The sequence below is a fragment of the Sunxiuqinia elliptica genome (assembly GCF_900113005.1).
Lineage (GTDB): Bacteria > Bacteroidota > Bacteroidia > Bacteroidales > Prolixibacteraceae > Sunxiuqinia > Sunxiuqinia elliptica.
Genome location: NZ_FONW01000007.1, coordinates 57,672 through 115,342 on the forward strand (window position 1 = coordinate 57,672; position 57,671 = coordinate 115,342).

Annotated in this window: 41 protein-coding genes (2 of these 41 cut by a window edge); 25 read left to right on the forward strand and 16 right to left on the reverse strand. The window is 41.2% G+C overall.

Translation table 11 applies throughout. The annotated features are described in order from the left end of the window. Window positions 1-1,898, forward strand: the 3' portion of a protein-coding gene (locus BM156_RS13350) for a patatin-like phospholipase family protein (protein WP_093920389.1). Its footprint begins 391 nt before the window's first position; 1,898 of the gene's 2,289 nt are visible here — the last part of the coding sequence; its start codon lies beyond the left edge, outside the window; the stop codon is at window positions 1,896-1,898. A gap of 221 nt (window positions 1,899-2,119) precedes the next feature. Here the strand turns inward: BM156_RS13350 and BM156_RS13355 are convergent, their stop codons facing one another. Next, entirely contained in the window at window positions 2,120-3,532 is a 1,413-nt protein-coding gene (locus tag BM156_RS13355; RefSeq protein WP_093920390.1) for a glycoside hydrolase family 16 protein, read from the reverse strand. A 227-nt stretch (window positions 3,533-3,759) separates the two neighbouring features. Here BM156_RS13355 and BM156_RS13360 point away from each other — a divergent pair, with 227 nt between their 5' ends. The 11 genes from BM156_RS13360 (at window position 3,760) to BM156_RS13410 (ending at window position 20,339) form a co-directional block, all read left to right on the forward strand. After that, on the forward strand, window positions 3,760-4,863 hold the full coding sequence (locus BM156_RS13360) for a gamma-glutamyl-gamma-aminobutyrate hydrolase family protein (protein WP_093920391.1): 1,104 nt from the start codon (window positions 3,760-3,762) through the stop codon (window positions 4,861-4,863). A gap of 52 nt (window positions 4,864-4,915) precedes the next feature. Beyond that, window positions 4,916-6,490 carry a peptide chain release factor 3 gene (locus BM156_RS13365; protein ID WP_093920392.1) on the forward strand — a complete coding sequence of 525 codons (1,575 nt, stop codon included), beginning with the start codon at window positions 4,916-4,918 and terminating at the stop codon, window positions 6,488-6,490. 63 nt (window positions 6,491-6,553) lie between these two features. Further along, on the forward strand, window positions 6,554-7,135 hold the full coding sequence (locus tag BM156_RS13370; protein WP_093920393.1) for a DUF2179 domain-containing protein: 582 nt from the start codon (window positions 6,554-6,556) through the stop codon (window positions 7,133-7,135). A 171-nt stretch (window positions 7,136-7,306) separates the two neighbouring features. Then, window positions 7,307-7,867, forward strand: coding sequence for an RNA polymerase sigma-70 factor (locus tag BM156_RS13375; protein WP_093920394.1), 561 nt, complete (start codon window positions 7,307-7,309; stop codon window positions 7,865-7,867). Window positions 7,868-8,062: 195 nt separating this feature from the next. Next, the gene (locus tag BM156_RS13380; RefSeq protein WP_093920395.1) at window positions 8,063-9,055 is read left to right on the forward strand and encodes a FecR family protein; all 993 of its coding nucleotides are present in this window, start codon (window positions 8,063-8,065) and stop codon (window positions 9,053-9,055) included. 179 nt (window positions 9,056-9,234) lie between these two features. Continuing rightward, window positions 9,235-12,519, forward strand: a complete 3,285-nt coding sequence (locus tag BM156_RS13385) for a SusC/RagA family TonB-linked outer membrane protein (RefSeq protein WP_093920518.1) — start codon at window positions 9,235-9,237, stop codon at window positions 12,517-12,519. A 14-nt stretch (window positions 12,520-12,533) separates the two neighbouring features. Further along, window positions 12,534-14,120 (forward strand): SusD/RagB family nutrient-binding outer membrane lipoprotein, encoded by a 1,587-nt coding sequence (locus BM156_RS13390; RefSeq protein ID WP_093920396.1) that lies wholly within the window; start codon window positions 12,534-12,536, stop codon window positions 14,118-14,120. Between the two features lie 47 nt (window positions 14,121-14,167). Beyond that, complete coding sequence (locus tag BM156_RS13395; RefSeq protein WP_093920397.1) at window positions 14,168-15,322, forward strand: glycoside hydrolase family 18; 1,155 nt, start codon at window positions 14,168-14,170, stop codon at window positions 15,320-15,322. A 49-nt stretch (window positions 15,323-15,371) separates the two neighbouring features. After that, on the forward strand, window positions 15,372-16,517 hold the full coding sequence (locus BM156_RS13400; protein ID WP_093920398.1) for a DUF1735 and LamG domain-containing protein: 1,146 nt from the start codon (window positions 15,372-15,374) through the stop codon (window positions 16,515-16,517). 468 nt (window positions 16,518-16,985) lie between these two features. Then, entirely contained in the window at window positions 16,986-18,155 is a 1,170-nt protein-coding gene (locus tag BM156_RS13405; RefSeq protein WP_093920399.1) for a phosphoglycerate dehydrogenase, read from the forward strand. 156 nt (window positions 18,156-18,311) lie between these two features. Continuing rightward, window positions 18,312-20,339, forward strand: a complete 2,028-nt coding sequence (locus BM156_RS13410) for a transketolase family protein (RefSeq protein WP_212733517.1) — start codon at window positions 18,312-18,314, stop codon at window positions 20,337-20,339. 99 nt (window positions 20,340-20,438) lie between these two features. On the opposite strand, the gene BM156_RS13415 is transcribed toward BM156_RS13410, so the two are convergent. Together BM156_RS13415 and BM156_RS13420 are read right to left on the reverse strand one after the other, a co-directional pair. Further along, complete coding sequence (locus BM156_RS13415) at window positions 20,439-21,200, reverse strand: SGNH/GDSL hydrolase family protein (RefSeq protein WP_093920401.1); 762 nt, start codon at window positions 21,198-21,200, stop codon at window positions 20,439-20,441. Further along, the gene (locus tag BM156_RS13420; protein WP_093920402.1) at window positions 21,197-21,742 is read right to left on the reverse strand and encodes an AAA family ATPase; all 546 of its coding nucleotides are present in this window, start codon (window positions 21,740-21,742) and stop codon (window positions 21,197-21,199) included. Before BM156_RS13420 ends, BM156_RS13415 begins: the two co-directional genes overlap by 4 nt. A 248-nt stretch (window positions 21,743-21,990) precedes the next feature. Here BM156_RS13420 and BM156_RS13425 point away from each other — a divergent pair, with 248 nt between their 5' ends. Together BM156_RS13425 and BM156_RS13430 are read left to right on the forward strand one after the other, a co-directional pair. Next, window positions 21,991-23,469: a tagaturonate reductase gene (locus BM156_RS13425; RefSeq protein ID WP_093920403.1), complete on the forward strand. Its 1,479-nt coding sequence runs from the start codon at window positions 21,991-21,993 to the stop codon at window positions 23,467-23,469. A gap of 71 nt (window positions 23,470-23,540) precedes the next feature. Next, entirely contained in the window at window positions 23,541-25,031 is a 1,491-nt protein-coding gene (locus BM156_RS13430; protein ID WP_093920404.1) for a UxaA family hydrolase, read from the forward strand. A 112-nt stretch (window positions 25,032-25,143) separates the two neighbouring features. Here the strand turns inward: BM156_RS13430 and BM156_RS13435 are convergent, their stop codons facing one another. After that, window positions 25,144-26,334 (reverse strand): FprA family A-type flavoprotein, encoded by a 1,191-nt coding sequence (locus tag BM156_RS13435; RefSeq protein ID WP_093920405.1) that lies wholly within the window; start codon window positions 26,332-26,334, stop codon window positions 25,144-25,146. A 156-nt stretch (window positions 26,335-26,490) separates the two neighbouring features. On the opposite strand from BM156_RS13435, the gene mltG reads away from it, so the two are divergent. From mltG to BM156_RS13450, 3 genes are all read left to right on the forward strand, one after another. Further along, window positions 26,491-27,552, forward strand: a complete 1,062-nt coding sequence (gene mltG, locus BM156_RS13440; protein ID WP_093920406.1) for an endolytic transglycosylase MltG — start codon at window positions 26,491-26,493, stop codon at window positions 27,550-27,552. 110 nt (window positions 27,553-27,662) lie between these two features. Further along, entirely contained in the window at window positions 27,663-28,175 is a 513-nt protein-coding gene (locus BM156_RS13445) for a hypothetical protein (RefSeq protein ID WP_093920407.1), read from the forward strand. Between the two features lie 50 nt (window positions 28,176-28,225). Beyond that, window positions 28,226-28,885 (forward strand): HAD family hydrolase, encoded by a 660-nt coding sequence (locus BM156_RS13450; protein WP_093920408.1) that lies wholly within the window; start codon window positions 28,226-28,228, stop codon window positions 28,883-28,885. Here BM156_RS13450 and BM156_RS13455 read toward each other — a convergent pair. After that, window positions 28,872-29,525 (reverse strand): CPBP family intramembrane glutamic endopeptidase, encoded by a 654-nt coding sequence (locus BM156_RS13455; RefSeq protein WP_093920409.1) that lies wholly within the window; start codon window positions 29,523-29,525, stop codon window positions 28,872-28,874. The genes BM156_RS13450 and BM156_RS13455 overlap by 14 nt on opposite strands. A 187-nt stretch (window positions 29,526-29,712) precedes the next feature. Here BM156_RS13455 and BM156_RS13460 point away from each other — a divergent pair, with 187 nt between their 5' ends. Then, window positions 29,713-30,249, forward strand: a complete 537-nt coding sequence (locus BM156_RS13460) for a hypothetical protein (protein ID WP_093920410.1) — start codon at window positions 29,713-29,715, stop codon at window positions 30,247-30,249. A gap of 42 nt (window positions 30,250-30,291) precedes the next feature. Here the strand turns inward: BM156_RS13460 and BM156_RS13465 are convergent, their stop codons facing one another. The 9 genes from BM156_RS13465 to murB all read right to left on the reverse strand — a co-directional run bounded on the left by BM156_RS13465 (window position 30,292) and on the right by murB (window position 45,156). Then, window positions 30,292-31,152, reverse strand: coding sequence for an alpha/beta hydrolase (locus BM156_RS13465; protein ID WP_093920411.1), 861 nt, complete (start codon window positions 31,150-31,152; stop codon window positions 30,292-30,294). Between the two features lie 226 nt (window positions 31,153-31,378). After that, a complete protein-coding gene (locus BM156_RS13470; RefSeq protein WP_093920412.1) occupies window positions 31,379-32,821 on the reverse strand; it encodes a RagB/SusD family nutrient uptake outer membrane protein in 1,443 nt (480 codons plus the stop codon). A gap of 22 nt (window positions 32,822-32,843) precedes the next feature. Further along, a complete protein-coding gene (locus BM156_RS13475; protein ID WP_093920413.1) occupies window positions 32,844-35,939 on the reverse strand; it encodes a SusC/RagA family TonB-linked outer membrane protein in 3,096 nt (1,031 codons plus the stop codon). Between the two features lie 150 nt (window positions 35,940-36,089). Next, window positions 36,090-36,683 (reverse strand): LysO family transporter, encoded by a 594-nt coding sequence (locus tag BM156_RS13480; protein ID WP_093920414.1) that lies wholly within the window; start codon window positions 36,681-36,683, stop codon window positions 36,090-36,092. Continuing rightward, the gene (locus BM156_RS13485) at window positions 36,680-36,946 is read right to left on the reverse strand and encodes a LysO family transporter (RefSeq protein WP_093920415.1); all 267 of its coding nucleotides are present in this window, start codon (window positions 36,944-36,946) and stop codon (window positions 36,680-36,682) included. The genes BM156_RS13480 and BM156_RS13485 overlap by 4 nt, the downstream gene beginning before the upstream one ends. Then, entirely contained in the window at window positions 36,946-40,074 is a 3,129-nt protein-coding gene (locus BM156_RS13490; protein ID WP_093920416.1) for a beta-galactosidase, LacZ type, read from the reverse strand. The genes BM156_RS13485 and BM156_RS13490 overlap by 1 nt, the downstream gene beginning before the upstream one ends. 33 nt (window positions 40,075-40,107) lie before the next feature. Then, the gene (locus tag BM156_RS13495; protein WP_093920417.1) at window positions 40,108-42,114 is read right to left on the reverse strand and encodes an MGH1-like glycoside hydrolase domain-containing protein; all 2,007 of its coding nucleotides are present in this window, start codon (window positions 42,112-42,114) and stop codon (window positions 40,108-40,110) included. A gap of 215 nt (window positions 42,115-42,329) precedes the next feature. Continuing rightward, complete coding sequence (locus BM156_RS13500; RefSeq protein WP_093920418.1) at window positions 42,330-43,880, reverse strand: tetratricopeptide repeat protein; 1,551 nt, start codon at window positions 43,878-43,880, stop codon at window positions 42,330-42,332. 259 nt (window positions 43,881-44,139) lie between these two features. Further along, window positions 44,140-45,156 (reverse strand): UDP-N-acetylmuramate dehydrogenase, encoded by a 1,017-nt coding sequence (gene murB, locus BM156_RS13505; RefSeq protein ID WP_093920419.1) that lies wholly within the window; start codon window positions 45,154-45,156, stop codon window positions 44,140-44,142. 70 nt (window positions 45,157-45,226) lie between these two features. Between murB and BM156_RS13510 the strand changes: the two genes are divergently transcribed. After that, a complete protein-coding gene (locus tag BM156_RS13510) occupies window positions 45,227-46,336 on the forward strand; it encodes a glycosyltransferase family 4 protein (protein ID WP_093920420.1) in 1,110 nt (369 codons plus the stop codon). A gap of 164 nt (window positions 46,337-46,500) precedes the next feature. Here the strand turns inward: BM156_RS13510 and BM156_RS13515 are convergent, their stop codons facing one another. Both BM156_RS13515 and BM156_RS13520 read right to left on the reverse strand, forming a co-directional pair. Further along, on the reverse strand, window positions 46,501-47,727 hold the full coding sequence (locus BM156_RS13515) for a DUF6051 family protein (protein ID WP_093920421.1): 1,227 nt from the start codon (window positions 47,725-47,727) through the stop codon (window positions 46,501-46,503). 223 nt (window positions 47,728-47,950) lie between these two features. After that, entirely contained in the window at window positions 47,951-48,676 is a 726-nt protein-coding gene (locus BM156_RS13520; protein WP_093920422.1) for a cell division ATP-binding protein FtsE, read from the reverse strand. A gap of 157 nt (window positions 48,677-48,833) precedes the next feature. On the opposite strand from BM156_RS13520, the gene BM156_RS13525 reads away from it, so the two are divergent. From BM156_RS13525 to hemA, 6 genes are all read left to right on the forward strand, one after another. Further along, window positions 48,834-51,899, forward strand: a complete 3,066-nt coding sequence (locus tag BM156_RS13525) for a tetratricopeptide repeat protein (protein ID WP_093920423.1) — start codon at window positions 48,834-48,836, stop codon at window positions 51,897-51,899. 11 nt (window positions 51,900-51,910) lie between these two features. Next, window positions 51,911-53,698, forward strand: coding sequence for a TonB-dependent receptor (locus BM156_RS13530; protein ID WP_093920424.1), 1,788 nt, complete (start codon window positions 51,911-51,913; stop codon window positions 53,696-53,698). Window positions 53,699-54,180: 482 nt separating this feature from the next. Beyond that, window positions 54,181-56,145 carry a DNA topoisomerase (ATP-hydrolyzing) subunit B gene (gyrB, locus tag BM156_RS13535; protein WP_093920425.1) on the forward strand — a complete coding sequence of 655 codons (1,965 nt, stop codon included), beginning with the start codon at window positions 54,181-54,183 and terminating at the stop codon, window positions 56,143-56,145. Window positions 56,146-56,314: 169 nt separating this feature from the next. After that, window positions 56,315-56,896 (forward strand): LOG family protein, encoded by a 582-nt coding sequence (locus BM156_RS13540; RefSeq protein ID WP_093920426.1) that lies wholly within the window; start codon window positions 56,315-56,317, stop codon window positions 56,894-56,896. A 241-nt stretch (window positions 56,897-57,137) separates the two neighbouring features. Continuing rightward, window positions 57,138-57,506, forward strand: a complete 369-nt coding sequence (locus BM156_RS13545; RefSeq protein ID WP_093920427.1) for a hypothetical protein — start codon at window positions 57,138-57,140, stop codon at window positions 57,504-57,506. Window positions 57,507-57,561: 55 nt separating this feature from the next. Next, a protein-coding gene (gene hemA / locus BM156_RS13550) for a glutamyl-tRNA reductase (RefSeq protein WP_093920428.1) crosses the window boundary here: on the forward strand, window positions 57,562-57,671 show its start. Its footprint extends 1,144 nt past the window's final position; only the first 110 of its 1,254 coding nucleotides appear in the window; its start codon is at window positions 57,562-57,564; its stop codon lies off the right edge, out of view.

Here is a 57,671-nt window from a genome sequence, read left to right on the forward strand (position 1 = left end):
CTGAAGAACAAATGGACTTTGCATTTATGGAGATGTTCTCTTCGACCAATGCCGTTTGCGACTATAATTTCGACAAACTCATGGTTCCGTTTTTATGCATTGCAACGGACGTTTTCGAAAACCAGGAAGTTGAACTACGCAGTGGCGACTTGGGCGAAGCGATTCGCGCATCCATGACTTTTCCGCTTTATTTTAAGCCAATAGCCATTGATGGTGCATTGGTCTTTGACGGTGGAATCGTTAATAATTTCCCGGTTAAAAATACGGTTGAAGCTTTCAACCCCGACATTGTGATTGGCCATAAGGTAGCCAACAATGCCAAACGACCTGACGAAGATGACGTTATGGCACAGTTGGAAAACATGATCATGCAAAAAACGGACTACGAAGTCCCCTCGGACAAAGGCTTACTACTCGAAACCAAGTTCACCAACATCGGCCTACTCGATTTTGATAAGCTTATGATCATCGAAAAAGATGGTTACCAAACAACCATGAGCAAGATGGATTCCATCAAAACGCTTATTTCAAGACGGGTAGATCAGACATCCGTAGATGAGAAACGCCATAAATTCAACATCCGCAAGCCGGAACTCAAATTTCAAAACATTCAGGTTGAAGGTGTTACCGACCCAATGCAGCGCAAGTACATTATCCAAAGTATAAAACACCGAAATAATGTCATCGGTCTGGAAGACCTTCGTCACGAATATTTCAAGTTGGTTGCTGATCCGCAATTAAAATCGGTTCGTCCCGTATCGCTATACAATAAAGAAACAGGTTATTTTGACCTGCACTTGAAAGTAAAAAAGTCAAATCCCTTAGAGATTAACTTCGGAGGAAACGTTTCAACCAAGCCTATCAACCAAGGCTTCTTAAGTGTCGACTACCGTTTTTTCAACGGTCGGGCTTACACGCTAAGTACCAATATTTATTTCGGACGTTTCTATAGTTCCATCAAGGCTGGAGGACGAATTGACTTCCCCACCCGACTTCCTTTCTACCTCTCGGGATACTTAACCTTAAATCGTTGGGACTACTTCTCAAACAGTAACGAATTCTTCTTTGAGGATGTTAATTCACCTTATGTGATTCAGGACGAAAGTAATGTCCGTTTTGAACTGGGCTTTCCCATAAAAACACATGGGAAATTAACTTTCGGAACCAGCTATTCTTCGTCCTCTGATGCCTACTACTTCACCGAGTCGGTGCGGAAAAATGACGATGCAGAACATACGGATTTCGATGCCTTTTCAGGAAGAGTCAGCTTGCTGAAGAACTCTCAAAATTACAAGCAATACGCTACAGAAGGAACAGCAGCAGAGATAAATTTCACCTATACACTGGGCAACGAAAAACACAAGCCGGGCTCCAATTCGCCATTCCCGACATCCAGTTCGGTTGACCATGATTTCTATACCTTAGAAGGCAAATATGATCGGTATTTCCCCTTAAGCAAACACACGACACTTGGATTTACCGCTGAAGGAGTTTTAAGCAATAAGGATGTTTTCAACAATTACACCTCAACATTGCTGGCAGCCAACACCTTCACACCGACACCTTTTAGCCAAACACTGTTCTTAAAGAAATACAGAGCGAACAAGTATTTTGCTTCTGGAATAAAGACAATCTATGAGTTCAATGATCAACTACACTTTCGTCTGGAAGGCTATGCTTTTGCTCCAGTTCGAAGAATCAATAGAGGCGAAGACTTTCAAGCTTTATACGATCCAGACCAATATAGTACCTTGAAACTGATGGGTTCAGGAGGTTTTATATACCATACGGGACTTGGACCAGTGAGCCTGACCCTTAACTATTTTGAAAAGGAAAACACCAAGTTTTACGTCGCTTTTAGCTTTGGGTACGTGTTATTTAATAAGCGGGGGTATTAGCCGTTTTCAGCTGAGACGTCTGGATGGCTAACTTGAACACGCTGAAATCAAACAGAAGAGTTTACAAAACACTTGAAACTCCGAATTTCATATTTCGAAATTCTCCAAACATTTGAGAATCGAACTCCCCTGAATCGAGACTTATGTCGAAAATAGCGCAGCCTTAAGCCATAAACGCCCAAGTCATAGTATGTCACACTCTATTAACGCGCTATTTTCTGCTAGTTTTTCGGTTGATAAAACCGTACCCAGTCCACCTCGAAACTATGAGGCAATGTTCGGGTTTCATGAACGACAAGAGAGGCCAAATTGATAAACATTGGTGAATCAGGAACCTGAGAATTTATCGTAAAAAGCTCACGATCGTTAATCTTCCAGCTCAGTTTCCCCTTTTCCCATTCCAGCCTGAAGATATAGAATTTGCCTGTAGCCAATCCTGCTAAAGAAAAGGTTTCATGGTGAGCTGTTTCATTATTCATTCGCAGCAGTCCGATCCGGTTGATCGCGCCAGCTTCGAGTAAATTAATCCGTTGCTTGTTCTCGCTGTCAGACAAGAAAAAGACATCTTGCAAACTTTTATTCGGGTTGTACTTAATTTTAGCTTCAAGAATACCGTGGTCTGCTTCGAACAAGCCCCCTGTAGTTAGCGTATCCGACGAATAGTCAAATTCTTTCTCAACAAATCCGAAAGTTGAGTTCCAAAGGAATGAATTGACCTTATCTTTCTTTACCTGGAGCTTTAAACGAGCGTCTTTCAAGTGAACATTTTTTCCATCATTATAGGCTTGCAAGTCGCCTTCCTGCGAAAAGTTGTGTCCAACGGTTTCGGCCGCCCAATAAAGAACAGTTTTCCATTTAGACTCATCAAGCGTACCTTGATCAAAACGATCTTCAAAAACTAAATCCCATGACTTGAAAAAGTCAAAAAGATTTGAATCCTTATATTTCAAATACAGTTGGATTGTTTGCTTGTTTTTTAATGATTCGTATTGTTTCTCTGCTTTGTATTGCTCTGTCTTTTCCCATTTTTTAGGATCATCCAAATAGGCTTTTCGCTGCTTAAACTCATCCGCTTCAACATGTTTCTGCAAACTCTCAAACTCACGCAAATCTTCCGAGTCCTTTACATGCAAATAATTGCGGTAAGCCTTTGATCGAGGATATTTATGGAAAAAATTGACATCATCTGACTTTTTTAAGGATTGAAACTCGCGCCACTCTTCCATCGCCTTTTCATCATTCTTATCCGGCTTATGTGACATGCTTTCTTTCAACTCAAAATACCGATCAAGCTTATTCGAGCTCTTCAACTCCTCATACCGTTTCAAATCGGAAGATGTAAGCGTTTGGTAATAATTACGAAGCGTCTTTTTACGTTTCAAGCGATTGTATTGCTTTAACTGACGCTCTTCCGGGCTACCTTTAAAGATCAATCCTTTCAATTCCTTTTTCTGCTTCTGAAAAGAATCAGCCTGCACTTGCTCTTGAAGCTTCAAAAACTCTTTCAGCTCGTCGGACGACTCAACCGCTGTAAACGCCTGGTAATCTTTCCAAAGTATTTCCTTTTCCGACTCAATTTTTGATGTAGCTTTAATCCCCCCTAAGGCATTCAGTAGAAACAGTTTTAAAGACATGTCAATCCTTTTTCTTCGTGGTTTATGAAATCTAAAATTAATAATAAAAAACATAGTTGATAACATTTTTTAACATCTCCGGGAAAAATTATTAATTTCACCTTCCTATTGCTATTAATTTTTAAGTGATAACGATTGAAACTTTCGTGCCTATAGTTAATATACATTTTGTGCCTTAAGAACACGCACGGTAGTTTCAATACATCAAAAAAAGTAATCCAGCGCTTATGAGAATGAATAGATATACTTGGTTGCTAGTCCTGACATTCACGCTATTTGTTCATTTTGCGAGTCAGGCTCAAGACTATTTCAAAGATGGTGGTGAACCCGGGAAAACTTATATCCTAATGGCTCATCCAACAGTTAAAAATATTGAGACCATGAAGTTTCTGATTGATAATCAGATCCTATTTATTGGAGAGGCCGAGATTGTTGGAATTTATTACAGCTTTGAAAACTACGACTACAGCCAATCGGTTGATTTTATTCAGGAAAATGAGCTTAAGGACTTTCACCTGCAGCACCTAACAGGCATGTTAAACACAGACAATGTGTACACCGAAAACGATTTCTCCAATAACTTTGAAATCCTGTTTGACCAAACTTTGGGTATTTTCTTTTTTGGAGGTCCCGATATCCAGCCAGTTCTTTACGGTGAAGAAAATCAATACGCTGTGGTCACCGACCCTTATCGCCACCTGTTTGAAGTCTCACTTCTATTTCACCTGCTCGGAGGGACTCAAAACCCGGACTTTGTTCCCCTGCTGGAGAAAAACCCCAAATACTTTGTCACAGGATTTTGTCTAGGCATGCAAACCATGAACGTGGCAACAGGCGGAACGATAGTGCAAGACATTCCTTCAGAAGTTTATGGCATTGACGATCCCGCGGAGATTGTTCAGTTGGATAAGGATAAGATTCACCGAAACTACTGGCAAGAGATTTTTGAAAACGACCGATTAATGACCACCAATTTTCACCAATTGCGTTTGGCAGAGGATGGCTTTTTCAGGAATGAAGTGAAATGGAAATCGGAAGTATCCCCCCCAGTTTTAAGTTCACATCATCAGGCCGTTGAAAATCTGAGTGATTGCTGGGAAGTAACGGCATGGTCAATGGATCGGAAAGTTATTGAGGGAATTCGACATAGAAAATACCCCCATGTCTTTGGCGTTCAATTTCATCCTGAAGTCACAGCCCTCTTTCAGGCAGGAGATTCGCTGATGTTTAGTCCATCTGATCAACCCAAAACTTATCTAGACCGAATTGGAAGCGAAGGACTAAAGTTTCATAAAAAATACTGGCGTTTCATATCAAAATCAATTCAATAATCAGCTCCGGTTTCTGCATAAAAATTCTATTTTTGCAGCTCAAATTATTTGTATGGGCTTTATAGAAGAAATTAAACGCAGAAGAACATTTGGAATCGTCAGCCACCCGGATGCCGGAAAAACAACCTTAACAGAAAAGCTCCTTCTTTTTGGAGGTGCCATTCGTGTTGCCGGAGCTGTAAAAAGCAACAAAATCAAAAAAGGAGCCACCTCCGACTTTATGGAGATTGAGCGCCAGCGTGGTATTTCTGTGGCAACTTCCGTGATGGGATTTGAATACAGAAATTACAAAATCAACATCTTGGATACACCGGGTCACCAGGATTTCCAAGAAGATACATTCCGAACACTTACTGCCGTTGACAGTGTAATTATTGTTATTGATGCTGCCAAAGGGGTTGAGCCGCAAACTGAAAAGCTCATGAATGTTTGCCGGATGCGCAAGACTCCAGTGATTGTCTTTGTCAACAAACTCGACCGTCCATCGCAAGATTCATTCGACTTGTTGGATGAAATCGAAAACCAACTTCAGATTAAAACCCGTCCTTTAAGTTGGCCGATCAATAGTGGTCCCGACTTTAAAGGTGTTTACAATATCTACAACAGAAACCTGAGGCTATTCAATGCCAACGTGCAGGAAATAGAAGACAGCATTGAGTTCAAGGACATCAATAGTCCCGAACTTGAAAACTACATTGGCGACGATGCCTCTGTTTTACGCGAAGAACTGGAGCTGGTTGAAGGAGTCTATCCTGAATTTGATCACGAAGAATACCAGAAAGGAAATTTGGCGCCCGTATTTTTCGGAAGTGCTTTATATAATTTCGGAGTACAGGAATTGTTGGATGCTTTTGTTGAAATTGCACCGTATCCTCGCTCCAGCCAAACAGAAGAACGCGAAATTAAGCCTGATGAAAAAGATTTTACCGGTTTCATCTTTAAAATTCACGCGAACATTGACCCGAATCACCGTAGCCGGATTGCTTTCGTGAAAATATGCTCCGGAAAATTTGAACGGAACAAAGCCTATAAACATATCCGAAGTGGCAAGCAATTAAGAATATCAAGCCCGACGGCTTTCATGGCTTCGCAGAAAGAAATTATTGAAGAAGCTTACCCCGGTGATATTATTGGTGTACCTGACTCCGGCAACCTAGTCATTGGCGATTCAATAACTGCAGGAGAAGAGATCCATTTCAAAGGATTGCCCAGTTTCTCTCCTGAGCTTTTCCGATACATTGAAAATGCAGATCCGATGAAATCGAAACAACTCTCAAAAGGAATTGACCAATTAATGGACGAGGGAGTTGCACAGCTTTTCACGAGCCAGTTTAACGGGCGTAAAATTATCGGGACTGTTGGACAACTGCAGTTTGAAGTAATTGAATACCGTTTGTTACATGAGTATGGTGCCAAGTGTCGATTCGAAAACCTAGCCATGCATAAAGCTTGTTGGATTGAATGTGACGATCCGAAAACACTAAGTGAATTTAAAAAACGGAAGCACCAAAAAATGGCAACCGACAAACGGGGGCGTGATGTATTTATGGCGGACTCTGGCTTTATTTTGCAGATGGCACAAGATGAATTCAAAGACGTTAAGTTCCATTTTACAAGCGAATTTTAAGGAGCTTTCCGCTTTTGCAACATCAAATAATTTCCTACTTTTAGCAAAATCAAGTAGCTTATTATGGAAATTCTCAGCATCAACTTTTGGGAGGGCAATCTCTTTTCGTATGTCGTTTTACCGCTACTGATTTTCTTTGCCCGAATTAGTGACGTTACTGTAGGTACCCTTCGAATTGTCATGGTATCCAAAGGACAAAAGTTGATTGCTCCCCTACTTGGATTCTTTGAAGTGGTGATCTGGCTGGTCACCATGAGTAAGATTATCCAGAATATCGATAATTGGGTAGCTTATGTAGCCTACGGTGCCGGTTTTGCTACAGGCAATTACATTGGTCTGATCATTGAAGAAAAGTTAGCGGTAGGCATTGTTCAACTTCAAATTATTACACGAAAAAGTGCCGATAACCTCATTGCAAAATTAAAAGCGAGTGGTTACGGAATTACCCACCACGAAGCCCAAGGCGCTAATGAAAAAGTTGCTGTCATCTATACCATCATCAAACGCAATGAGCTTAAAAAAGTATTAGAGATCATGCGTACCTACAACCCCAAAGCATTCTACTCCATTGAAGATGTAAAAAGCATAAGCAAGGGAGTCCCGGGTTTTGTCAAGCCTGAATTGCGTTGGCGAAAAGGGAAATAGTGTACCAACACCTTTACAGCCACACAAAAGGTCTCTTTACCAAACTAAGATCTCCCGCATACTAACCAGCATACTATTGACGTTTAGCAATGTGCGCAAGATGCCTCAATACTTGATTCTAATCTGTGTGCTATTTTTCTTATGTTTGCAAAAAATACCAAATAAAAGAGAATGTTTGATATATCCGAAAAAGATATTATCAAAGGCCTGATCAAAGGAGACATGTCTTCTTTTCGTCAACTTTTCGATAAAAAATACACCTTATTTCATTCGTTTACAATGGGGATGGTGAAGGATTCGTGGCTTGCGGAAGATATCACGCAAAACATATTTTTAAAGGTATGGCTTAATCGGGAAAAGCTTGACCCCAATAAATCCATTCATAATTACCTCTATGTGCTGGCAAAAAATGAGATACGCGATCATTTCAGGTTAAAAGTCAATATGCATACCGAAGAAATTCAGGAAAACCAACGCATACAAACAGAAGATTTTGAGGGGACGCTGGATATGGAAACCATGAGAGCACAAATTTCAAAAATTGTTGCACACATGCCTGAACAGCGACGTAAAATATTCACCCTTAGCCGTGAGCAAATGCTTTCAAATAATGAAATTGCAGAACACCTACAACTATCTATACGAACAGTGGAAAAACACATTTCGCTGGCTCTAAAAGACATTAGAAAACACTTGTCCTCCTTTCACCATTTCTTATTCCTATTCTACTAACTGACAGCACTCCATTAATCTAGCACAAAACAAGCACCAACCAATAAGCATGGTTTTCGCTCCACCTTTTCGTTCCCCCATAAGCACCAATTAAATTTCTATTAAAAAAAGTTAAAAAAGCATTACGTAGTCTTTCCTCTTGTTTCGTTCTATTCTTGTCGACATTACAAATGCCGTTAAGAGAGAGAAACGATTATGACAAAAGACCTGATCCTAAGATATTTTCACAACAAGTGTTCAAAATCTGAAATAATAGAAGTAGAACACTGGCTTGCAAATCTAAAAGATGACGGGAGTGATGACCTGCTGCTTAAAGAGATTTTGAATAGCATACAACTTGGCAAAAATGAAATACAGGCACGCGAAGCATTCAAAAAGTTTGAGCATACCGTTACCGAGCACCAACGAGAACGATTCAGCAAAAAGCAGAAAATAACAAGAAAAATCGGACTTTGGTATCGCTATGCCGCAGCAATCCTTCTATTTCCCCTAATCGTTGCTTGTTTCTACTTCTATACCGAAACAAACAACCCCAAAGAGTGGGTCGAAGAATATGTTCCTTACGGACAAAATAAGATGATCTACTTACCTGATAGCACTAAACTATGGCTCAATGCAGGCACAAAACTAATTTACCCCAAACAGTTTAATCACTCCATCAGACAAGTATATGTTGCCGGCGAAGTTTATGCAGAAGTCCAAAAGGATAAAAACCGCCCTTTTGTCGTATCAGCGGGAGAAGTCTCAGTACAAGTTCTGGGGACTAAGTTCAATTTAAAATCTTACAGTGAAGACTCGCAGATTGTCGTATCCTTACTGGAAGGAGCGATACAAATGAATACCAACTACAATGGTTCAATAAAATCAAGAATATTAAAACCTGGGGAAGTTGTAAAATTCGAAAAAAGTACCGGCAGAATCAACTCCAGTGAATTTATTCCAGCAATAAGAAAACAGTGGTACCAAGGCCAGAGCTTTTACTTCATTGATGAAACACTGGAAGAAATAGCGATTTCTCTGGAGAGGTATTTTGATGTCCGCATCAACATCGAAAATGAAGCATTAAAAACGGAGGTTTATTATTCTGTTTTTATAAATAACGAAAGTCTTGAAGAAATACTCTCGGCCTTAAATATCAATGGAAAAATGACAATCAGCCGCAAGGCAAATACAATTTATATCAAATAATGAATACAACTAAAGATCACTGCCTATGGGTAAAAACCTAAGCTAATGTAAAAAGGGATAGGAGAATATGGCACATTCTCCCGTCCCCAGAAATTTTCCAGTTAATTAATAGTACAACTAAAAAATCATTTAAAATTATGAAATTTAATCAGAAAAACTTCAAACAACCCCCTTTGGGTATGAAGAAGTTTCTAATTATTCTACTATGGGGAATTATAGGAACTGCATCCCCCGCATTCGCTCAAAAAATCTCTGTAAACTTTGACAACTTAACTACCAGACAGGCCGTTGAAGTCCTGCAAGCTAAACACAACTATTCATTCTCAATGAATACTAGTGGCTTAGACATGGATAAACGGATCACTTATCAAGCCAAAAACGTAGAATTAACAGAGGTCTTAGATAAAATTTTTGAAGAGCAAGGCTTTAAATGTACTGTAAATGGGCAAATCATTACGGTATTAAAAAACGATAAGCTCTCGCCTGCCCAAGAAAAAAAGAAACTAAAAGGGAAGGTAACAGACAAGTCAGGAGAGCCAATTGTCGGAGTTACTGTTGTAATCAAAGGTACAACCACGGGAATCATCACGAACTTCGATGGTTTTTTTGAATTAGAAGTAACGTCAGGACAAACCTTAAGCGTTTCGTTTATTGGCTATAAAAAACAAGAAATTCTAGTTCAGGATCAAGAATACATCGACATCACTCTTGAACCATCTGTAGTTGATATTGATGAGGTTGTTGTTACAGCTCTTGGCATCAAACGAGAAGAGAAAGCCTTAAGTTACAATGTCCAAAAAGTCAACAACAAAGAGTTGACAACGGTAAAAAATGCGAACTTCATGAATTCGCTGACAGGAAAAGTAGCCGGAGTACAAATCAACTCAAGCGCTGCTGGCCCTGGTTCTGCTGTAAAAGTCGTTATGCGGGGAACCAAGTCAATCGCACTTAGTAACAACGCCCTGTATGTTATTGACGGTGTTCCCATGAACAACTCTGTTTATGGAAAGGCTGATAGCGGAGCCTACTCTTCTCAACCAGGTACTGAAAGTGCGGCCGATATTAATCCAGATGATATCGAAAGCATGTCGGTTTTAACAGGCCCCTCTGCTGCTGCACTATACGGATATGAAGGAGCTAACGGCGTTGTGCTCATAACCACGAAAAAAGGGAAAGCAGGAAAAACAACTGCTTCTTACAGCAATAGCACAACCTTCTCATCTCCCATGATGATGCCAAAATTTCAAAACACTTATGGCAATCTACCAGGTGAAAACGGAAGTTGGGGAGGAGAAACAGCTTTTAGGTATGATCCTGCAAACTTTTTCAATACTGGGGTAAACCTGGTTAATACCGTTTCCATCTCAACTGGAAATGATAAAAGTCAAAGCTACTTTTCAGCTTCAGCGAACAATGCCTCCGGCATCCTCTCCAACAACGATTATGATCGTTATAATTTTACTTACCGGAATACAACGACATTTTTAGACGACAAGTTCTTACTAGACGCAAGTGTTAACTACATCGTTCAGGAAAGTAAAAATATGGTTTCGCAAGGACAGTATTTCAACCCACTTCCTGCGCTTTACCTATTCCCTAGAGGCGAAGACTTCAGAGACGTACAGCTTTACGAACGTTATGATGACAACAGGGAGGTTAATGTCCAGTATTGGCCTTATGGAGACCAAGGCTTATCGCTACAAAATCCATTCTGGATTATGAATCGTATGAACCGAGAACTAGATCGGCAAAGATACATGCTTTCAACTAGTTTGAAGTACAATATCACGAATTGGCTCAATGTTATCGGGCGTGTTAATATTGATAACTCAACTTCTAAAAGTACGGATAAGCGTTATGCCGGAACACTTGCTATTTTCGCTGGCCCCAAAGGACGCTATCAGTTATCTCAGCGCGATGAAAAACAAACCTATGCAGATGTAATTGCCAATATCGATCGGACTTCAGGTCTGTTTACATTTAATGTAAACTTAGGGGCTTCAATAAAAGATCGTCGTATGGATAGCCATCTAATAGAAGGTGACCTGGATAAACTAACCAACTGGTTTACGACTGAAAACATGGTCAGAACTGTTGGTGTTTTTAAACTAGATGATGATGGCCTTAAACGCCAAACTCAGTCGGTTTTTGCCAATGCTGAAATTGGTTACAATCGGTTCTTATTCCTGACACTTACAGGTCGTAATGACTGGGATTCGGCACTTGCATGGTCTGAATCAAAAGAGCGCTCTTTTTTCTACCCATCGGTTGGATTATCAAGTCTTGTTAGCGAGGTAGCCAAACTCCCAGACTGGTTTACCTACCTAAAAGGCCGTGTAGCGTTCACCTCAGTTGGAAATTCATATGATCCTTACCTCACACGTGGTTTTTACATCTACGATGAGCAAACCAACTCGTATGAGCAATCAAAAAACAAGCCTAACTTCAACCTAAAACCTGAAATTACCAACTCGTTTGAGGCAGGGCTTAACATGAAGTTTTTCGATGCCGCACTTTCATTAGATGCAACTTATTACAGATCGAATACCAGTAATCAAACTCACCTTGCCACATTAGCAGACGGAGAATACGAAAAGGTATATATCCAAGCTGGTAATGTTATAAACTCGGGACTAGAACTGGCTCTGGGTTATAACAAGCAATGGGGCAATTTTGAATGGGCATCAAATTACACGTTTACCTACAATAAGAACAAAGTAGAGCGCTTGGTTAGCGACTTTCTTATTGATGGAAAGCAAATTGAGATGGCAACCATCGATAAAGCGACACTCGGAAGCGTAGGTTCTCCTCTATTAAGATTAACCGAAGGTGGTACAATGGGTGATATCTATATGACCTCTGACTTTAAAAGAGACAACAATGGATACATTTACCTTGATCCTTCCACACAGCTTCCATCAATGATTAGTCTCGAATCTGAAGACTATAAAAAGCTAGGCTCTCTGCTTCCTAAATATAACATGGGATGGCGCAACTCTTTTTCATTCAAAGGAGTGAGATTAAACGTCCTAGTTAGCGGACGATTTGGCGGGTTAGCTGTATCCAATACACAAGCGATACTCGACCGCTATGGAGTTTCTGAATACAGCGCAAAACTTCGTTCTGAAGGAGGAGTGAATATCAACGGAACGAAGGTACCAGCACAAGACTTCTTAAACATCGTGAGCGAAGGTACCGGAAAGGCCGACTACTATGTCTATGACGCCACAAATATTAGATTGCAAGAGATTAGTATTGAATATACAATTCCTAAGAAAAAGTTGAATAACGTTGCGGACGTCACCTTGTCGCTCGTCGGAAATAATCTGGCAATGCTATACTGTAAAGCTCCTTTCGATCCAGAACTTGTACCATCAGCCTCAAACACGTTCTATACGGGAGTCGATTATTTCATGCAACCAAGTCTAAAAAACATGGGCTTTAGTGTCAAACTGCAATTCTAAAAAAGAACAAAACAATGAAATTATATCATTTAAAAAACAGTCTATCTGTAATTACGCTACTAGTTACAGTCCTGCTGTTATCATCGTGCACAGATAACTTTGAAGAACTGAACCTGCACCCTACTGATCCCACAGCAGAAGATATTACTGAATCAGAAAGTCTGGGTTCTCTTTTTCCAACGATGATTGCTGCCATGCACCCGGCACAGGAAAACCAAAGTCAGATGATTCACCAGATGATTGGGAATCAATATGGTGGTTACATGGTGCCTACGAATAGCTGGCAGGGAACAAACTTTGGAACATTTAATCCTGCAAAAGACTGGGTTGACTGGCCTTTTAATAAAATTATGGTTGGCTTTAACTCCAATTTCATAAAGGTTAAAGAAGTCACTCAAAGCAACGGATACATCTACTCTTGGGCAAATATTCTACGCGTAGCCACCATGCTCCGAGTTACCGACATGTACGGACCAATCCCTTATTCAAAAATTGGCGAAGGAGGAATTACAACTCCGTATGATAATGTCCAAGATGTATATCATAATATGATAGCAGACTTAGACAATAGTATCCGGTCATTAACCAATTACCTGGCCGGAACTCCACAGGCAAGTCCTTTAGCGGAATACGATGTAATCTACAATGGCGATTTTCACAAGTGGCTCAAATTTGCCAATTCTCTAAAATTGCGGATGGCAGTGCGCATTGCTCTAGTTGATACAGAATATGCCAAACAGGTCATGCAAGAAGCAATCAATGCGGGGGCAATAGACGCAAACGCCGATAATGCCTACATCCCCACACAAGACAATCCTTACTACAAAGCCTCTCACTCGTGGGGCGACCTGGCAGTAAATGCCGTGTTGTCATCGTATATGAATGGGTTCGAAGATCCTCGCAGGTCAGCTTATATGACGGAAGTTACTTATGGAAACACTCCTTTCCGAGGAGTTAGAATGGGAACTGAAAATATGAATAAAGGTTACTATTCCAACGCAATGATTTTTTCGAAACCTGCTTTCACTTCAAATTCACCTTTACTGGTTTTTTGTGCTGCAGAAACAGCTTTCCTCAAGTCTGAAGCAGCGTTGAGAGGCTGGATCCCAGGCGGAGAAGAAAAAGCCAAACAACACTACGAGGAAGGTATCAGACTGTCGATGGAACAACACCATGTGGAGCTAGGAACTTACCTAAGCTCAACCTCTCTTCCGGAGAATTATCGTGATCCGATAAATAGCAAGGAAGTTGCAGTTGACAAAGCAATTAATGTGTCTTGGGATGATGCAGGAACCAGTGAAAATACGAAACTTGAAAAAATCATTACACAAAAGTGGTTAGCGAACTACCCTCTTGGCTTTGAAGCTTGGTGCGATCATCGCCGTACAGGATATCCTCAAATGTTTCCAGCACTAGACAACTTAAGTTCTAGCAGTTTTATGGGAAGCGTAGTTAATACTCCATCTCGTATGGTTCGACGTTTGCCATTTCCTCAATCGCAATACCAAGGAAATAGTGACGCCGTTCAGGAGGCCATAAAAATGCTGGGAGGTGATGATGTTGCTTCAACTGATCTCTGGTGGGCAACAAAAAACAAATAACATTGACTAAGCAAACAATACGCTTATCATATAATACAAAACACACGATGGTAATAAAATATATCAAAGCGTCAGTATTGGTCGCTATTACAGCTTTCCTATTAGCAGGATGTAGTGAGTGGACCGAAATAGAATCTGAAAACAATACGGATTTAACATCAACAATAAAGACAGAAGAGTATTATGAAGCCCTTAGGGAATGGAAACAAACTCCAGGACTTCCCCAAGTATTCGTTTGGTTTGACAACTGGACCGGCAATTCACCAACAGGATCTAATAGCCTAAGAGGACTACCCGATTCTGTTACCATTGCTTCGAATTGGGGTGGACACCCAAAATTCGACTTAAGTCCTGAGCGTAAAGCAGACATGGAATACGTGCAGCAAGTAAAAGGTACAAAAGTCGTTGTAACACTGTTTTCAGCAAGAGTTGGCGAATACATTGACGATCCTGAAAATCCTGATCCTATTTATGATATCGGTAATAGCTCAGAAGAAGCCGTTGTTAGGCCTGCCATACGTAAATATGCAGAAGCTATTTATGATGCCGTGGTAGAGAGTGGCTATGATGGCTTCGACTGGGATTACGAACCCTATTATGCAGGTCAGGCAACTGCTTACCTTTGGAGAAACGATGTACAAAGCCGCATCTTCGTAGAGGAACTGGGATACTATTTTGGTGCTGGCTCTCAACGAACTGACCGTGATGGACGAAAAGAAGCTATTCCCGGACTACTATTTCTTGTAGATGGAGAAATAGGTGTTGGAAAAGGTATGGGTGAAGACTGGGAGTCACAATACATCGACTATTACGTTCTACAAGCCTACGGTTCTACTACCGATGCAAATCGCACGTACCGGGTTAAAGGAGTTCTTAATGATATGAAAAAGCATATCGATGCCGGAACCATTACTGAAAAAGAAGTTGTTCGTAAAACGATTCTGACTGAAAACTTTGAGTCATATGCCAATTCGGGAGGCGGTTTTCTAGGAATGTCTGAGTTTATTTATGAACCAGAAGGACTAAACCAACAAATTGGAGGATGTGGACTGTATCGATCAGGATTTGACTATGCGCCAAAAGGGAAAGGAGATTACGACGGATCGCCAGAGTATTATTACTTACGCAATGGGATCACCAATCTTTTTAGAATATATAATGAAAGGCTAAACTCGTCTGATTCTGAAGGACAGGAAGAATAGTAACCTTCAGACTATCATATTTTGATGAAAAACTTTAAATAAAAGACAAATGAAAAAAATATATTCGTTCAGTTTAATCATCGCATTGATAGGCGCACTCTTTGCGGGATGTGATGATGCAGAGTACGGAATAATAGACAACAGCATATATTTGAATGATGCTACAGGTTCTGCCAAAGCTGTAACATTAACAATGGAAGATGAAGTTATCATTAATGTCAACGTACGGCTAGCTAAAAAGGTCAACCAAGATGTTGAAGTGGCCATAAAGCTTAACTCAGAGTTGCTAACAAGCTACAATGAAGCTAACAATACGGAGTATTTTCCTGTTCCCGATTTTAACCTGCCAGAAAATGCCAGTGTGATTATTCCGGCCGGCGAAATAAACGCAGTTTATACATTCAGCGTAAAGGATTTTGAAACTAACGGGAAACAATATGCTCTTGGAGTTGAACTTGGGAACGTACTAGCAGGAGAGATTAGCAAATCTTCATCACAATCCAAATTTATCTACCTGCTGTCTAAGCCATTGAATGTCTCAATCCCGGTTTTATCAGGAATTGGAGGGAAAAAGATCAATGCTTCTCCTGAAGCAGACTGGGGAATCACGACCAATCAGTGGAGCCTTGAATTCTGGTCTAAAATGTCAGCATACAGTAAAAATAACCAAGCTGTATTCAATACAGGAAGTAAAGACCACGAAATTTACATTCGATTTGGCGATGCTAACAGGCCCTATAACTACTTACAAATAAAGACCCTTGGTGGACAGATCGAAACAGCAAGTGATTTAGTGCCAAATGAGTGGTATCACTGGGCCTTTGTTTATGATGGAGTTAGCCTTACTATATACAGAAATGGTAAGCAAAACGTAAAATTTGATCCCCCAGCTCCACAAGGAGGAAGCGTTCGCTTTGACTACTTACAAATGATTTCAAGCGGAGGCTGGTTTGTAGATCAATGTGGCATGAGTCAAGTTCGTCTGTGGAAAACAGCCATATCACAATCTCAAATTGAGAACAATATGTACTATGCCATAAATCCTGAAAACAAGGATTTGATTGGCTACTGGCCAATGGATGAAGGAGAAGGAAATACATTCAGTGATATTTCAGGAAACGGACATGAAGCCGTTGCAGATGAAGGTATATTACTTCGTTGGGAACACGGTATCCGTTTTGATCAACAGCAATAAGGTTTAGGACACACGCCTAAAATAGACGCATACACGAAAGCCGCCTCAAAATAATTTGGGGCGGCTTTTTATCTATTATACCAGGAGAATACTTTCACTTATTATCTCGTGTTTTGTTCAATCTCCCAAATTCACCTATTAACCAGTGCTATAAATGCAACAACAGAAAATAAGATAAGCAGACACTCCCTGACATAAAAAACCGCACAGAAACACAAGCTCCTTAAAAAGAACATAAGACCAAATTAACAAAAAGAGAGGAATAACTAATCAACACTCATGCGATTACAGAAGCACATGATCAGGTCATTAAGCGACCTTTTGCAGGCTTAATGTCAAATCAACTTGAAATTTGTAAATAATTAAGCCTGAAAAATATCAATTTTTAAATAAAATTCTGATCTTTGTCAGGCTTTTGAACTTCTCATTATTCGACTTAAAATCAAAATTACAGAAAAATAAGTGCTTATGTTTAAGATTCAAACCTTAAATAAAATTGACCCTATTGGTCTAAAAGGCTTCCCATTAGATCAATACGAGATCGCCAGCGAGTTTTCAAATCCAGACGGAGTTATTGTCCGTAGTATGAAAATGCATGATATGGAATTTGGCTCGGGCTTGAAAGCCATTGCTCGCGCTGGCGCAGGTGTTAATAATATTCCTATTGAAAAATGCACAAACCAGGGAATTGTTGTATTCAATACACCAGGAGCCAATGCGCATGCCGTTAAAGAATTGACGATCGCAGGTTTGCTATTGGCTTCGCGCGATATTGCCGCCTCAATTGAATGGGGAAAAACATTGATTGGCAAAGGAGACGAAGTTCCTGCATTGATTGAAGCCGGTAAAAAGAATTTTGCAGGCCAGGAAATTCGTGGAAAAACACTTGCCGTTATCGGGCTTGGTGCAATTGGTGTTTTAGTTGCCAATGCAGCTCAAGCACTTGGGATGAATGTATTGGGTTATGACCCGTTTATCTCGGTGAAGCACGCATGGAAATTGAGCCGTAATGTAAAACATGCTGAAGGAATGGAGTCGTTATTGGCCAATGCGGATTATGTTACTCTTCAAGTTCCTTTAAATAACGACACCAAGGGCTTCATCAACAAAGATAAGTTCAAAATGATGAAAGATGGTGTTCGCCTACTCAACTTTGCCCGTGGCGGATTGGTAAACAATACTGATTTGGAAGATGCCATTGCATCCGGTAAAGTTGCTCGTTATGTAACTGACTTCCCCGACGAAGAAACCCTGAAAATGGATAAGGTTATTTCCATTCCACACTTGGGAGCATCAACAGCCGAATCAGAAACTAACTGCGCAATTATGGCTGTCGACCAAATTCGCGAGTTCATGGAAAATGGGAACATTGTTAATTCGGTTAACTTCCCAGCTGCAGAAATGGAGCGTAACGGAGGTGCACGTATTGTTATTGCCAACAAAAACGTCCCGAATATGGTTAGCCAAATTTCAACCTTATTGGCATCGGAAGGTTATAACATTGCCAATATGTTGAACCGAAACAAAGCAGAAATTGCCTACAATATTATCGATGTTGATCGGAAACATGCAGATCCTATACTTGCTGATAAAATCGCAGCAATCAATGGAGTTATCATGGTTCGCATCATTGAATAACCATCTTTTAGAGTCCAAAAGATACCGGCTGGATAAAGCAAAATGCTTTTCTTCTAGCCGGTATCTTTATTTTTATTCTTTCCTCTCCACAAATAATCTTATTTTTGCAATCATTTGAAAAACATGAAAAAATAAATTCTGGCAAAAAATAAAATCATGAGTAACAAACTGATTGAAAAAGCTGCAGATAATGTTCGTATTCTTTCAGCAGCAATGGTTGAAAAAGCAAAATCTGGTCATCCTGGTGGAGCCATGGGTGGAGCCGATTTTGTGAGCGTATTATATGCAGAGTTTCTTAACTACGATCCATCTGATATGAGCTGGCCCAACCGGGACCGCTTCTTCTTAGATCCAGGCCACATGTCTCCAATGTTGTATTCGATTTTGTCCTTGGCCGGAAAATACAGCATGGATGATCTAAAAAACTTCCGTCAGTGGGAAAGCATTACCCCCGGACACCCGGAAGTCGATGTCGAGCGAGGTGTTGAAAATACATCAGGCCCACTAGGACAAGGTCATGTGATGGCTGTTGGAGCTGCCATTGCTGAACGCTTCCTGGTAGAACGCTTTGGCAATTGGATGGAGCATAAAACATACACCTTCATTTCAGACGGTGGTATTCAGGAAGAAATTTCACAAGGTGCCGGACGTATTGCCGGATTCTTGGGCTTGAGCAACCTGATCATGTTTTACGATTCAAATGATATTCAGCTATCAACAGATACCGATGCTGTTACTCATGAAGATACGGCTAAAAAATATGAAGCCTGGGGATGGAATGTTATTACCATCAAAGGAAATGATGTTGAAGAAATTCGTTCAGCACTGAAAGCAGCCAACGCAGAAACAGAGCGACCAACCCTAATTATTGGTAAAACAGTGATGGGTAAAGGTGCTTTAACTGAAGAAGGCGCTAACTTTGAAGGACAATGTTCAACTCACGGACAACCCTTAGGAGCTGCCGGAGCATCTTTGGCAAAAACCATTGCTAACTTGGGTGGTGATCCTGAAAATGCCTTTGCTATTTTCGATGAAGTAAAAGCACTTTTCGAAGCAAGAGCAAAAGAATTGACTGAAGCTGCTGCAGCTAAAAAGGCGCAACAAGCTGAATGGGCAAAAGCCAATCCTGAACTAGCTGAAAAATTAGCCAAGTTCTTCTCGAAAGAAGTTCCCGAATTTGATTTCGACGCAATCGAACAAAAAGCTGGCGTAGCAACACGTGCTGCATCATCAACCGTTTTAGGAGCATTTGCTGAAAAGGTTGAAAACATGATTGTCGCTTCAGCTGACTTGTCAAACTCAGATAAAACAGATGGCTTCCTGAAAAAAACAACAGCCTTCAAAAAAGGTGATTTCTCAGGCGCATTCCTTCAAGCTGGAGTTTCAGAGCTTACTATGGCTTGTTTGATGAACGGTATGGCTTTGCACGGTGGTATTATTGCGGCTTGTGGAACCTTCTTCGTTTTTAGCGATTACATGAAACCAGCTATTCGCTTGTCAGCTTTGATGGAGCTACCTGTAAAATACATCTGGACACACGATGCATTCCGCGTTGGAGAAGACGGTCCTACTCACCAACCGGTTGAGCAGGAAGCACAAATTCGCCTGATGGAAAAACTGAAAAACCACAAAGGTGAAAATTCAACCTTGGTTCTTCGTCCTGCAGATGCTGAAGAAACAACTGTAGCTTGGAAACTTGCTTTGGAAAACATCAAAACTCCAACAGGTCTGATTTTGTCAAGACAAAATATTCCAAACTTACCATCAACAGGTGATCGTTATACCGATGCATTAAAATCGGAAAAAGGAGCATATGTTGTTGCTGATACAGAAGGAACACCTGATGTTATTTTGCTAGCCAGCGGATCAGAAGTAAACACACTTTTTGCTGGTGCCGAATTATTGGCAAAAGATGGTGTAAAATGTCGAATTGTTTCAGTTCCTTCTGAGGGACTTTTCCGCACACAATCCGCAGAATATCAAGCAAGCGTTTTACCTGCCGGAGTTAAGAAATTTGGCTTAACTGCAGGCTTGCCTGTTACTTTGGAAAGCTTGGTTGGTAATGACGGAACAGTATTTGGACTTGACTCATTTGGGTTCTCAGCTCCTTATACAGTGCTCGACGAAAAACTGGGCTTCACAGGTGAAAATGTATACAACCAAGTGAAAAAGCTTTTAGCTTAAGACCATTATTAAATCAAAATAAAAGCGAGCTTGGAGAAATTCAAGCTCGCTTTCCTTTTATTATTACGTAGACTTTTTCAGTTACGATCTATTCCTTAATTAACCGACTACTTCAAGCCAGGCACTAGCCATCAACTGGGCTCCAGCCATGGATGGATGTACCCCATCTCCACTCCAATAAGTGGCAGGCGCATGTTTAATCGCTTCATCAAAAATCGATTGGTAAGGCACAAAAAGGGTGTCAAACTCTTTTGCCAACTTTCGGGCAACCTGCCGGTAAGGTTCAAATTCTTCCTGCCAACCTTCACCAATCGCAGATCCACCGGTCAATGAAAAAGGCTCACAAATCACCAATTGGGTATTCGGCAAAGCTTGTTTTGTGCGTTTCAACAAGGCCCGGAAATCATTCTCGTAAACCTCAACCGTTCCGTCATAATTACCACTTCTTTTGTGCCAGTAATCGTTAACTCCAATTAAAATGCTCAAGATATCTGGCTTTAAATCCAGGCAATCTTTCTGCCAACGATCCCGCAGTTGATACACTTTATTGCCGCTAATTCCCCGGTTATAAACTGTCAGCTTTTTATCAGCCAATTCATTTAACAAAGCGGCACCTGCCATCAAAGCATACCCGTTTCCAAAAGAACTCGCATCGTTCGGAAGCTGGCGCTTCTTGTCGCGTCCGGCATCGGTAATTGAGTCTCCCTGAAAAAGGACAGTTCCTCCCTGTGGTAAGTTTTTAAATTGAGCTTTCTTTGATTTCTTCTCTGGTAAGCTAGCTGATAAAATCATTGGAATACTAGCAATTCCTGCGGCCTGAACAGCTGACCGCTTAAAAAATTTTCTTCGCGATAAACTCATGATCTCAGTTTAGTGATATAGTTAATTATAAAATTTACTCGTTGTTCAACATCTATTTTGGGTAGATGAACCAATTGATATCCCAAGTCCAAATAGGTTTTGCAAATCCATTCATGAATTTCACAAGCCTGCTCAAAGGTCTCGGAACGCACTTGGTTTTGAAGGTAAATCTCCTTCCAAGGTGAAGTTATAAATACATATGGGAAATAACTATAGCTTCTTGAATTTTTAATTAAGCAGGACAGTTTTGCCTTACCTTGATACCGGGCAAAAGCCAACTGATCAGGAATTCCCCGGTCAGCAAAAGCAAGCTCTTCATCAACAACTGAGCTCCAAAACGCAAGCCGCTTCTGAAAAATTAGCTCGCGAAAAGCCTTTCCGTTCTTCCAGGGTAAGCAATCACCTCCATGCTCAAGCTGGTCTTGAATGATTTCTTGAGCATACTCATCCCCTACCCGATAGTTTAATTCTTTCAACCGATGTATGAGACTCGTCTTTCCAAAGCCAGGTCCTCCGGTTATAACCACAATCGATTTTTGCATTTTAGTCAGATCAAGTTCTAAATATAAGTCATCCTCTCTTCCTTATGAAAACTCAGCTTGAATCTTTTTATCTGATCCCTTTAATAATGGATTATTAAACACTCAAAAAATGCTAATAATTAGTACAAATTCAAAAAAAGTGATACTTTCGCCAATCAAATCGTGTTCGCACACGATTTTTTTAAACATAATTTCCGTGTGCGATAACGGAACGAAATAGAAAGAATAGACAAAACACCTATAACAAAATGGAATTAAATAACTTAACTCACAACAATCGCAAACAATACCCTTCACGAATTTTACAATTTGGTGAAGGTAACTTTTTAAGGGCTTTTGCAGATTGGATGGTTCATAAAATGAATCAACAAACAGACTTTAATTCAGGGATTGATGTTGTGCAGCCTTTACCTTCAGGAATGGTCAATATGCTTAATGATCAGGATGGTTTGTATCATGTTTGTTTAAAAGGAATTAAGCAAGGAGAACCAGTTCAGGAATATGAGCTAATCGAATGCATTAATCAAGGAATTAATCCTTACACCAATTTTGAACAGTACCAAAAAGCAATTCTTAATCCAGAGCTCCGCTTTGTTATTTCAAACACCACCGAGGCCGGTATTGCTTTCGACGCCAATGACAGCCTTGATATGCAACCTCAAAATTCCTTCCCAGGAAAAATTGCGACCTTGCTTTATCAACGGTTTAAAGCTTTTAAAGGGGCTTCTGAAAAAGGGCTCATCTTTTTTACCTGCGAGCTAATTGACCGGAATGGTGACATGCTTAAAAAATATGTACTTCAGCATGCAACCAATTGGCAACTGGGAGAAACATTTATTTCATGGGTCAACCTACATTGTGCTTTCTGCAATACTCTGGTGGACCGAATTGTTCCTGGATTTCCCAAAGATATCATTCATGAAATTCATGCGGAGCTTGGCTACGAAGACCAATTGGTGGTGGTTGGTGAATACTTCCACACCTGGGTGATTGAAGCACCAAGCTGGGTACAGAAGGAATTTCCAGCAATTGATGCTGGCTTGCAAGTTAAGTTTGTTCAGGATATGACCCGCTACCGCGAAGAGAAAGTCCGGGTACTCAACGGTGCACATACCGGAAGCTTTGCCGTATCTTTATTATATGGTCTCGAAACAGTGCGTGAAAGCATTGAAAACCTCGAAGTAGGTCGTTTCATGAAAGAGATGATTTATGATGAAGTTTTAAAAGGACTTAACGGAAACGAAGCAGAGCTGCAAGCTTTCGCTGCTAAAATTCTGGAACGTTTCTACAATCCTTACATCAAGCACCAATGGACAAGCATTGCCCTGAATGCCCTTAGCAAATGGGAAACTCGTTGTTTGCCTTCACTAATCGACTACAAAGCCAATACCGGAGCCTTACCACAAAAGATTGTTTTCTCATTGGCTGCACTCATTTCTTACTACAAAGGTGAAGTTGAAGGACAATCATACAGCTTAACAGATGATCAAGTGCACCTTGATTTCTTCAATCAATTGTGGGGCGAAACCAATAATAGCCCCGAAGAAGTCTTTGAACTAACTCAAAAGGCACTTGCTTACAAACAACTCTGGAAGATGGACCTGAATGAAGTCGAAGGGCTGGCTCAAGCCGTATCTTCCTACATCTACTTAATCGAACAAGTTGGGATGAAAAAGGCGATCAAAGCCGTATTGGGCAAAAAGCAACCTTTCAAGAAAGCAGCTTAACCCCAGTTGTAGAACAAATTAAGATCGATGGTCTATAAGCTTTTGAGTCTTAATTATAAAACTTTAAACGGATGAAAGATTTTTTGAAGATCCATTCTGATGACAACGTATTAATTGCCTTGAAAGACTTACCGCAAGGCTACCTAGTCAAACAGGAAGATGGCACTAGCCTGGAGCTTTCGGAACCGATTCCCTATGCACACAAATTTGCAGCTACTGATATAGCAGAAGGGACCGATGTGGTGAAGTACGGAGCCCCAATTGGCTATGCAACAAGCACCATCATACCAGGACAACATGTTCACACACACAACACCAAGACCAAGTTATCCGGTACCATCAATTACCAGTTCAACCAACTTTTGTCTGATCCTCAACTCAAAAATGAGAACCGGACCTTCATGGGTTACCAACGAGCCAATGGAGAAGTTGGTATCCGTAATGAACTTTGGATTGTACCAACGGTTGGTTGTGTCAACGGACAAGCTGACCAGATTATCAATCAGTTCAAAGCCAAGCATCCCGCCAACGACATCGACCATGTTCAGGTCTTTCGTCACAGCTATGGCTGTTCTCAGCTAGGCGACGATCATCAAAATACGCAAAAGGCACTGGCCAACCTGATTAAACACCCCAATGCTGGAGGTGTTCTCGTGCTTGGCTTAGGTTGTGAGAACAACCAAATCAGCGAGTTAAAGAAATTCATTGGCGATTACGACGAAAGTCGTATCCGTTTTCTAACAGCTCAAGAAGTCGAAGATGAGGTTGAAGAAGGCTTAAAGCTTTTTGAATCCATCTATGAAACCATGCGACACGACAAACGCGAAAGCTGCCCGGTATCAGCCCTTAAAATTGGGCTCAAATGTGGTGGATCAGACGGATTATCTGGTATTACAGCCAATCCTTTAGTTGGAGCCCTTTCGGATTACCTGATTGCACAAGGTGGCAGTACCATATTAACTGAGGTTCCGGAGATGTTTGGAGCCGAACACCTTCTCATGGAACGTGCTGAGAACAAGTTCATATTCGATAAAACCGTCAAACTCATCAACGATTTCAAAGAATATTACCTCAAGCATAATTTACCGGTTTATGAAAATCCATCGCCCGGAAATAAAAAAGGAGGTATTACAACTCTTGAGGACAAGTCGCTTGGTTGCACTCAAAAAGGAGGCACGGCAACCGTTGTTGATGTGTTAAATTATGCCGAGCCAATTCAAAAAAATGGGCTCAATTTATTGGCTTCACCAGGTAATGATCTGGTCGCGGCATCAGCATTGGGATTCAGTGGATGTCAGTTGGTTCTCTTCACAACCGGACGCGGAACCCCCTTTGGCAGCTTTGTTCCAACCATGAAAATTGCCACCAATACGGCACTTTTCGAGAAAAAGAAAAACTGGATTGATTTTAATGCTGGAAAATTATTAGAAAATTACAGCATGCAACAACTTACTAGCGAGCTATTTAATGAAATTATTATAATAGCTGAAGGCAAAAAATTAAAACATGAACTAACTGGGTTCAAAGAAATTGCTATCTTTAAGACCGGAATAACCTTATAATATTAAGATATCCCCTTGAGGAGGGGTAGTTAGTAGTAATTGAGTAGTAGTAAAAAAAAACCCTTCGGCATGCCGAAGGGTTTTTGTATTATAGGTTAATTCGATTTCGAAATTAAGCTTGCAGTAATTTATCGGCCATTGCATTTGCCAAGTCGATACACTGCTCGAACTTATCTTTTTTGAGAGCTCCTTTTTCTTCAATAGGATCGTGCACCAAGTCCCATTTGATGTTTTCAGCAAACTTCATCAAGTTTTTCACACCACCACCGTTCCAAGCATAGTTTCCAAACACACCCAAATAGTGATCTTTGATTCCCATATGTTCAATGGTTGTAATCAGCGTCTGTACATTTGGGAACATCGCATTGTTGTAGGCACAGCTTCCAACGATAAATCCTTTGTATTTAAAGATGTCGTTAATGATGTACGAAGAGTGAGTCTTAGAAGCATCATAAACGCGAATATCCTTAATGCCACGCTCACTCAGTTGGCGAGCAATCACTTCGGCCATCTTTTGTGTATTTCCATACATTGATCCGTAAACGACAATTACACCAGGATCGGTATCATAGGTACTCCATTTGTTGTAACGGCTCAATACCCAATCCAAGTCGGTCCGCCAGATAGGGCCGTGCGTTGCCGCAATCATTTTAATGTCCAAAGGAGCTAATTTCTTAATTGCCCGCTGGGTGTGAGGACAATACTTTCCGACGATATTGGTGAAGTAGCGCATAATCTCCACTTCGTAGAAATCCAAATTGATTTCATCGTCAAAAACACCTCCATCCAAGGTTCCGTAGCTACCAAAGGCATCTCCTGAGAACAAAATTTTGTTTGTTTCATCATAAGTCACCATGGTTTCCGGCCAGTGTACCATCGGAATCATTTGAAATTGTAATTTCACTTCACCCAATTCCAAGGTAGCTCCATCATGTACTTCCAGTGTATTTTCAGGCTTAAAATAAAAGCTTTCAACAAAGCCAAAAGTCTTTTTGTTACCGACCAAAGTAACTTCCGGATATTTCGTTTTGATCGCCTTAATTGCGCCTGAGTGGTCTGGCTCCATATGGTTAATTATCAAATAATCAACCGGTCTGTCACCGATGATTGCTTCAATCTGATCCAGATAATCATCAATAAACTGACGTTCAACGGTATCAACCAAAGCGATTTTTTCGTCAACAATTAAGTAAGAGTTGTAAGAAACACCGTGAGGAATCGGCCAGATATTTTCGAACAAGTGAGTTCGCCGATCATTATACCCCAAATAGTAGGTATTTTCAGCAAGTTTAACCTGATGCATAATTTTCGATTTTTTATTACTTTTTCCGGTCACGAAAATAACTAATTTAGATTAGATCTAAGCTTTAGCTTGGTTAAATGATAAAAAATTAAGGAAAAGCTCATACATTCATCGTTCCGAAGAAAAGTTTATTTTTGTAGGCCAAAACCATAACACATGACTTTAAAATCGAATAGTCGAATTCATTTATTTCCCAAACTCAATAAAGGGTTAATTATCTTTTTTGCGGTTGCGTTCGTTGTTGCCGGACTGAGAGGATACCAGCTTTTTCAGTACATTTTTGAGGAGAACGTAAAGCATCCGGGAAGCATTACCATTCCTCGTGAAGCAACTTTTCAGGATGTACTTGACTCATTAAACAAACAGGACATCCTGATCAACGAAAAAGCCTTTAAGTGGGTTGCCAAAAAGAAGGAGTACCCAGAATTGATTAAGCCCGGCAAGTACGTTTTTGACAGTGGCATGAACACCAATCAAATTGTCAATATGTTGCGGGCGGGCGACCAAAAACCCGTGTCGGTTATCTTTAACAACCTTCGTTTTATTGATGAACTGGCTGGTTCTGTAGCACGCTATATCGAACCAGACTCACTCACGCTGCTGACTTATCTCAACGACAGCACGGTCATCGATCAACATGGCTTTGATCCCTACTCATTTCATGCGATGTTTATTCCGAACACCTACGAGTTTTACTGGACAACAACGCCAGAGCAATTTGTCGATCGGATGTTTGCAGAATACAATCGCTTTTGGAATGAAAACAGAAAGAACAAGGCCAAAGCACTTGGGCTGACTCCAGTGCAGGTTTCAACCATTGCCTCCATCGTTCAGGAAGAAACCATCAAGGCCAATGAGAAACCGCGGGTGGCAGGACTATACCTTAACCGAATTAAGCGGGGCATGCTACTGCAAGCCGACCCCACAATCAAATTTGCCGTGGGCGATTTCAGTATCAAACGAGTGCTCAACAAACACCTCGAAATTGACTCCCCTTACAACACCTACATTCATTCAGGACTTCCCCCAGGCCCAATCAACTTTCCTGAAATTTCAAGTATTGAGGCTGTTTTGAATGCAGAACAACACAGCTATATTTACATGTGCGCCAGCGACGAATTCAATGGCTACCACAATTTTGCCCGCACCCTTCATGAGCACAACAAAAACGCCCGTCGTTACCAACAAGCCCTCAATGCCAACAAAATCTGGCGCTAACACATAGCATCTTCCCCATCCTTTTTACACTTCTTAAGACTCTTTCTGTTTTCTTAGCAGTATTTAAAGAAAGTTAACCAAGTTCAAAGCTAGTTTTGATGTAAAAATGCATGAAGCTAACTTTACCGCTTTTATTCTTTCTTTCGATTGCTGAGTTTTCGCTAGCTCAGGATGAACCTAAACGAATTGTTTTCAAAGGCTATATTTTCTCTGAAGATTCGATTCCTGCGGAAAACGCTCACCTCATTGAATACCGGAATCTAAAAATTGTTAGTACCGACAGTACCGGACGCTTTACTGTTTTTACCTACGAAGGCGACTCCATGATGGTTAACCACCTGTCACTTGATCCTTTGGTTATTCATGCCAATGAACTCCCAGCTGATTCCAACCGCTTTTATATACCCAATCGCACCTACCAACTTCCAACTATTTTTTCTTCTGAATTGGAACTTGAATATGTAAAAAAGAATGTGCAGAAAATGAATTGGGAAATAAAATATACCAACAACCATACTCCCCCTCGAATGCCCTTAAATTATTACGACAATCCATACGACCCGGACCATTCGCCGGGAGTTAGCTTTTCAGGACTATTTAAGCTGCTTTTCAAGAAAAAATAATCAAGAAAAATATTATCTTTACACCTTATTTCAAGCCAAAACCAACCATCATGACATTTAAAGCCGTTATTTTCGATTTTAATGGAACCTTATTCTGGGATACTCCCTTTCACAACGAAGCATGGGATTTGTTTTTAGAACGTTATCAACTTCCACTAACTGACCAGGAAAAAGATGAAAAGATTCATGGTAAACCGAATAAAGCTATTTTCAACGCGCTATTTAACCGCGAAGTTAGTGCCGAAGAACTAACCGGATTCATTTACGAAAAGGAAAAACTTTATCAGGAGATTTGCCTCCGAGAGAAGCAAGGCCTTGCCGATGGCGTCCCCGAGTTGTTGAATTTCCTTAAACAACAACAATTCGATTACACCATCGCTACCTCAGCTGAAATCAATAACCTTCGTTTCTTTTTCAAGCAGTTTAAGCTGGATAAATGGTTTGATCCGGAGCGTGTTGTTTTTGATGACGGCGTACTTCCTGGTAAGCCTCAACCCGACAGCTTTCAGAAAGCCATGAACCTGTTGAATTGTGCCCCTGAAGAATGCATCATTTTTGAGGATTCAATCGCTGGAATTCAGGCAGCAGAAGCAGCTGGAGCTGGCAAAATCATCATCGTCAACTCAACAGGAGCTGATTATAGCCAGTACAAACACGAAGTTATTGAGAGTTTCCTTGACTTAGACAAAAACTTTTTCAGATCCAATTAAACATATCGATCCAAAAATAATGGCCCATCCCAATGGTAAAAATCATGTTGCCATAAAGGCTGTGTAGAAAGGCCGTAAACAATACGCTTCTGAAACGGGCATACAGCCAACTCAGGTAAAGGCCCAACACAAAGGTTAGCAAAAGCGACACGAAGTGAAAGTAAAAGATATGAGCAAAACTAAAGGCAATTGCACTAATCAAGATAATGGTTTGCTGATTGCCTAACACTCCTTCATAACGCCGAAAGATAAAGGTTCGGAAAATAATCTCCTGCACCGAAGCTGAAAACACGGGGTACAAAGTGCTTAACAAAAGCCAAACTCTCCAATTTCCGGCTGGAAGATTAAACAGGTTCCCACGATCAAAAAGATATACCCATGCCATCATAAAAAGCGAGACAATAAAGGCAACCACCAAATGTTTAATAACCGTTCCCCATTTTACCGGAAAATGCCAAAGCTCGCTCCATCGAAAGTTGGTGAAATAATGCAACAACAGGAAAACAAAGGCCAACAAAGGTAAAAGGACTGAACTCGGATGTAATAAATCACCTTCAAGCAAAAGGAACATAGGAATCCCGAAAAAGAACAAGATAAACTCAACCGCCAAGTATATTCGTCTTTGCTTTGATCGTTCCATAAAACCATTCGTCTGCCTATTGAAACAAGCAAAAAAGAAAGAATGTTGTCCTTAGAAAAATCAAAATCAGCCCATTGCTATTGTTTTTAATCAATATAAATAAGCTACCAGAAAACGAATAACATATTGATTATATTGACTTTGCCTATCAGACCATGTACCTTTAATCTGACCAAACTTATTCATTATGAATAATCAAATCAGCCTCAACAATGTCAGTTTCGACTTCCTAAAAGGTTCAACAGAATTTCTAAACTTGGTGATGAACAACATTAGTAGCTGCGTTTTAATGTTGGATAAACACATGCAGCTACAAGCGTTTAATGAGTCGTTGACCACCATTTTCTCCAGTCGTCAAAACGAAAACCTCATATATGTTCGCTGTGGTGAAGCCATTGGTTGCGCATACAATATCGAGGAGATGAAAGAATGTGGCAAAACAAGCCACTGCGAATCGTGTGGGTTGCGAGAATCAGCCATGATTTCGTATTATCAAAAAATTCCTGTTTTTAAAGAAAAAGTCGCTCGTGAGTTTTACATGAAGGATGGGAAAAAGGCCTTGAAGTACCTCCAGTTTTCAACCCGAAGCTTTTACTTCAACAAAGATCGTTACATCATTATGATTGTAGATGATATTAGCCCGTTGACACAGGCTCAAGACGCACTTAAATACAAAAACAGGCAAATCAACAAGCTAAAAAAACAGATACGAAAAGTCAGTTAAAAAGAACGGAGCTCCTTATGAAGCTCCGTTTTCTTTTTTCTTCTAATATTGATGAAAAGCATCTGATATAAACGACAGAACTACCGGAAGTGACTCCCGCCAGTAAGTCCAGGTGTGACCTCCCTGGCGAATTCTGAATTCATGCGGGATATTGTTCTTCCGCATTGCAATATGAGCCAGCGAATTTCCTTCATACAAAAAGTCATCATCGCCACAATCGATAAACCAGCGAACGGCCTTTTTATCTTTTTCAGGCATTTGGTCAATTAAGTGCAAGACACTGTATTTTTTGTAGTGAGCCTCAACCTGCTCATCCGAAGCTCCGGTTTCTCCCCAACGCTCATAGTAGGTTCGAGCATCCTCTTGCTTGATTGGGCCAGTTGCCGCACTCAACGGACAAGCTGAAGAAAATAATTCGGGATGATGCAAAGCATAGACAAAGGTGCCACCGCCCCCCATCGACAAGCCGGCAATCGCCCGGAATCGTTTCTCGCCTTTAATACGGTATTTTTTCTCAACATAAGGCATCAGTTCCCCAAAAAAGAAATCCTCGTAACGCCACTCTTCTTTCATATCGTTGAAATAGCCTCTTTTACCGGTGTTGGCATCTGGCATTACAATGATCATGGGAGTTGCGGTTCCGCTTTTTATCGCCTCATCGGTAATTCGCAAGACCTCGCCAAACTGAACCCAACCGGTTTGATCATCGCCAGCACCGTGCAACAAGTAAAGCACCGGATAGCTCCGTTGTGATGTTTCATAATCAGGAGGCAGGTAAATCGCATATTTACGCTCCATATTCAGGATTTTGCTCTCCATGGAAAGGTTATCGAATACCTTCCCTGTTTGTGCAGAAAGCGTAATCGAAAAACACACGAGCAACAGTGTGAAAAGATTCTTCATGACTATTCGTTTTAGTTGATTGTTTAAGTTCATAAAGATACAATTTAACAAACGAAATAAGCCTGTCTAAGCACAGCGAATCTTCTCAAGTCCAAAGAAAGGAAACTCTAAAATAACAACCGCGAGCAAGAGTTTATCAAAAAGAAAGCTGATGCGTAATAAGTTATCGCATCAGCTTCTTTTCTGGTTCCTCTTATCAAGGATTAACGACTATCTTAAACTACGATTAAAAGCCCGGAGTGGCCTCAACCATAGGGTTTCGCTGTACTTCTTCCAAAGGAATTGGGAAATACATGTGCTTATCTTCAAAGTTTTTCGCATAAGGCTGTTGCGCTGTTGTTAATTGCTCTTTGGTAACTCCCCAACGCACCAAATCGTAAAACCTCACTCCTTCTCCAACCAGTTCGATCATGCGCTGCTTCCTGATTTCATCACGTAAAGCTTCGCCAGTTAAACTGACATCATCCAAACCAGCCCTGTTTCGAACTTCATTGACATTTTGAAGTGCTTTTTCACCTTCTCCTAATTCATAATAAGCCTCTGCTTCCATCAACAGAACGTCAGCATAACGCATCAGAATAAGGTCGGCCACACTTCGAGTGGTACTAATAGCACTTAAAGACTCCACATACTTAATGCTCATTTTAAAACCAGGATCTTCAAAATTAACCAGTTCGCCGTCGAAAGTTTCGCCACTTTCCAATACCGACGCCTCTTTGCGAATATCTCCTGGTTCCAACTGACTCATATAATAATCTGAAATACTAGCCATATTCCAGCCTCCGTAAAAATCGCCCGGAGCCATGGCGACTCCCAATTGATGATACAAATACAAAATATCCAGTTGCTCTTCGGAGTAACCTCTCGAAAAGATGATCTCACTGTTTTGCTCATTTGTTCCATCAAACAAGCTGCGGTATTCCGATCCACTAACCAAATTATGTCCACTTATTTTTGTGAAAACATCAATTGCTTCCTGGTTCTTCTTATTGTACAAATAAGCTTTCCCAAGAAAAGCATTTGCCGCACTACTGGTTGCACGTCCCCAATTGGCTTCGTCCCACGATTCAGGCAAATGGCTGGCAGCAAAAGCCAGGTCGTCTTCAATTTGCTCATAAACGGTTTCCCGGGGAGAGATTGGCAACTGCAATTCAGCTGTCGAACTCGCAACATTTATTGGAAGAATAATGCCGTGAAAATTCATTTGAAGATTCAAGAAATAAACTCCTCGTAGGAATCGGGCTTCAGCAACCAGCTGATCTCTTTCTTCTTGCGATAAAACTTCCAATGAAGGAACATTGGCGATCACATCGTTCGCCAGCTTAACGCCTCGGTACCAATTATTCCACATGTAAGCTGGCACACCATCGGCGGCGGTATTGTTAAATCCGACAATACGCCCCAAGTACGACCAAGCTGTCGTTCCTCCTTCCGGAAACATATCATCTCCTCTAAAATTCTGAGGCAAGTAGTAATATTCGTGGTAACGCCAACCTGTTGTTGTTAAGTATGTATAAGCTGATAATACATATTTCTCTGCTGCATCATAACTCACCCAAATTTGGTCTGTTGTTGGCTTATCCGGTGATTCCAGGGTCAGGTATTCATCGCATGAAGTCAGCATCAAGGATGAAACCAAAATGACAATATATATTGAAAGATTTTTCATCTGTTTAAATTTTAAAGTTAGATTAGAAAATTAGCTGAAGACCTGCAGTGAACGTTCTATACATCGGATAATTGCCATGATCAACCCCCTGAGTCAGTGCATTAACCGGGATCACTTCAGGATCGTAACCGTTATAGTCCGTAATTGTAAATACATTGTCGGCATTCACATAAACCCTCAACTTATTCAATTTCATTTTACTTAACAGGGAAGAATTCAAGGTATACCCCAACTGGATATTTTTAAGACGGAAATAAGAGCCATTTTCGAGGTAACGATCAGACATCATGTAGTTATTGTTATTGTCAATAATGACGTTGCGCGGAATATCTGTATTCATGTTATCCGTACGCCAGGCATTGGTCAATCGGCTAGAAACATTATACCCGGAGTTGGCAGCTTCCATCTCGTAGCGGTTTACGTTTAGAATTTTGTTACCCGAAACTCCCTGGAAGAACATAGACAGGTCAAAAGCCTTATAATTCAACCCGACGTTAAATCCGTATTCAAAGGTTGGAAGTGGAGAACCAACTTCAGTTATGTCGTTCGAGTCAATGATTCCATCGCCATTCGCATCAACATAAATAACATCACCCGCCTGAGCATTGGGTTGAATTTTCTCTCCATTTTCACCAACATAACCATCAACCTGATCTTGAGATTGAAATAAGCCATCTGTTTGGAACATATAAAACTGTGAGGCTGCACTTCCAACGGCAGAATAAGTGTACGAACCGGCCCAAGCAATATCATCACCCGGCAGCATACCTTCCTTTCCACCCAATGCAACCACTTCGTTTTTGATGGTCGTAAAATTTCCTTTCAAATCGTATTTTAAGTCACCAAGTTTTCCCCGGTATCCTAACTCAAGCTCCACTCCTTTGTTCGAGATTGTTCCAAGATTTACAACCGGAGCAGACACTCCACTTGATGGTGGTGTATTGGGTTCTTCCAGCAGAAGCGATTCCGAATCATTCTGGTAGTAGTTTACCGTACCGTACACCTTATGTTTAAATAAACCGAAATCAAGTCCAATATTCATGGTTTTAGACTCTTCCCACGCGAGTTGATTATTGGCTAACTCAAATGAACCGATACCTCCTACTGGCGTATTGTTCAACACATACCACCATCCGCCTTGCACCAAGGCTTGTCGGGAATAAGCCCCCAAAGATGTTTCGCGCCCCAACACACCATAGGAAGCACGTAATTTCAGCTCTGAAAAAAGATCGGTGTAATCTTCAAAGAATGTTTCATTATGAATTTTCCAAGCAGCAGAAACAGAAGGGAACACTCCCCAGCGATTGTCTTTTCCAAATTTTGAAGAGCCATCGGTACGTACAGTGGCTTGAATAAGGTACCGATCGTCGTAGCTATAGTTTAAGCGACTCATGTAGCTAAAACGTGTCACAGTAGCTAATCCACCATTGCCAATAAAATCGCCGGATTCCATTCCATCAAACGACGGATCGAGTCCTCCAAAATCAGGGAACATAGCCCCGCCGGTGACTTCCATTTCTACATTCTGGTAATCATACTTGTATCCAACAATACCTGCCATTAAGGTAAAGTTGTGCTTTCCAAACGTTTTCATGTAGTTCAGGGTAAAGTCGTAATTCAGATCAGACCACTCCGCACGATATTCTCTTAAATAAGGATCTTGCCGCTGCGTATCTGAGGCCAAAATGTAAGCCGGAAACCAATACCTGTTCTTGTAAAAGTTCTTTGTGTACCCTACATTACCAGCAGCAAACAAGCTTCCGGTTATCTGATAGTTTAAGCCTAAGTTAGCCTGTAACTGATCTTTTGTCGTTTTGGAATTAAGCAAAGTAGATTGCCCTAAGGGGTTGGCTCCACTACGTATATCAAATTCATTTAAATAACCATAGCCTGATGCTTTGCTTTCATCATAAACCGGAACCAAGGAGAATGCTTTTTGCATGTTTGGCATGCTCATCGTATTGTTATCAGTAATGGTGTGCGTATACATCACGTTAGGCATTACCTTCAGATTCCCTTTTTCAAAAGTTGACTTGTAGCGAAAGTTGTAACGTTCTGTTCCGGTATTGATCACGACACCTTCCTGGTTGAAGTAGTTCGTTGAAAAATTATAGCTCGAAGATTCACCTCCACCGCTTATCCCCAGAGAATAGTTTTGCACAATGGCTGACCGGAGCGTCTCATCCTGCCAATCGGTATTGGCATAGTTACTTAGCTGAAAGTTTGATCCAGACTGCAAATAAGCTGGTTTCTGCCCTTCAGTTAGTGAGCCATCATTGACCGAATTACCATATGCCTGCCCCATAATATCGTACCATTCAGCAGAATTAGCCATCGGTAAGGTGTTGGTCGCATTCTGTACGCCCATGTACATGTTAAAATCGATTTTTGCATCCTGATTTTTCGCGCCCGATTTAGTGGTCACCAAAATTACCCCATTGGCTGCTTGTGATCCATAGATCGCTGCCGCAGCACCGTCTTTCAATATTTCAAAAGAAGCAATATCATCCGGATTAATCATGGCCAAATCGCCTCCCGGAATTCCATCAATCACATACAATGGCTGTACATCGCCAAAGGAAGACATCCCACGAATTTTGATGTAGGGTGAAGATCCTGGCGATCCTCCATTAACAACAGTAACTCCAGCAGAACGCCCTTGGATCATTTGCCCGGGAGAAGCAGCGGCAATTTTATTGGCCTCATCCGCTTTTACCGTAGAAACGGCACTTGACAGATCGCTCTTTTTCTGAACTCCATATCCAACAATAACAACCTCATCAATTTGTTTATCACCAGGTTGAAGCTGAACATTATAAACGGTTGACGAGCCACTAACGGTTACTTCCTGAGACACATAACCGATATAACTGAACACCAAGACCTTTCCATTTTCCACATCCAATGAGAACTGGCCATCCGGAGCAGTAATTGTTCCTGTGGTCGTTCCTTGAATGACAACATTCACTCCGGGAATTCCGAAGCCCGTCTCGTCAGTTACAACACCTGATACAGTGCGCGCATCCTGCGCATAAGAGAAAAACGTGTACGATAGCAGTACAGTCAACAAGAGGCTTTTTAAGCCACTACTCTGAATCCTAGTTAACAATTTTTTCATTCGTTTAAATTTAAATAGTAACTAATGAAACTTACATAATCATCGGTCTGTCCGATAAATGATTTTCATTATGCTAGATTCATTTGAATAATAAATTAGATTAGTATAGCTGATTTGTTCTTAGTTTTTTATTCTTGTTTAGTTTAAAACCTATAGTATTAAAGGGATTAGCAAGGGAACCAAAATGGTCAAAACAATGCCACTGAACAAAGCTACAATAGCATACTCTTTTCCTGAAAAGCGTGTAATAACTGGCAAGGTCGTATCCATTGAAGTTGCTCCGGCGCTTGCAATTGGAGACATTTTCCCAAATACCTTAACCAATACCGGCGCCAACAAGAGAGACAGTAATTCTCGTGAAATATTGGACAAGAGGGCTATCACTCCAAGTATTGAATCGTAAGTATTTGAGATGATAATACTGGACAGGCTGTAATATCCAAAGCCTGCCCCAACGGCCATTCCTTCAGTAAATGACTCAGAAATAAGCCAATAAGCAATACCTGATCCAACAATGCTCCCAAAGCCGATGGACACTGGAACCAACAGCAGTCCCAGATTGGCCTTTTTCAGGATGTTAATTGAAGCCTCATCCATCCCTAAGCTTACCCCCACCAAAGTCATTAGTCCATAAAGAGCATAGGTACTCAAATCATGCTCCAAAAGAACTTCCGGTGTAAGCTCATTCAACGACAAAACACATCCGAAAACAAAAAATAGTAAGGTAATCAGTGCTCCTTTCATCGCTTGAAGTATTTAAGATAAACGACATAAGAACACGCGATACTCCCTAAAACTCCACCCAGCGTTAACACGATAGCCTTGCCTCCAATAATATGGATATTATCTACAACCTGCTGGTTAGCACCAATGGCAATACCCAGAAACAGTAACAAAACCCAAATCATTACGGTAATACTCTTTTCAACGCCTTCACGCAATCTGTTTTTCTTCCTTAAAAGAAAACCTAGAAAAATGCCGCCCACCAAAAAAATTAAGGTCTCCATTAGTTCACTTCTTTGTTATATGTGTAATCGATTTTATTCATCACCTCCTCTTTAGACCGAATAGGAGTTAATCTGAAATTGAAGGAATATTTTCCCGCTGGCACACGATATTGAGAATGTGCCTGTGCACGCCAGCCCCAAGTGGTATCACCGCCAACACCCATGTGTTTATGATCAAGGCAAACCGAGATTTTGTCTCCCGGTTCCAAATCGGTTCCATGAGCCATTTCGCGTTGTCCGTCATGTTCTAGCAGCGAAAAATCAAACTGCTGCACATTGAAAGCCAATGGCTGATCCGATGCTACCAGCAAACCATTCCCCACATCATTGCTTAGCGTAAACCAAGTACAATCCTCCTTCAAACCGGTTTCCTGCGGACGGATGTATGGATAATACTGCTCCCAAACTGTCCCCTCGTAAACTCCCAGCTTCATTCCGGATTTACGATCGGCATAACTTTCAAGAGGCCCGCGTCCATACCACTGAAGCTGATCATACGCTGCCGGCACTTTGAAAGAGAGTCCAACCCGAGGCAGTTCTGGTAAACTTGAATCAAGCTCATAGTGTACACTTAGCTGGACATCACCATTTTCAAAAATCTGATAGGTGGTCAATATGCTTGATTTGGACAGGTTCAATGCTTGCTTAATAAGCACCTCAACCCGGTCCGTCAGTTTATTCACCTGAATGTCTGTGGCTTTCCATGTTACAGTTTTCCAAGCCCCAAGCTTCTCCTTCATCCCCCAGGCCAAGTCGTTTTCTGTTGGAGCTCGCCAAAAATTAGGCTGAATTGGTGCTTCCAATATCGAATGTCCATCAACCTTCCAGTTGGTTAACTCTCCAGAAACTCGATTGAAAATAAACGTTGATTGTTTATTCGATATGACAATGCCCCCAGCCTTTTCTTTTACTTCATAAGTTGATTGAGAGGTCCGAGCCATTTCTTTCTCAAATGTCTTGACCACAAACTGATCCCAGGCAACTTCGTGTCCTTTTTTTAGTAGATCGCTTGCCTGCTTCTGAGAGATATGAAATGTAATCAGGTATTCCCCTCCTACTTGCTCTTTCAGCTTTCGGTAATCGACAGAAAAAGCAATGGTGTCCTGCGGAGCCACTTGTGGTATTGTCAACTGTTCAGTATAAATTTGCTGATCGTAATAAGATATGCTGTAGCTCAACTCATAATTATCGGTATTGATGTAATTGAACCGATTCCAAAGCTTGAATTGCCCTTGCGCTGCATCGACTTCAAGAATTTTGAATGGTTGATACACCTTTTTAACTTCCCACACATGAGGATTTGGCAACCGATCGCTTGTAACCAAACCATTCGCACAAAACGAAGAATCATTGCTGATCCCCACATACCCCATGTCACCACCATAAGCATAATAAGGCTTTCCTTCGTCGTCTACCTGAGTGAAAGTTTGATCAACCCAATCCCAGATAAATCCCCCCTGGAGGCTTGGTTCGCTGTAAATCAGGTCCCAATAGCCCTGCAAATTACCCACTGAGTTTCCCATGGCATGAGCATATTCACACAAGATGTAAGGCTTTTGATAATCCCCATGGATGTATTCACGCATCCAGTCGATGGTTGCATACATTGGTGTTGTTATATCCGTGTGATTTCGGGAACGAGCCTGTTCATACTGTACCGGCCGTGATCGGTCGCGTGACTTGATCCAGGCGTATGTTCTTTCAAAATTAATGCCGTCTCCAGCTTCATTGCCCAAGGACCAAACAATAATACTTGGATGATTTTTGGTACGCTCTACCATCCGCTCCGTCCGGTTCAGATGCATAGCCAACCAAGTGGTATCTTTTGCCAACGATTCTTCGCCATAGCCCATTCCGTGCGATTCAATGTTGGCCTCGTCAACCACATACATGCCATACCGGTCGCACAACTCATACCATTTGGCCATATTGGGATAATGCGAAGCTCGTACCGCATTAATATTGTATTCTTGCATCAAGCGGATGTCCTGAATCATCTCCTCCTCAGTCAGGATATTGCCATTTACAGGTGAATGTTCGTGCCGGTTCACTCCTCTTAAAGTCACGGGAACTCCGTTAACCAACAATAGTCGATCTTTAATTTCCGATGTTCGGAAACCAATGCTCCTCACAGTTGATTCCAAAACATTTTTATTTGAATCGAAAAGAGTGATTCGTAAGTCATATAAATGAGGTGTTTCTGCCGTCCACTTTTTCACCTGGCGAATAGGCTTTGGCAAAGCAATATTGGTACGATCCTCCTTCAGCGTTTGTTCTGTCTTCGCAATGCGAGTGCCCTGATCAAACAATTCGATTGTGATTCTTAACTTTTCCTGAGTAACCCGAGCTAGTTCAACATCCAAATCTAGCGTACCATCTGTATAATTATTCTCAAGTTCGGCATGCACAAAAAAGTCACGAATGTGGTTCGGCGTTCGGGCAAGTAAATACACATCGCGTTCCAAACCACTCATTTTCCACATATCCTGATCTTCAAGGTAAGAGCCAGTCGAAAACCGATAAAGTTCTACGGCCAAGTCATTTTCGCCCTCTTTTAGATAGGACGTAATATCAAATTCCATCGGCGTTTTTGATCCTTCACCATACCCAACCTGCCGTCCGTTGACCCACAAATACATGGCTGAATTGACTGCGCCAAAGTGTATAAAAACTCGCTTGTTTTGCCAGTTTTCAGGCACGCTAAACTTACGTTTGTAAGAACCAACCGGATTGTGATCGTGTGGAACGAATGGAGGGTTTGGCTCAAACGGATAAGGAACATCGGTGTATATTGGTGCAGAATAGCCTTGCAGTTCGATATTTGATGGAACCTTAATTTCATCCCAATGAGAGACATTATACGCTGGTTGATAGAAGTTTTTCGGGCGTTTAGCAGGTGCTACCGACCATCTAAACTTCCAAATTCCATTTAAAGACTGGTAACGATCAGACTGTTGCCAATCCTTTTTCATCGCGTCCTCCCTGTTGCCAAACACGTAAAAATTGGCATGGGGAGACATCATATTGATGGAGAAAACACGGGGATTTTCCCAAGCCTCCAACTGCTGCGCCCGAAGAAAGGACGACACAAAAATGAAAATTATTAATGATAAGTATTTAAGCATCATTCTAGGTTTTTTAGGATTTATTTAGCTTGATTTTTAAAACAGCATTAACAGATGTGAAGCACTCCAACTAAAATGTTCCGCGTTTAATCCCTCTTTGGTTATTGGGTGATAGTTTTCCCGAATCGGCATTTGCGAGTTGACCAGACCTTCAGCGCTTTCAACCAGCTTTACAGCCATCATTTTCGCTTCAGCTACATAGCCATAATTTTTCATTCCTTCTATAGCAAAATAAGCTTGATCCAACCAAACAGGACCTCGCCAATAGCCACGCTGAGGATTGAACTGCTCATGAGCTGCACTTAAAGTAGGAAAAGGCATGGGAGTATTAAACCGGGTCGTATCCATAATAACTTTTACTAGTTCTTTCGCTTGTTCTGCCGAAGCCACCTCATTATACAATGGCGACCAGCCTTCAGGCCCCTGTATCGCAATCTTCTCATGGCTATCAAGCTTGATGTCATAAAAGAATCCGTCTTCCGAACGATACATCAAGGCCTGAATTTTTTCTTTAAGTTGTTGAGCCTCCTGCTCAAAACGATCGGCCACAGCCTTTTTCCCCAGTACCGTCGCAAGCTTTTGGATATATCGTTTCTCCTGATAGAGGTAAGCATTCAAATCAACGGATTCCTGATCAATAGAGTAAGCTCCCCGGTTATTTTCAATGATTTTGGCATCATCGAACCGAACCGCATTATCCATTCCACTTTCCCAGGCTGCAGCGATTCTTGTCCCATCCGTTGATCCGTATTCGCACAGGCCATTTTGATCATGATCACGATTAGCATACCACCATTCATGATATTTTAACAGCTTGGGGAACATTTCCTTGATGAAGTTCAAATCCTGAGTTTCAGTATACACTTGGAAGATTGACCACCCCGAAAGAGGGGCCTTTGTATTTCGCCAGTTCACGCCTTCAATACTCAAGTCACGGAAAAAGCAATCAGCAAGCATTCCTTCCTCATTCTGATAATCATAGATGGCACGAATTTGATCTTTAGCCAACTCTGGTTCAAAGGGAGCAATAGCAACAGCATGTTTCCACGAATCCCAAGCCCATAAACCCTGAAAGTAGGTTGCCGCGTAAGAAGGAACGATTCCCTGATGCAGAATATCACCGGCCTCACTACGCCAATTGTGCATTAAGGTTAAAAATGCTTTTACAGCTAGCTGCTGGTACTTATCGACATTGAGTACCGCATCTTCAGAACCTTGATTTAACTGCTGCAGATACTTATTCCAACGCTTTTCGTTCCGCTCAAGAACCACTCCAGGCTCTTTCACAAGAGGTGCTGCCGCAGCCAGATATTCATTTACTTCATTCTTATCTAACAGATACATAAAAGCCCCTGAAATTCGACACTTAGCTGATTCGTCTAATTTCTCAGGTGTTTCCAGTAGCGAGTAGCAACTATCATAAACAGTAATCTCTTCACAATTAAATAGCAATTGGGCTTCTTCGCGATTATTAATCTTTACACAAACCCGGTTGTTCTCAGTCGTAACCGATTGCTGAATCTTTGAAAAAACGGTTCCTTTCCAACCCAGTTGAATCGTTCGTGCATTTCCTTGATTGCTAACATCAGCAGTGATCACAGAAGTTCGCTTATTGGCATTAAAAAGGTAGAGGTTTACCAATAGGTCATTGATTTCAAAAGTCTGTTTTAACAGCCCGGGATAGAAGGTATTCGATACGTTCTGCGCTTTCGACAAATCCAGTAGCTCACCAGCATCGACATCCTTTATTTGCAACTTAATAATTGACGGGCTCAACCAAAAACTCTGCTGTTGCCTCATTAAAAAGGGGCCCACAAAACCTCCAACTCCTTGCAAATTGCGATCCTCATGCAAACTAAAAGAATGCCACGTTCCTAAATCGGAAAATGAGGAAACGCCTGCCTGGCTTGACCTTTCAATCGTGCCTTTTAAATTCAGAACATTCGGAAAATCAAGTCTTGAGATTTTCGATTCCTCTTGATTGGTATTGCAAGCACTAAGCAATAGCCCCAAAAAAACACCTACTATAAGTTTCTTAATCATTTCGCTACAACTACCTCGTTAATTCACTTTTCGAAACATGAAGTAGCGGAGTATTTGGAGCAAAGCAAAATTATTCACCCATACGCAAGCTATACATTTTAAAGAGGGGGTAATAAAGACTATCGATCTACTGAAAATCAATAAAATAAAAGGAAAAACAAGAAAGAAAGAATCACGTTAAAAATGATTTTGTAGGGGCTAAACCCTACACGCAGTTACAACTCCATTATAAAGCTTTTGAGCTGAACACCTGTGTCTAAATTCAACTTTTTTCGAAGACGATAGCGACTCATCTCAATCGACTTCACTTCGATATGGTATTTATCAGCCATCTCTTTCGAAGTTAAATTATTTCTTATATCAATGATGAGCTGGAGATCTTTTTCGGTTAGATTTTTATACCGGCTTTGTAAACGATACCTAAAATCCTTCACAAACTCTTCGGACAAAATATTCGTTTTTCGATCTTGATTAAAAATGTACTCAAACTTTTTCCAAGCCTCTCTAATTTCTTTTGAGTCGGACTTACTGACACTGACGGCAAGGGTTTTAATCAATTCATTTCGCTTAGACATGGTAAGTGCCATCGTTTCAATCGCTTCATCTTTATAAGCAAGCTTATCACTTAACTCTGCCTGTTGCTGCTTTTCCTTTTCGAGTTCTCGAGCCAGTATTTCCTGTCTTAAATAAGCTTTTTCTGCTTTCGATTTAAATAAGTAATAAAAACCAATGACCACAATGATGGTAAAAACAACCACAACACCGATCAAGAGGTTACGGTTATATTTTAGTTTTTCAGCCTGTTGAATAACCAATTCATCTTGTTCTATTTTCTCCTGCTGCGCATCAAGCAGGAAGTTCATAACCGTTTGAGCCTCCTGATTATGAACCTTCTGATACAGATCAATGTACTTATCTTGATAATCGAAGGCAGCCTGAATATTCCCAACCAACTGTTCGTACTTGTACCGCACTTGATAATATTCCATCAAACTAAAGCTATAGCTTGTTTGATGACGCAATTCATCAGCCTTAATAAGCACATTTCGGCACTTATCAAGCTGATGGGTCTTCAAATAAACTCGTGCTAAATGGGCATAAGTCTCCAACAGGGCAGTTGCTGTTCCAGAGCTATTGCCAACGGAGCTTAACAAGTATTCCTCTGCTTTTTGCCAATTCTCTTGTTTGATATAGACGATGCCAATATTATTCTCAATGGTCGCGCGCAAGTCCTGATCTGGCTGCTCCAACTGATTCATAATAAACAACCCTTTTCGAAAATAGGCCAGCGATTTTGTCTCCTGCCCCGTATTCAAAACATCCAATCCAAGGGCGTTGGTATATAGAACTTCGCTCCGAATGTCATTTCTGCGCTGAGCTGTTATTAAGGCTTTTTGGTGAAATGGCTCTGCTTGATGATAGTTACCAATATCAAAGTAAATCCATCCAATTGTTGCCAGAATATCTTGATAAATCCGCTTCGTTTCATCTTCTTCGAATAATTCTTTTCCTCTTAATGCGTAAAACAGAGCGGTGTGATAGCGATGTTTATACAGGTAGCCTTGAGATAAATTCCAGTAAGCACTCGCCCGCATCACAACCTGATCATCTTTAATTAGAGTCAGTCCTTTTTGTGACAGATAAATACAACTATCAGGATTAGATTCCTGGTATTCAGTAGCTCTTTCCAACAACTTCGTGACAGAATCTGCCGAAGCATGAAAAGAAAGAAACAGTATAAAAAACGGGACAATTAAGTACTTCATTTCTACAAAATACCTTAACTATTATTCAAAAAAGCCTTAGAACAGCTTAGAACTCTAGCCAACTCAATCAGGAAAAGACCTGCCCGAATCAGTCGGCTAACTGCCGTTAAACTTAACGATTAAAAAACAGATAATTGAACGGAAATAAAGTAGATGTACTATTTTTTACACAAATGAATGGACTGTCCCTCTTACTAATCCTCTAATTAGTCTTTGCAAGCACTAATTCGTGATGGTTCCCTATCTCAATAAAAACAGCCTACAGAATATTAGCTTCCGGCTGCAATTCGACACTGAATTTTTCGAGTACCGAAGCTGCAATTCTTTGCGACAACTGGTGAATTTCAGCTCCTGAGGCTTGCCCATAGTTGACCAAGACTAAAGCCTGATGCTGATGCACGCCAGCATCTCCTTCACGGTGCCCTTTCCATCCACATTGCTCAATTAGCCAGCCAGCAGCCAGCTTCACATGTCCTTCGCCTGCCGGATAGCTCGGCATCTCCTGATAAATTGTTTTTAGCTGCTCGGCCTCCTGACTCGTAACCACCGGATTTTTGAAAAAACTACCAACATTTCCGAGCTCCTGAGGATCTGGCAATTTCGATTCGCGAATAGCCACCACCGCATCGCGAACGTGCTGAGGATGTAGCTCTCCCCTCTTCTCGACTTCAGCCTTCAGGGCACCGTAATCCAACTTATACTCCGGAAACTTCTCTAACCGAAAGATTACAGAAGTGACAATAAACCGGTTTTTCAATTCTTGTTTAAAAATGGAATCCCGATAAGCAAAGCGACATTGCTCAGCGGCAATACTATAATGCTCCTGGCTTTTCAGATCATAGCCGTTTACCGTGTCCACAAATTCGCAAACCTCAACGCCATAGGCTCCAATATTTTGCACCGGTGCTGCCCCTACTGTTCCCGGAATTAAGGATAGGTTTTCCAAACCATAATAGCCCGACTTAACACAATAATCCACCAAACGATCCCAGTCTTCACCAGCCCCCACTTCAAGCCAAACCTGATTCCGATCCTCCCGGACAACCTGAACACCGGGGATATTTGGGTGAATGACCAGCCCTTCGAAATCTTTCGTTAACAGCAAATTGCTACCACCCCCCAACAAGAAAATCGTTTCCTCCTCCCAGGTTTTATTAGCTTCCAGAAAATCGGTCAAATCTTCAGCTTCAGTAAACTCGAAAAAAAAGCGGGCTTTAGCATCAACGCCAAACGTATTGTAGTCTTTCAATGAATAGTCTTCGAAAAAGCGGATCATCGTTTTTTTTTGGCAAAGATAATAGAAGCTGTTTCAATTTCGTTTAATTTGTATAAAAGTACCAACTGCATTGAAAAAAGTTATTTTATCTGTCACCAACGATCTGGTTACCGATAATCGTGTTCACAAAGTCGCTTTGAGTCTTCAGCAACATGGTTACCAAGTGATGCTTGTCGGGCGTAAACTGCCCAAAAGTATGCCCATGGATTTTCGCCCTTACAATACCTGGCGGTTAAAACTTTTCTTCAAAAAGGGGCCACTTTTTTATGCCGAATACAACATGCGACTGCTTTCTTTCCTTTTGGCCAGAAAAGCAGACATCTTCGTCGCCAATGATTTGGACAGCTTGCCAGCCAATTTTATGGCAGCCAAAATCAAAAAGAAACCATTGGTTTATGACAGTCATGAGCTGTTTACCGAAGTGCCCGAGTTAATTGGGCGCCACCGCACCAAAGCCATATGGGAACGAATTGAACGCTTGCTGCTTCCTCGGATAAACTACGCCTACACGGTTTCTCAGTCGATTGCTGATTTTTACCAAGAACGATATAAAACAACTTTTCTCGTAGTTCGAAACCTTCCTCACCACGAGGAGCTTATGCTCGTTCCCCATGAAAAAGAATTAGCCAACGACGGACGAAAAATCGTTTTATACCAAGGAGCTCTAAATTTGGGACGGGGATTGGAATACGCCATTAAAGCCATGCAGTACATCGACAACACCCGGCTGCTAATCGCTGGTGATGGCGACATTACAATGGCATTGAAACAACTCACAGCCGACCTTCAGCTTGCAGACCGGGTTACTTTTTTAGGCAAAATTCCACTGGCTGAAATGAAGTACATTACCGCACAGGCCGACCTGGGACTTTCAATTGAGGAAGACATGGGGCTAAATTACCGCTTTGCCTTGCCCAATAAGCTGTTTGATTATATCCAGCAGCAAGTGCCGGTACTTGTCAGCAATTTACCCGAAATGAAACGCGTGGTAACCAATTATGGGGTTGGTGCTATTTTAAAAGACCACGAACCACATCAACTAGCCCAACAGCTTCAAGAAGCGCTGTTTGACCGGGATTTACGAGAAAAATGGATTGAAAACCTGCCTCAAGCAGCCCGGGAGCTCTGCTGGGAAGAAGAAGAGAAAGTTTTACTCTCCGTTTTCCAAAAAGCGCACTAGTGTCAAGTCAAGTGTGAGGTGTCGTGTAAGCCACCGTAATTTTTCGTGTTTTGTGAAATTAGAAAAGTAAGCATAGCCATAGCTACGTGAGTCTTTTTATAATGAAACAAAACCGGAAAAGGACAAGACTTGGTGCGATAGATCATGCTTAACTTGACACTGATCTATTCTGACATTAAAAATTCTGCCGCTTGGTCAAACACCATCCGAAACGATTCATCAATCAATTCTTTATTCTTTTCCGTTGCCGGGAAAGGCGTCACGTGGTTGTACTTAAATGAAAAATCATGTACATGAACAGGCACCGAAATATCTCGGGCAGCTCCTTGCAAGGTATTTACAATTTCATAGGCCGGAATAATGCTATCCTGTTTTAGGGAAATAGCCATCAAATCCGAACTCACCTCTTGGAAAAGCTGCTCCCGGTATTCTCGTTGCACTTTATAATCGAGCATCGAATAGAATATTTGTCCTTCCTTATGGTCGCCCGCCAGGTAATGTTTCAAATGAGCATCTTTTTCAAGGTGCTTCTCCAGATGCTCCACCATATACGAATACAATGCAATATTGGCCTCACTATCTAAGATATACTTTGAAACCGGAGAGAGCCGGTTAAACACTGCTCCACCACAAAACATGCAAAGCTTAGACTGGCTGAAATAACCATTGTAATTACTCAGTTTAAGAACTTCTGACAACAGGCAACCAATGGAATAGGACATCAAATCAAATGTTGTATCCGAAGCGAGTAAAGGGTGTTCATCATTTTTGCAAGCTGTTATAAACTGAATGACATCGTAGTAAGTCTGCAGTCCCGACCAGATAAAACGTTGGGGCATTGCATGCAAACGCATACTTATGGCCACATTCGAAAGTGAAGAATTCACCACATTGGGGAACATCTTTTTACGCTTTTCACTCAGCAAAAACATGTTTCGTTTGTCACTCCATAACGACAATGTCCGATTCATATGGAAAGCAATAGGAAACAGAATAACTGCTCGTCCGGTTTGTTTTGCCAGATGATAAGCCCATGGTAGGTATTTATCCCAGTTTTTTTCGTTGAACCCATGAAACAAAAACAACGCACGCTTAACTCGCTTTTCTCCATTCGGCATAAATACCCGGTAAGAAAAAGACTCATTCTCCTTAATTTCCACATCGCGTAAATAAATATGGTCATTCATTGCACCAATATCATTCAAATAGATGGAGTCGGGAGTAAAGTGTTTCCCGTGTTTCTGGCAAGTGTAGTTTTCTGCTCCAGGGAGTAAATGCTGCGATGCCGACTTAAAATTGTACTTAGAAACCGTTAAGCCGTCAAATTCAAACTGGTCCGTGTCGGCACTCCACAATTGTTTAAGTTCTTGATATAAATCCAGGTAATACATAGCAATAAGTTTATTGAAAAAACAATGCAGGTTTACCTTCTCCAGATCCAGAGTTCTTCTAAATACTTTTCAATTGCGCACACCAATTAACATCATCAAAATAAGGAAATATAAACCTGATGTTTTGTTTGGGCTAATGTAGAAATTCAAGGCCAATAAAACATGCCAAAACGAGGATTGTTTTTGCAACAAAAGGTGCAAAATACCTATCGCTACAGAGGCTTCAATTTGTTTGCTCATCCAAAAGCTCTGAGAAATCAACTTCCTGTTCGGCCTCAGCAGAATCGCTTACTTTTTGTTCAGCACAAACCAGTGTTCGCGCTGGATAGCGATTTAAAACGTGGTAATCGTGAGTAGCCATCAAAATAGTCTTTCCCTGACTATTAATTTCTTTTAAAATCCCCATCAATTCATCCGAAGTCTCCGGGTCGAGATTCCCGGTGGGCTCATCAGCCAAGATCAGCTCCGGATCATTTAGAATTGCACGGGCAATCACAACACGTTGCTGTTCTCCACCGGAAAGTTCGTGCGGCATGCTCTTCAACTTCGACTTCATCCCCACTCGCTCCATCACTTCATGAATCCGGTTTTTAATGGCTTTTTCAATTTTCCAGCCTGTTGCTTTCAAAACAAATTCCAGATTTTCCTGCACATTACGGTCAGTCAGCAACCTAAAATCCTGAAAAACCACACCCATTTTCCGTCTTAAAAACGGAATTTCCGATCGTTTCAGCTTTCTTAGGTCAAATCCGGCAACCTCAGCCGTTCCCGAAAACAAATCTAATTCAGCATTTAAAACCTTAATTAAACTGGATTTTCCGCTACCTACTTTCCCGATCAAATAAACAAATTCGCCGACCTTAACATCCAGGTTAACATGGGTTAAAATCAACTGATCTTGTTGAAAGACATCAACATCGTGAAGTGCAATAATTGTCTCGCTACTCATAAAGCTGGTTTTACTTGGCTATCACAAAACTAACTTTTTTTAAGGAACCAGATAATAAAGCCGGGAAATAAACAGTTTTTTGTGAAGAAGTCGATGCGCGATTCCGCTGGAAACGAAAACAGAATCGCTATTTTTATGCAAAAATTAAAATGAGTCTATGAGAACAAGAATTGCACTGTTCATCATCTTATTATGCTGTTTCACGACTGAAGGTTTTAGCCAGGAGACAGCATACTATCCTTCATTGGAAGCAGAAATCCATCAAGCCAAAGAGCTTTTTGCCAAAGATAAATTTATTGTAGCCCAACAACAGTTTTCAGAAATTGCCCAAAAAGCTGATGCCGGATCGGAGATTCAGTCAGAGGCCAATTTCTATCAAGCACTCTGTGCTTTGCGCCTTGAGAGCAAGAACGGCGAAGCACTGATCGAACGATTTTTGGAAACCAATTCCAGCAGTCCTTATGCCAACAAAGCTTGGTTTGAATTGGGGAACAAGCAATTTAACGAAGGCAAATATGCGCCCATGCTTCGTTCCTATGCCAAACTTGAAACCACCATTCTTGATAAACAAGACCAGGTTAAAGTAGCTTACCAAAAGGGTTACGCCTACTTTCAAACCGAAAAATACCAATTGGCGCAAAATGAATTTGAAAAGATAAAAGACACCAATAACCTGTATGCCGGCCCCGCTAAATATTACTGGGCCCACATTCAATACCTGAATGGCGACTATGATGCCGCCTTGACTGAGTTTAACAAGCTAAAGGATAACCCGGCTTTTGCGGAGCTCATTCCTTTTTACATGAGCCAGATTTATTATAAAAAAGGACAGTATGCACAGGTGATTGAGTTTACCGTTCCCTTGTTGACAGAAGTATCGGAAGAACAACAAGCGGAGTTATCGAAGATAATCGCCAACAGTTATTTTCACTTGCAGAATTTCCAAAAGGCCATCCCCTATTTCGAAGCTTATTTCGCCAGCACCAAAAGTCGGTCGCGCGATGAAAATTACATGCTCGGATACTGTTACTTCTTTACGGGCCAGTATGCCTTAGCGATTGAGCCTTTGGAAAATGCATCACGCGGGAAAGATGCTTTAGCCCAAAATGCCTACTATCATTTGGCTGATAGCTACATCAGAACAAATCAAAAAGACAAAGCCCGTGTTGCTTTTGAATCAGCATCTGAGCTTGATTTTAGTCCGGAGATTAAAGAGGATGCACTTTTCAATTATGCCAAGATAACCTATGAACTCTCCTACTCTCCGTTCAACGAAACCATCAAGGCTTTCGATAAATACATTTCACTGTATCCAAACTCGGAGCGCAACGACGCTGCCTACGATTACCTGGTAAGCGTTTACATGAGTACCAGCAATTACAAAGAAGCAATTGAATCGATTGAAAAGATCCAAGTGATGAGTCCTTCGGTAAAACGTGCTTACCAACGTGTTAGCTTTTTCCGCGGTCTGGAACTCTTCAATAACCTATATTATCAATCAGCAATCGAACTTTTTGATCAATCCTTGAAATATGCCAGCCTGAGTGCCGAATTTGAAGCGCGGGCTTTATTCTGGAAAGCTGAGGCCAACTACCGCCTGGAAAACTACCAACAGGCCGTTATCGGCTTTAACCGATTCCTGAGAGCATCTGGATCCAAGTCTCTTCAGAAATATAAAACAGCACCTTACAACTTGGCTTATGCCTATTTCAAACAAAAAGACTATGCTTCGGCAACCAAGCACTTCGAGACTTTCCTATCGAGTAAACCGAGTGTTACAGACCAAAAAGTAGCTGATGCACTCAACCGATTGGGCGATTGTTATTTTGTTGATCGCGATTACCGCAATGCGATTAAAACTTACGAACAAGCTTTTGAGCTAAAACAATACGACGCAGACTATGCGCTTTTCCAGAAAGCCATTTGCGTGGGCATTCAACGTGATCAGGATCAAAAAATAAGCAACCTGCGTACCCTGTTGCAAACATTTCCCGAATCTGCATTTATTGATGATGCATTGTTCGAGCTTGGCCGCTCATACGACCGAACCGGACAAGCCAAAGTGGCAGAAGGTTATTATCGCGATTTGATAAAAGATTACCCACAAAGCAGCTATCGGCCTAAAGCCATCCTGCAATTGGGACTTGTATTGTATAACCAGTCTGAATTCAAAAAATCGCTTGACACTTACAAGCAAGTTATTTCAGAATATCCGAATAGCCCGGAAGCACAATCAGCTTTAATTGGAGTTAAAAACAACTATGTCGAACTAAATAATATTGACGGCTACTTCGCCTACACACAACGTCTTGGCTCCGGAGTTCAAGTATCGGTATCAGAACAAGACTCACTGACCTACCTGGCTGCTGAAAGACTTTATATGGGCAGAGATGCACAAGCCAAAAACCAATTGGAAAAATACTTACGCCAATACCCGAATGGAAGCTTTGGCATCAATGCTCACTTCTATTTAGGAGAACAACGTTACAACGACAAAGAATATGCTCAAGCGCTTAATGACTATGAATATGTACTGAGCAAAGAAGACAACATTTTTACAGAGCCAGCCTTGGTTAAAGCTTCGGAGTTACAGTTTAATGCGGCAAACTATGAGCAAGCACTGACTTATTACGAACGGCTGGAAAGCATTTCAAACACCAAATGGAATGTGTTGAAAGCTCGCGCCGGGAAAATGCGAAGTCATCATAAATTGGCGAACTACCAAGAGTGTATTGATGCCGCCAAGCTTTTATTAAGTTCCGATAAGCTTACCGATGTGCTTAAGCGAGAAGCGAATTACAAGCTGGCCAAGTCCTATTATCAAACCGAACAATTTGATGAAGCGCTTCCTGTATTGGGGCAATTGGCTGAAGACACCAAGTCTGCTGAAGGAGCCGAAGCCAAATATCTATTGGCAGAGATTCTGGTCAATAAGAACAAGTTGCAACAAGCCGAAGAACAGGTTATGGATTTCATCTCGAAAAACACACCTCATCAATATTGGTTAGCTCGAAGCTTTATCTTATTATCCGACATTTACTTGAGCCAGGGAGACCAATTCCAGGCCAAGCACACCATAAAAAGTATTGTTGAAAATTACCCGGAGCCTAACGACGGAATTATTGAAACCGCACAGGCCAAGCTGCAACATTTAGAAAACCTGGAACAACAGGAAGAAAAGCAGCAAGAAAATCCTATGAAAATCAACATTAACGAACAGTAAAAAGGAGACGAATGAAAAAGTCATTTCAATACCATATCGCAGGCTTAGCCATTTTGCTAGCTGCTGGCCAACAAGCCTATGCGCAGCAAGACAGCACCCGTTTAAAGCAAGAGGTTGAAGTGGTGAAAGCCTACCAACCAAGCATCTCTGATGCTTTTAAAATCAATGATCTACCACAGATTAAAGACGAAAAAAAGGATAAACCAACATTCAACTATATAATTAATTCGCAACCGGTTTTCTCAACTTTTGAGGTCAAGCCGGTACAGGCAGCCCAAATGGTTGGAGAGCCCAAAGCCGAACTGGGGAAAGGCTTACTAAAAGCAGGAGTTGGCAACTACCTCACCCCCTACGGTGAGCTTTTTTACAACACCAAAGCTGGTAAAAACAGTGTATTTGGCTTACACTTTCGCCACCTTTCTTCCAATGGAAACGTTAAGTTGATTAATGATGACAAGGTAGATGCCCCACGTAGCGAAAATGTTGCAGAACTTTTCACCAAACACTTTTTCCGGAGATCAACCTTAAGCACCAAGTTATTTTTCGATCGTCAAGCTCATAGCTATTATGGTTACGCCGGAGAACGCAGATCGGACGAAGCGAAAGAGGACGACTTCCCCTATTGGAATGACAAGCAAGCCTTCTCAAAAGGAGGAATCCAGCTGAACTTATCGAACGAAGAGGATACCCGTGCCAACTTAAACTATGACTTTGGGTTAAACTACCATTACTTTGGCACCAAGACCGGACAAACAGAAAACAAAGCAACTGTTGGAAGTTTGCTACAGAAGGATTTCGACACATTCCAAGGCTTGCTCAATGCTTCCGTAGGATTTGTCCGTACCGATAGCATCTTGAACCAAACCACAGGAAACTTTGGGCACAAACAGCAAATTTTGCTCAACATCAGCCCTGCCATTCTTCTGGAAGGAGATGTAGCAAGCTTAAAAGCAGGAATCAACACATTCACCTTATTTGACGATGATGATGACGCCCGCGTTTTAATCACTCCAAATATTTTGGCACAATGGTCTCCTGTAAAAGATAACCTGACACTTTATGCCGGAGCAAATGGACGGATGGAGCAAAACAACTATTCAGCAATCGCAGCTGAAAACCGTTTTGTCACGCCAACACAGGATATTCGCAAAACCGAATATCAATACATCCTGACAGGAGGTATTAAGGGCAAATTTCACCCTCGCCTAAACTACCGTTTTCAAGTTGACTATGCCAACATCAAAGATGAACACTTTTACATTTTTAACACGAATAATTTCTTGATGGATGCGCCAACAAGTCCTCTTCCACCACGAGCAAATACGTTCGATGTTGTTTACGACGATTTAAAACAACTTTCGTTGGGTGCAGAACTTTACTACACAGCCTCGGACTTGGTTAATTTCCATTTGCAGGGAACCTATTATTCATACGAACTTGATTCGTTGGAAGAAGCTTGGCACAAGCCTGACTTTGAGTTAACACTTTCAACAATCATCAATCCAGAAGGGCCACTAAAATTCAATGCCGATATTTTCTTTAAAGGCGAACGGAAAGCGCTTGAGCAAAGCGAATCCTTCTATTTAGCCTCTAGTGCCATTGGCCCTCACGATGTCGATCAAACCGTTCACACACTCGCTTCCTACATCGACATGAATGTTGGCGTAGAGTACCAATACAGCTCTAATTTAAGCTTCTTTGGACGCCTGAATAACTTTGCGTTCCAACAATACGAAAATTGGCTAGGCTACTCCCAGCAGAGTTTTAATTTGTTGGTTGGTGCCAGCTTTTCATTCTGAAAAAGGAATCAAAAAAAGAAATAGTTGAACTCTTTGGCGGTTCAACAAATAGAAAAAATGAATTCCGGAAATACGTCTCGCTTATTTCCGGAATTCATCCAAACACTCTCCTAAGGAAGAAAACAAAGCAACAAGCCAACGAATCCCTTACATCCTGCTAACTTCGTACAAGTGGACAAACCCGAGCGGTGATCTCCTCAAATTCTTTAGCCAATTGGGCCATTATTTCAGATTGAAAAAAATAGACTTTTCGCCATCGAAATAAGGTAGAAATATCCATATTTTTACTATCTTTGCATGTTATGAATATGAGGCAAGAAATAACATTTAATCAGCTGGGAAACAGGCACTTTTCCCCATTTCAGCCCAACATATACCGTATACAATCATTTTTCGGGAAATAAACCGAAAAACATGCAATTGTTTGTCATTCGTTACGAAGACGAACAGGTAATTTTATGAATAAACCAAACATGCAATAGATGAGCGAATTAGAAAACAAGCAGACTAATGGAAATGGCAATTATTCTGCAGACAGTATTCAGGTACTGGAAGGTTTGGAGGCCGTACGTAAACGTCCGGCGATGTACATTGGAGATGTCAACGAGAAAGGACTTCACCACCTGGTTTATGAGGTTGTCGACAACTCGATCGATGAAGCCTTGGCCGGCTATTGTAATAATATCGAAGTAATCATCAACGAGGATAACTCGATTACAGTTACTGATGACGGTCGTGGTATTCCTACGGAAAATCACACTAAAGAAAATAAATCAGCCCTTGAAGTGGTTATGACTGTCCTTCATGCCGGTGGTAAATTTAATAAAGACAGTTATAAGGTATCCGGAGGACTACACGGAGTTGGGGTATCCTGTGTGAATGCTCTTTCATCCGTTTTGAAAGCTGAGATTCACCGCGATGGAAAGATCTGGGAACAAGAATACCACCGGGGAGCCCCCCAAGGCAGTGTTCAAATTACTGGTGAAACCGACAAGACAGGAACCATCGTAACGTTCAAGCCTGACACTGATATCTTCCTGACAACAACCTACAAATACGAAATTTTATCAGCCCGCTTACGCGAGCTCGCATTCCTGAATGCAGGCATCCGACTGATTCTGATCGACAAACGAGATGTTGATGAAGAGGGAAACGTCAAAACTGAATCTTTCTTCTCAGAAGAGGGGTTAAAAGAATTTGTTGAATACCTGGATAGTTCTCGCGAGAAACTGATTGAAAACACCATTCATATCACTTCTGAAAAGGCTGGCGTTCCTGTTGAGATTGCCCTGCATTACAACACCTCTTTCTCCGAAAATATTCACTCTTACGTGAATAACATTAACACCATTGAAGGAGGAACTCACTTAACCGGTTTCCGTCGGGGTTTGACAAGAACCTTAAAGGGATATGCGGAGAGTTCAGGCATGCTTTCTAAACTGAAATTTGATATCAACGGAGATGACTTCCGGGAAGGTTTAACAGCAGTTGTTTCAGTAAAAGTTGCTGAACCTCAATTTGAAGGACAGACTAAAACCAAACTTGGGAACTCCGAAATCAGCCTTCCGGTTGACCAAGCCGTTAGCGAAATGCTGGCAAACTATTTGGAAGAAAATCCAAAATCAGCCAAAGCAATTGTCAACAAGGTAATTCTAGCAGCCCAAGCTCGTCATGCTGCCCGTAAGGCTCGCGAGTTGGTTCAACGGAAAAACGTTATGTCTGGAGGTGGCCTTCCAGGAAAACTGGCCGACTGTTCAGACAAAGACCCTTCCTTATGCGAAGTTTACTTGGTCGAGGGAGACTCGGCGGGTGGAACTGCCAAACAAGGTCGTAACCGTCGTTTCCAGGCTATTTTGCCACTACGTGGTAAAATTCTGAACGTTGAAAAAGCCATGCAACACAAGGTTTTTGAAAATGAAGAAATTCGCAATATTTTCACAGCACTTGGTGTCACCATCGGTACTGAAGATGACTCCAAAGCACTTAATCTGACAAAACTGCGTTATCACAAGATCATCATCATGACCGATGCCGATGTGGACGGAAGCCACATTGCCACCTTGATCATGACCTTCTTCTTCCGCTTTATGAATGACTTGATCAAATCAGGTTATTTATACATTGCAACTCCTCCACTCTATTTAATCAAGAAAGGCAAAAAAGAATCTTATGCCTGGAATGATCAACAACGTTTACAGTTAATTAATGAGTGGGCTGACGGAAAAGAATCACTGGTACACACCCAGCGTTACAAAGGTCTTGGAGAGATGAATGCAGAACAGTTATGGTCTACCACCATGGATCCTGAGCGACGAACACTTCGTCAGGTAACCATCGAAAATGCAGCTGAAGCTGACCACATCTTCAGCATGTTGATGGGAGACGAAGTTCCGCCTCGCAGGCAGTTCATCGAAGATCATGCCGTTTACGCCAATATTGATGCTTAAAACGAATACCAATCAGAATGCCATCTTTAAAGGATGGCATTCTTTTTAGCCCAAAAAAAAGAAAAAGCAACAAGCATCATATGAATCGTTCTCAAAAGAATGATTAGACAATGTAATTTCCAGCAATCATCATCAGAATTTTCATTAACTCTTAAAACTGATAAAAAAAATGAAAGTTTGTGTATTTTCCTCCTCCAGCAATGCTATTGAGACAGCATACATCAACGAAGCAATCCATTTATCCCGCTTAATTGGCCAAAATCATATGACCCTGGTAAACGGCGGAGCAAATGTTGGCTTAATGGAAACCGTACTGAAAGAAGTCGTAACATCCGGAGGCGACACCATTGGCATTCTTCCTGAGAAATTGAATGGGCACAACCTGGCCTCTCAATACGCGAAAAAACTGATTATCTCTAAGGATATGATGGAGCGGAAGTCAATGATGCGCGAAATAGCCGACGCGTTTGTGGCCCTTCCTGGAGGATTTGGAACCTTAGAAGAAGTTTTGGAAGTCATTACCCTAAAGCAATTGGATTATCACAACAAGGCCATCGTATTTGTAAATACCAACGGTTTTTACGACGACCTCTTCCGTCAGTTTGAGCGCTCATTTGCCGAAAACTTCGCAAAAGAGGCCTATCGCAAGTTATACCACATTGCCAATAGCAGCGACGAAGCCATTGAATACCTAAAGAGCTACACTCCATCTCAACCGGTAAATAAATGGTATAAAGTACCTCAAAAGTAAACTTGCTGGCAATCGCAAAAAAACATGCTTTTCTAAAAACATAAGTTCATCTGTATTGTTGATAATGCAAAACCAAGTTAGCGACTTAAAAGCAATGCGTCTCTTTGGGAAAAAATAGAAAAGTAAAAAACGCCGGGAATATGATTGTTAAACATGTCTACAAATTGATTAATATCAATCGGAAAGTGTTCCGTTTTCGGCAGACATTGCTAATTTTGTTTCAGAATAATAAACGAGTACTATGTTTTTTCTAGGTTTAGCCGGTTCATTCATGCCCTATCTATTGCTGATGGGTGCTTTGTTTGTCCTCTCTTTGGGGGTAAACATCCGGGGAGGCCAAACTGTAGAACCAATCGCTGAAAAAACAATCTCGTACGAAGACTCAGATCAGGAAGTAGAGGAAGCTGTTTCAACATGCTACTTCTTTCAAGATCAGAAAGTAAACACACAAGACAATCAAGATTACCATTTCGCTTCTTTTATAGAAACAAAGGATTTCATGCGGTTTATAACGCGGGAAAAAGCTCGCTTAAGACCTAAAATTAACCATTATTCATTCACAACTTATCACACCTTCTTTGGCCTTTCTCCACCGGCGTTGGTTTCTTAGTACGTTTCAAAAAACAAGAAATCAATAACCCAATTCTCATTTATTTTCAATACGCATGATTGGAGTAGTAGGCTTAAGTCATAAATCGGCGCCCGTACATATTCGCGAAAAATTTGCTCTCAATAAAGAAGAGTATACCGATTTATCGCAGACAATTTTGAAAAA

Bases quoted from the DNA above. Each gene is read 5' to 3' on its own strand.
- BM156_RS13355 (WP_093920390.1), bottom strand. From the start codon at position 3,532: ATGTCTTTAAAACTGTTTCTACTGAATGCCTTAGGGGGGATTAAAGCT.
- BM156_RS13360 (WP_093920391.1), top strand. From the start codon at position 3,760: ATGAGAATGAATAGATATACTTGGTTGCTAGTCCTGACATTCACGCTA.
- BM156_RS13365 (WP_093920392.1), top strand. From the start codon at position 4,916: ATGGGCTTTATAGAAGAAATTAAACGCAGAAGAACATTTGGAATCGTC.
- BM156_RS13370 (WP_093920393.1), top strand. From the start codon at position 6,554: ATGGAAATTCTCAGCATCAACTTTTGGGAGGGCAATCTCTTTTCGTAT.
- BM156_RS13375 (WP_093920394.1), top strand. From the start codon at position 7,307: ATGTTTGATATATCCGAAAAAGATATTATCAAAGGCCTGATCAAAGGA.
- BM156_RS13380 (WP_093920395.1), top strand. From the start codon at position 8,063: ATGACAAAAGACCTGATCCTAAGATATTTTCACAACAAGTGTTCAAAA.
- BM156_RS13385 (WP_093920518.1), top strand. From the start codon at position 9,235: ATGAAGAAGTTTCTAATTATTCTACTATGGGGAATTATAGGAACTGCA.
- BM156_RS13390 (WP_093920396.1), top strand. From the start codon at position 12,534: ATGAAATTATATCATTTAAAAAACAGTCTATCTGTAATTACGCTACTA.
- BM156_RS13395 (WP_093920397.1), top strand. From the start codon at position 14,168: ATGGTAATAAAATATATCAAAGCGTCAGTATTGGTCGCTATTACAGCT.
- BM156_RS13400 (WP_093920398.1), top strand. From the start codon at position 15,372: ATGAAAAAAATATATTCGTTCAGTTTAATCATCGCATTGATAGGCGCA.
- BM156_RS13405 (WP_093920399.1), top strand. From the start codon at position 16,986: ATGTTTAAGATTCAAACCTTAAATAAAATTGACCCTATTGGTCTAAAA.
- BM156_RS13410 (WP_212733517.1), top strand. From the start codon at position 18,312: ATGAGTAACAAACTGATTGAAAAAGCTGCAGATAATGTTCGTATTCTT.
- BM156_RS13415 (WP_093920401.1), bottom strand. From the start codon at position 21,200: ATGAGTTTATCGCGAAGAAAATTTTTTAAGCGGTCAGCTGTTCAGGCC.
- BM156_RS13420 (WP_093920402.1), bottom strand. From the start codon at position 21,742: ATGCAAAAATCGATTGTGGTTATAACCGGAGGACCTGGCTTTGGAAAG.
- BM156_RS13425 (WP_093920403.1), top strand. From the start codon at position 21,991: ATGGAATTAAATAACTTAACTCACAACAATCGCAAACAATACCCTTCA.
- BM156_RS13430 (WP_093920404.1), top strand. From the start codon at position 23,541: ATGAAAGATTTTTTGAAGATCCATTCTGATGACAACGTATTAATTGCC.
- BM156_RS13435 (WP_093920405.1), bottom strand. From the start codon at position 26,334: ATGCATCAGGTTAAACTTGCTGAAAATACCTACTATTTGGGGTATAAT.
- mltG (WP_093920406.1), top strand. From the start codon at position 26,491: ATGACTTTAAAATCGAATAGTCGAATTCATTTATTTCCCAAACTCAAT.
- BM156_RS13445 (WP_093920407.1), top strand. From the start codon at position 27,663: ATGAAGCTAACTTTACCGCTTTTATTCTTTCTTTCGATTGCTGAGTTT.
- BM156_RS13450 (WP_093920408.1), top strand. From the start codon at position 28,226: ATGACATTTAAAGCCGTTATTTTCGATTTTAATGGAACCTTATTCTGG.
- BM156_RS13455 (WP_093920409.1), bottom strand. From the start codon at position 29,525: ATGGAACGATCAAAGCAAAGACGAATATACTTGGCGGTTGAGTTTATC.
- BM156_RS13460 (WP_093920410.1), top strand. From the start codon at position 29,713: ATGAATAATCAAATCAGCCTCAACAATGTCAGTTTCGACTTCCTAAAA.
- BM156_RS13465 (WP_093920411.1), bottom strand. From the start codon at position 31,152: ATGAAGAATCTTTTCACACTGTTGCTCGTGTGTTTTTCGATTACGCTT.
- BM156_RS13470 (WP_093920412.1), bottom strand. From the start codon at position 32,821: ATGAAAAATCTTTCAATATATATTGTCATTTTGGTTTCATCCTTGATG.
- BM156_RS13475 (WP_093920413.1), bottom strand. From the start codon at position 35,939: ATGAAAAAATTGTTAACTAGGATTCAGAGTAGTGGCTTAAAAAGCCTC.
- BM156_RS13480 (WP_093920414.1), bottom strand. From the start codon at position 36,683: ATGAAAGGAGCACTGATTACCTTACTATTTTTTGTTTTCGGATGTGTT.
- BM156_RS13485 (WP_093920415.1), bottom strand. From the start codon at position 36,946: ATGGAGACCTTAATTTTTTTGGTGGGCGGCATTTTTCTAGGTTTTCTT.
- BM156_RS13490 (WP_093920416.1), bottom strand. From the start codon at position 40,074: ATGATGCTTAAATACTTATCATTAATAATTTTCATTTTTGTGTCGTCC.
- BM156_RS13495 (WP_093920417.1), bottom strand. From the start codon at position 42,114: ATGATTAAGAAACTTATAGTAGGTGTTTTTTTGGGGCTATTGCTTAGT.
- BM156_RS13500 (WP_093920418.1), bottom strand. From the start codon at position 43,880: ATGAAGTACTTAATTGTCCCGTTTTTTATACTGTTTCTTTCTTTTCAT.
- murB (WP_093920419.1), bottom strand. From the start codon at position 45,156: ATGATCCGCTTTTTCGAAGACTATTCATTGAAAGACTACAATACGTTT.
- BM156_RS13515 (WP_093920421.1), bottom strand. From the start codon at position 47,727: ATGTATTACCTGGATTTATATCAAGAACTTAAACAATTGTGGAGTGCC.
- BM156_RS13520 (WP_093920422.1), bottom strand. From the start codon at position 48,676: ATGAGTAGCGAGACAATTATTGCACTTCACGATGTTGATGTCTTTCAA.
- BM156_RS13525 (WP_093920423.1), top strand. From the start codon at position 48,834: ATGAGAACAAGAATTGCACTGTTCATCATCTTATTATGCTGTTTCACG.
- BM156_RS13530 (WP_093920424.1), top strand. From the start codon at position 51,911: ATGAAAAAGTCATTTCAATACCATATCGCAGGCTTAGCCATTTTGCTA.
- gyrB (WP_093920425.1), top strand. From the start codon at position 54,181: ATGAGCGAATTAGAAAACAAGCAGACTAATGGAAATGGCAATTATTCT.
- BM156_RS13540 (WP_093920426.1), top strand. From the start codon at position 56,315: ATGAAAGTTTGTGTATTTTCCTCCTCCAGCAATGCTATTGAGACAGCA.
- BM156_RS13545 (WP_093920427.1), top strand. From the start codon at position 57,138: ATGTTTTTTCTAGGTTTAGCCGGTTCATTCATGCCCTATCTATTGCTG.